Annotated in this window: 52 protein-coding genes (2 of these 52 only partly in view); 38 read left to right on the top strand and 14 right to left on the bottom strand. The window is 41.6% G+C overall.

Going from position 1 to position 57,671, the window contains the following annotated elements:
* The 9 genes from IFO66_RS09235 to IFO66_RS09195 all read left to right on the top strand — a co-directional run.
* On the top strand, window positions 1-1,662 hold the 3' portion of the coding sequence (locus IFO66_RS09235; protein WP_192024878.1) for an SDR family NAD(P)-dependent oxidoreductase. 2,499 nt of this gene lie to the left of the window's left edge; 1,662 of the gene's 4,161 nt are visible here — the last part of the coding sequence; its start codon lies off the left edge, out of view; the stop codon is at window positions 1,660-1,662.
* Window positions 1,655-5,143, top strand: a complete 3,489-nt coding sequence (locus IFO66_RS09230; protein WP_192024877.1) for a DUF1839 family protein — start codon at window positions 1,655-1,657, stop codon at window positions 5,141-5,143. Before IFO66_RS09235 ends, IFO66_RS09230 begins: the two co-directional genes overlap by 8 nt.
* A gap of 14 nt (window positions 5,144-5,157) precedes the next feature.
* The gene (locus IFO66_RS09225; protein WP_192024876.1) at window positions 5,158-5,424 is read left to right on the top strand and encodes an acyl carrier protein; all 267 of its coding nucleotides are present in this window, start codon (window positions 5,158-5,160) and stop codon (window positions 5,422-5,424) included.
* Between the two features lie 24 nt (window positions 5,425-5,448).
* Window positions 5,449-6,591, top strand: coding sequence for a radical SAM/SPASM domain-containing protein (locus IFO66_RS09220; protein ID WP_192024875.1), 1,143 nt, complete (start codon window positions 5,449-5,451; stop codon window positions 6,589-6,591).
* 39 nt (window positions 6,592-6,630) lie between these two features.
* On the top strand, window positions 6,631-7,728 hold the full coding sequence (locus IFO66_RS09215) for a cysteine peptidase family C39 domain-containing protein (RefSeq protein ID WP_192024874.1): 1,098 nt from the start codon (window positions 6,631-6,633) through the stop codon (window positions 7,726-7,728).
* 21 nt (window positions 7,729-7,749) lie between these two features.
* Entirely contained in the window at window positions 7,750-9,138 is a 1,389-nt protein-coding gene (locus tag IFO66_RS09210) for a glycosyltransferase family 2 protein (RefSeq protein ID WP_192024873.1), read from the top strand.
* A gap of 179 nt (window positions 9,139-9,317) precedes the next feature.
* Window positions 9,318-9,692, top strand: a complete 375-nt coding sequence (locus IFO66_RS09205) for a GntR family transcriptional regulator (RefSeq protein WP_192024872.1) — start codon at window positions 9,318-9,320, stop codon at window positions 9,690-9,692.
* Window positions 9,693-9,695: 3 nt separating this feature from the next.
* The gene (locus tag IFO66_RS09200; RefSeq protein WP_192024871.1) at window positions 9,696-10,571 is read left to right on the top strand and encodes an ATP-binding cassette domain-containing protein; all 876 of its coding nucleotides are present in this window, start codon (window positions 9,696-9,698) and stop codon (window positions 10,569-10,571) included.
* On the top strand, window positions 10,568-11,290 hold the full coding sequence (locus tag IFO66_RS09195; RefSeq protein ID WP_192024870.1) for a hypothetical protein: 723 nt from the start codon (window positions 10,568-10,570) through the stop codon (window positions 11,288-11,290). The genes IFO66_RS09200 and IFO66_RS09195 overlap by 4 nt, the downstream gene beginning before the upstream one ends.
* Window positions 11,291-11,397: 107 nt before the next feature.
* Here the strand turns inward: IFO66_RS09195 and IFO66_RS09190 are convergent, their stop codons facing one another.
* Window positions 11,398-11,868 carry a DinB family protein gene (locus tag IFO66_RS09190; RefSeq protein ID WP_192024869.1) on the bottom strand — a complete coding sequence of 157 codons (471 nt, stop codon included), beginning with the start codon at window positions 11,866-11,868 and terminating at the stop codon, window positions 11,398-11,400.
* A 216-nt stretch (window positions 11,869-12,084) separates the two neighbouring features.
* Here IFO66_RS09190 and IFO66_RS09185 point away from each other — a divergent pair, with 216 nt between their 5' ends.
* Window positions 12,085-12,753, top strand: a complete 669-nt coding sequence (locus IFO66_RS09185) for an HAD-IA family hydrolase (RefSeq protein WP_192024868.1) — start codon at window positions 12,085-12,087, stop codon at window positions 12,751-12,753.
* Window positions 12,754-12,811: 58 nt separating this feature from the next.
* Here the strand turns inward: IFO66_RS09185 and IFO66_RS09180 are convergent, their stop codons facing one another.
* A complete protein-coding gene (locus IFO66_RS09180; protein ID WP_192024867.1) occupies window positions 12,812-13,336 on the bottom strand; it encodes an isochorismatase family protein in 525 nt (174 codons plus the stop codon).
* A 417-nt stretch (window positions 13,337-13,753) separates the two neighbouring features.
* Between IFO66_RS09180 and ahpC the strand changes: the two genes are divergently transcribed.
* The 5 genes from ahpC (at window position 13,754) to IFO66_RS09155 (ending at window position 17,913) form a co-directional block, all read left to right on the top strand.
* Complete coding sequence (gene ahpC, locus IFO66_RS09175; protein WP_192024866.1) at window positions 13,754-14,317, top strand: alkyl hydroperoxide reductase subunit C; 564 nt, start codon at window positions 13,754-13,756, stop codon at window positions 14,315-14,317.
* Between the two features lie 117 nt (window positions 14,318-14,434).
* A complete protein-coding gene (gene ahpF / locus IFO66_RS09170) occupies window positions 14,435-15,964 on the top strand; it encodes an alkyl hydroperoxide reductase subunit F (RefSeq protein WP_192024865.1) in 1,530 nt (509 codons plus the stop codon).
* Window positions 15,965-16,168: 204 nt separating this feature from the next.
* Entirely contained in the window at window positions 16,169-16,462 is a 294-nt protein-coding gene (locus IFO66_RS09165; protein ID WP_192024864.1) for a DUF1801 domain-containing protein, read from the top strand.
* 205 nt (window positions 16,463-16,667) lie between these two features.
* Window positions 16,668-17,243 carry a GNAT family N-acetyltransferase gene (locus IFO66_RS09160; protein WP_192024863.1) on the top strand — a complete coding sequence of 192 codons (576 nt, stop codon included), beginning with the start codon at window positions 16,668-16,670 and terminating at the stop codon, window positions 17,241-17,243.
* 172 nt (window positions 17,244-17,415) lie between these two features.
* Window positions 17,416-17,913: an SRPBCC family protein gene (locus tag IFO66_RS09155; RefSeq protein WP_192024862.1), complete on the top strand. Its 498-nt coding sequence runs from the start codon at window positions 17,416-17,418 to the stop codon at window positions 17,911-17,913.
* Between the two features lie 102 nt (window positions 17,914-18,015).
* On the opposite strand, the gene IFO66_RS09150 is transcribed toward IFO66_RS09155, so the two are convergent.
* A complete protein-coding gene (locus IFO66_RS09150; protein WP_192024861.1) occupies window positions 18,016-18,453 on the bottom strand; it encodes a MarR family winged helix-turn-helix transcriptional regulator in 438 nt (145 codons plus the stop codon).
* A gap of 121 nt (window positions 18,454-18,574) precedes the next feature.
* Between IFO66_RS09150 and IFO66_RS09145 the strand changes: the two genes are divergently transcribed.
* Window positions 18,575-19,162, top strand: a complete 588-nt coding sequence (locus IFO66_RS09145) for an NAD(P)H-dependent oxidoreductase (protein ID WP_192024860.1) — start codon at window positions 18,575-18,577, stop codon at window positions 19,160-19,162.
* Between the two features lie 159 nt (window positions 19,163-19,321).
* Here the strand turns inward: IFO66_RS09145 and IFO66_RS09140 are convergent, their stop codons facing one another.
* Window positions 19,322-20,113 carry an AAC(3) family N-acetyltransferase gene (locus IFO66_RS09140; RefSeq protein ID WP_192024859.1) on the bottom strand — a complete coding sequence of 264 codons (792 nt, stop codon included), beginning with the start codon at window positions 20,111-20,113 and terminating at the stop codon, window positions 19,322-19,324.
* Window positions 20,114-20,309: 196 nt separating this feature from the next.
* Here IFO66_RS09140 and IFO66_RS09135 point away from each other — a divergent pair, with 196 nt between their 5' ends.
* Window positions 20,310-21,320 (top strand): serine hydrolase domain-containing protein, encoded by a 1,011-nt coding sequence (locus IFO66_RS09135; protein ID WP_192024858.1) that lies wholly within the window; start codon window positions 20,310-20,312, stop codon window positions 21,318-21,320.
* A gap of 14 nt (window positions 21,321-21,334) precedes the next feature.
* Window positions 21,335-21,532, top strand: coding sequence for an EamA family transporter (locus tag IFO66_RS09130; RefSeq protein WP_225445619.1), 198 nt, complete (start codon window positions 21,335-21,337; stop codon window positions 21,530-21,532).
* Between the two features lie 213 nt (window positions 21,533-21,745).
* Here the strand turns inward: IFO66_RS09130 and IFO66_RS09125 are convergent, their stop codons facing one another.
* Complete coding sequence (locus IFO66_RS09125) at window positions 21,746-23,293, bottom strand: FAD-dependent oxidoreductase (RefSeq protein WP_192024857.1); 1,548 nt, start codon at window positions 23,291-23,293, stop codon at window positions 21,746-21,748.
* 207 nt (window positions 23,294-23,500) lie between these two features.
* On the opposite strand from IFO66_RS09125, the gene IFO66_RS09120 reads away from it, so the two are divergent.
* On the top strand, window positions 23,501-24,064 hold the full coding sequence (locus IFO66_RS09120; RefSeq protein WP_192024856.1) for a DNA-3-methyladenine glycosylase I: 564 nt from the start codon (window positions 23,501-23,503) through the stop codon (window positions 24,062-24,064).
* Window positions 24,065-24,303: 239 nt separating this feature from the next.
* Here the strand turns inward: IFO66_RS09120 and IFO66_RS09115 are convergent, their stop codons facing one another.
* Window positions 24,304-26,307 carry a bifunctional 2',3'-cyclic-nucleotide 2'-phosphodiesterase/3'-nucleotidase gene (locus tag IFO66_RS09115; RefSeq protein WP_192024855.1) on the bottom strand — a complete coding sequence of 668 codons (2,004 nt, stop codon included), beginning with the start codon at window positions 26,305-26,307 and terminating at the stop codon, window positions 24,304-24,306.
* Between the two features lie 439 nt (window positions 26,308-26,746).
* Between IFO66_RS09115 and IFO66_RS09110 the strand changes: the two genes are divergently transcribed.
* The 3 genes from IFO66_RS09110 (at window position 26,747) to IFO66_RS09100 (ending at window position 28,805) form a co-directional block, all read left to right on the top strand.
* A complete protein-coding gene (locus IFO66_RS09110; protein WP_192024854.1) occupies window positions 26,747-27,160 on the top strand; it encodes a hypothetical protein in 414 nt (137 codons plus the stop codon).
* A 241-nt stretch (window positions 27,161-27,401) separates the two neighbouring features.
* Window positions 27,402-27,641, top strand: coding sequence for a hypothetical protein (locus IFO66_RS09105; protein WP_192024853.1), 240 nt, complete (start codon window positions 27,402-27,404; stop codon window positions 27,639-27,641).
* Window positions 27,642-27,836: 195 nt separating this feature from the next.
* Entirely contained in the window at window positions 27,837-28,805 is a 969-nt protein-coding gene (locus IFO66_RS09100) for a glutaminase (RefSeq protein WP_225445640.1), read from the top strand.
* On the opposite strand, the gene IFO66_RS09095 is transcribed toward IFO66_RS09100, so the two are convergent.
* On the bottom strand, window positions 28,802-29,665 hold the full coding sequence (locus IFO66_RS09095; RefSeq protein WP_192024851.1) for a D-alanyl-D-alanine carboxypeptidase family protein: 864 nt from the start codon (window positions 29,663-29,665) through the stop codon (window positions 28,802-28,804). The genes IFO66_RS09100 and IFO66_RS09095 overlap by 4 nt on opposite strands.
* Before the next feature lie 214 nt (window positions 29,666-29,879).
* Here IFO66_RS09095 and IFO66_RS09090 point away from each other — a divergent pair, with 214 nt between their 5' ends.
* From IFO66_RS09090 to rarD, 7 genes are all read left to right on the top strand, one after another.
* A complete protein-coding gene (locus IFO66_RS09090; protein WP_192024850.1) occupies window positions 29,880-30,185 on the top strand; it encodes a hypothetical protein in 306 nt (101 codons plus the stop codon).
* Between the two features lie 14 nt (window positions 30,186-30,199).
* Complete coding sequence (locus tag IFO66_RS09085) at window positions 30,200-30,418, top strand: hypothetical protein (RefSeq protein ID WP_192024849.1); 219 nt, start codon at window positions 30,200-30,202, stop codon at window positions 30,416-30,418.
* Between the two features lie 392 nt (window positions 30,419-30,810).
* Window positions 30,811-31,230: a hypothetical protein gene (locus IFO66_RS09080; RefSeq protein ID WP_192024848.1), complete on the top strand. Its 420-nt coding sequence runs from the start codon at window positions 30,811-30,813 to the stop codon at window positions 31,228-31,230.
* Window positions 31,231-31,442: 212 nt separating this feature from the next.
* Window positions 31,443-32,282, top strand: coding sequence for a hypothetical protein (locus tag IFO66_RS09075; protein ID WP_192024847.1), 840 nt, complete (start codon window positions 31,443-31,445; stop codon window positions 32,280-32,282).
* Complete coding sequence (locus IFO66_RS09070) at window positions 32,279-33,559, top strand: ABC transporter permease family protein (RefSeq protein ID WP_192024846.1); 1,281 nt, start codon at window positions 32,279-32,281, stop codon at window positions 33,557-33,559. The genes IFO66_RS09075 and IFO66_RS09070 overlap by 4 nt, the downstream gene beginning before the upstream one ends.
* Window positions 33,560-33,566: 7 nt before the next feature.
* Window positions 33,567-34,232 carry an ABC transporter ATP-binding protein gene (locus IFO66_RS09065; RefSeq protein ID WP_225445618.1) on the top strand — a complete coding sequence of 222 codons (666 nt, stop codon included), beginning with the start codon at window positions 33,567-33,569 and terminating at the stop codon, window positions 34,230-34,232.
* Window positions 34,233-34,389: 157 nt separating this feature from the next.
* Window positions 34,390-35,322 carry an EamA family transporter RarD gene (gene rarD, locus IFO66_RS09060; RefSeq protein WP_192024845.1) on the top strand — a complete coding sequence of 311 codons (933 nt, stop codon included), beginning with the start codon at window positions 34,390-34,392 and terminating at the stop codon, window positions 35,320-35,322.
* Between the two features lie 217 nt (window positions 35,323-35,539).
* Here the strand turns inward: rarD and IFO66_RS09055 are convergent, their stop codons facing one another.
* Window positions 35,540-36,721, bottom strand: a complete 1,182-nt coding sequence (locus IFO66_RS09055; RefSeq protein WP_192024844.1) for an MFS transporter — start codon at window positions 36,719-36,721, stop codon at window positions 35,540-35,542.
* 21 nt (window positions 36,722-36,742) lie between these two features.
* Window positions 36,743-37,561 (bottom strand): MerR family transcriptional regulator, encoded by an 819-nt coding sequence (locus IFO66_RS09050; protein ID WP_192024843.1) that lies wholly within the window; start codon window positions 37,559-37,561, stop codon window positions 36,743-36,745.
* Window positions 37,562-37,856: 295 nt separating this feature from the next.
* Between IFO66_RS09050 and IFO66_RS09045 the strand changes: the two genes are divergently transcribed.
* Window positions 37,857-39,770 (top strand): stalk domain-containing protein, encoded by a 1,914-nt coding sequence (locus IFO66_RS09045; RefSeq protein WP_192024842.1) that lies wholly within the window; start codon window positions 37,857-37,859, stop codon window positions 39,768-39,770.
* A gap of 84 nt (window positions 39,771-39,854) precedes the next feature.
* Here IFO66_RS09045 and IFO66_RS09040 read toward each other — a convergent pair whose 3' ends face one another.
* A complete protein-coding gene (locus tag IFO66_RS09040) occupies window positions 39,855-41,081 on the bottom strand; it encodes a cation:proton antiporter (protein WP_192024841.1) in 1,227 nt (408 codons plus the stop codon).
* 2 nt (window positions 41,082-41,083) lie between these two features.
* Entirely contained in the window at window positions 41,084-41,575 is a 492-nt protein-coding gene (locus tag IFO66_RS09035) for a cation:proton antiporter regulatory subunit (protein WP_192024840.1), read from the bottom strand.
* 287 nt (window positions 41,576-41,862) lie between these two features.
* On the opposite strand from IFO66_RS09035, the gene IFO66_RS09030 reads away from it, so the two are divergent.
* The 4 genes from IFO66_RS09030 (at window position 41,863) to IFO66_RS09015 (ending at window position 44,529) form a co-directional block, all read left to right on the top strand.
* On the top strand, window positions 41,863-42,240 hold the full coding sequence (locus IFO66_RS09030; protein WP_192024839.1) for an alpha-helical endospore appendage domain-containing protein: 378 nt from the start codon (window positions 41,863-41,865) through the stop codon (window positions 42,238-42,240).
* A 15-nt stretch (window positions 42,241-42,255) separates the two neighbouring features.
* Window positions 42,256-42,921, top strand: a complete 666-nt coding sequence (locus IFO66_RS09025; protein ID WP_192024838.1) for a hypothetical protein — start codon at window positions 42,256-42,258, stop codon at window positions 42,919-42,921.
* Entirely contained in the window at window positions 42,884-43,807 is a 924-nt protein-coding gene (locus IFO66_RS09020; RefSeq protein WP_192024837.1) for an MBL fold metallo-hydrolase, read from the top strand. Before IFO66_RS09025 ends, IFO66_RS09020 begins: the two co-directional genes overlap by 38 nt.
* A gap of 185 nt (window positions 43,808-43,992) precedes the next feature.
* Window positions 43,993-44,529 (top strand): RNA polymerase sigma factor, encoded by a 537-nt coding sequence (locus tag IFO66_RS09015; protein WP_192024836.1) that lies wholly within the window; start codon window positions 43,993-43,995, stop codon window positions 44,527-44,529.
* A gap of 98 nt (window positions 44,530-44,627) precedes the next feature.
* On the opposite strand, the gene IFO66_RS09010 is transcribed toward IFO66_RS09015, so the two are convergent.
* Window positions 44,628-45,512, bottom strand: coding sequence for a MerR family transcriptional regulator (locus IFO66_RS09010; protein ID WP_192024835.1), 885 nt, complete (start codon window positions 45,510-45,512; stop codon window positions 44,628-44,630).
* A 197-nt stretch (window positions 45,513-45,709) separates the two neighbouring features.
* Between IFO66_RS09010 and IFO66_RS09005 the strand changes: the two genes are divergently transcribed.
* Window positions 45,710-46,405, top strand: coding sequence for a hypothetical protein (locus IFO66_RS09005; RefSeq protein ID WP_192024834.1), 696 nt, complete (start codon window positions 45,710-45,712; stop codon window positions 46,403-46,405).
* 402 nt (window positions 46,406-46,807) lie between these two features.
* Here the strand turns inward: IFO66_RS09005 and IFO66_RS09000 are convergent, their stop codons facing one another.
* Together IFO66_RS09000 and IFO66_RS08995 are read right to left on the bottom strand one after the other, a co-directional pair.
* Window positions 46,808-48,862, bottom strand: coding sequence for a M56 family metallopeptidase (locus IFO66_RS09000; RefSeq protein ID WP_192024833.1), 2,055 nt, complete (start codon window positions 48,860-48,862; stop codon window positions 46,808-46,810).
* A gap of 2 nt (window positions 48,863-48,864) precedes the next feature.
* Window positions 48,865-49,242: a BlaI/MecI/CopY family transcriptional regulator gene (locus IFO66_RS08995; protein ID WP_192024832.1), complete on the bottom strand. Its 378-nt coding sequence runs from the start codon at window positions 49,240-49,242 to the stop codon at window positions 48,865-48,867.
* Between the two features lie 212 nt (window positions 49,243-49,454).
* On the opposite strand from IFO66_RS08995, the gene IFO66_RS08990 reads away from it, so the two are divergent.
* The 3 genes from IFO66_RS08990 to IFO66_RS08980 all read left to right on the top strand — a co-directional run.
* Window positions 49,455-52,604: a hybrid sensor histidine kinase/response regulator gene (locus IFO66_RS08990; protein WP_192024831.1), complete on the top strand. Its 3,150-nt coding sequence runs from the start codon at window positions 49,455-49,457 to the stop codon at window positions 52,602-52,604.
* A complete protein-coding gene (locus IFO66_RS08985) occupies window positions 52,601-53,800 on the top strand; it encodes a response regulator (RefSeq protein WP_192024830.1) in 1,200 nt (399 codons plus the stop codon). Before IFO66_RS08990 ends, IFO66_RS08985 begins: the two co-directional genes overlap by 4 nt.
* A 255-nt stretch (window positions 53,801-54,055) precedes the next feature.
* Window positions 54,056-57,671, top strand: partial view of an S-layer homology domain-containing protein gene (locus IFO66_RS08980; protein ID WP_192024829.1) — the 5' portion only. It continues 197 nt past the right edge of the window; 3,616 of the gene's 3,813 nt are visible here — the first part of the coding sequence; the start codon lies at window positions 54,056-54,058; the stop codon falls past the right edge of the window.

The raw sequence follows: 57,671 nt of genomic DNA, 5'->3' as shown, positions 1-57,671 counted from the left end.
GCGTGGGTGCTGCCAGAGCAATCGGCTATGATCGGGCTCAGCAAGGCAATTGGCTGGGAGAATCCTCATATTCGCCTACGCTGGATCGATCTGGACGAGGGAACAGATGCAGCGGATGTTATCGAGTCAGAGCTTGGGGCGGAATCTAGTGAATTCTGGACATCGTATCGCAATGGACAGCGTTATGTAGAACGAGTGGATGTGCTTCATGTGGATAAGCCGCATGTCAGTCAACCTGTGCATGTCGGTGCTGATGGCGTTTATGTCATTACGGGGGGGCTTGGCAGCATTGGCTTGCTTATTGCCGCACATCTTGTCACAGAAGCGAAGGGGAGCATTCATCTTGCGCTGCTGGGAAGAACGCTGCTGCCTCCGCGGGAGCAGTGGTCTGCTATCGAGCATGAAGGTACAGAACGATGGAGCATTCGAGCGATACGAGCGATTCGTGAAATGGAAGCACGGGGGGCGCAGGTTGAATGCATTCGTGCAGATACGGCAGATGAAGGGCAAATAAGTAAGGCTGTAACAGAGCTAAGGCAGCGATATGGAAGAATTGCAGGGGTCGTGCATGCCGCTGGTATAGCAGAGGGGAACGTCATTAGCCAATTACATTCAACTGAGCTGAGAGCGATTGTTGCAGCGAAGACAACGGGTACCTGGTTATTGGATCATTTAACAAGGGCAGATAAGCCGGACTTCTTCGTCTTGTTCTCATCAGCAATAACGCTGGTAGGAGGTATCGGCTCAGGTCCGTATACGGCCGGGAACGCCTATTTGGATGGATATTCAGCTTATCGCAATCGATTGGGCTTGAGAACGTTGACCATTAACTGGCCTGCGTGGAAGCAGATTGGCGTGACTGAGGATGACGATGCAGATGAATCCAAGGAAATGTTCTGTCTCATGTCTGCGGAGCAAGGAGTGCGAGCTTTTCAAGAGCTACTTCAGTCATCAGTCGCAAATGGGAAGACTGAAACCGAAAATGTGCCCGACTCAATGTCTGCACACGTATCGATCCGGCAAGCAATTGTAGGCTATTGGAATCACCAAAGTGGATTGTTCGCTTTAGGCGATCGACTGCCCTTCCGTCAATCTGAGCAGGTTCAACACGAACGGCTGCTGGCGAGCTCTTCACACGATGAGAAGGAATCTTCAAGACGTGCTTCGGGCAATCGGCATACAGCAGTAGATACAGCCAGATGGAATGAAGTACCCAGCACGTACAGTGAAATTGAGGGAGTCGTCATATGGGCATGGAAGCGGGTGCTTGGATACGAGGAACTGGATGTACATGCGAATTTCTTCGAAATTGGAGGAGATTCGATACTCATCACAAGAGTGCATCAGGCTATCGATGAAGTGTTTCCAAGCCTAATCACGATCTCGGATTTGTTCTCCTACCCAACCGTAGCACGAATAACTAGCCATCTGCATGCGCTTATTACGAGTAGGGCCGCGACGAACGACTTGCGGTTGAACCAATTAGATTCAAAGGGAGAGGCACCGGAAACACCGGAAATAGCAATGCGAAGGTTGGAATCTAGCCAACAGGACCCGTTTAACGAGGTGATGCTAGATATGTTTGGTCGAATGAAACGCGGCGAATTATCGATTAAGGATGCGGTTCGACGATTTCATGAGCTGGAGGTAACTAATGAATAATCTAGCGAGCCAAATATTCGAGCAAGTTGGTGCGGGACGATTGGATGAAGAAGTGGCTTTGCAGCTACTTCGAACGTTGAAGCAAGAGGCTTCAGGAACGAAGGACATTGCGATTATTGGGCTCTCCTTAAAAATGCCTGGTTCGAGTAACATCGAGCAATTTTGGGACAACCTGGAGCAAGGTCGCGACTTCATCGGTCCGCTTCCTTTGTCAAGGCAGCGTGATAGTCTCGCGTTCGTTCGAGCGTTCACGCCGTTAAGTGAAGAAGAAGTGCGCTTTAGTTATGGTGGCTATATGGAAGATGTCGATAAGTTCGATTACGGATTTTTCAATCTATCTCCCAAGGAAGCTGCTTTGATGGATCCCAACCAGCGATTATTTTTGCAAACCGCCTGGGAAGCGATAGAAGATGCTGGCTATGGCGGTAAACGCATTCAAGGCAGCAAGACAGGTATTTATCTTGGATATGCGGATTGGCCTGTATATGGTCAGTATATTACGAAGCATCAGCCATCCCATATTCCGATGGCGAGTACGGGAAATACGCCTTCGATTATGGTTGGCCGTATTGCTTACTTGCTTGATTTGCAAGGGCCTGCGCTGCTTGTGGACACGGCCTGTTCCTCTTCCTTAGTAGCTGTTCATCTTGCATGTACAGCGATACGTAACGGGGAGTGCGATATGGCAATCGCGGGCGGAGTCAAAGTGATGCTAATGCCTGTAGACGGCTTGTTCGAAATTGGGATTGAATCTTCGAATCGAAAGACGAGTGCGTTCGATGACAGTTCTGACGGCACGATGTGGGGAGAAGGAACAGTTGCTGTACTTCTTAAGCCGCTGGATCAAGCTATACGAGATCAAGATCCGATCCATGCTGTCATTCGAGGAAGTGCTACGAATCAAGATGGCATGTCTGTTGGTCTAACGGCACCTAATGCAGCTTCGCAGGAGAAATTGCTCATTCGAGCTTGGGAGGATGCAGGCGTCCATCCAGAGACGATCGGCTATATCGAGGCTCATGGGACTGGAACGAAGCTAGGCGATCCGATTGAAGTAGACGGGATTGGAAGAGCGTTCAGCACCTATACGAGCCGAAGGCAATTTTGTGCGCTAGGTTCAGTTAAGACTAACATTGGCCATCTAGACGCGGCCTCAGGTGTTGCAGGACTAGCAAAAGCTATCGCTGCACTCAAGTATAAGAAGCTACCGTCTACGCTGCATTTTACGAAACCGAACCGAAATATTCCCTTTGAACGTTCACCGCTCTACGTGAATGATCGCTTGGCAGATTGGGAGACAGATGAGGGTACCCCGCGAAGATGCGGCGTGAGTTCATTTGGGTTCAGTGGGACGAACTGTCATCTCGTCTTGGAAGAAGCACCTGTGAGGATCGATGAAACGGTTCAAGGCCATAGGAATGATGATGGAGCCGATAGATTGATCATCTTGTCAGCCAAGACCAAACCGTCCTTAGAACGTCTCGTTTTGTCCTATGTCGCTGAGCTGCCGAAGCTAGATCGGAGCTTTGAAGATATTTGTTATACAGCCAATACAGGCAGAGGACATTACAACTGTAGATTAGCCGTTATTGCAAGCAGTAAGTCCGACTTGCTGAACAAGCTGCAAACGATAGCGGAACATGGCTTGCAGCCTATCGTGAAGAACGGCATCTATTACGATGAACATCGAATCGCAAGCGGGCGCCGAGAAGCACGGCAGCAGACGGAGCGAACTTCTGATGAATGGAGAGTCCTCAATGAGGCTGCGCAGAAACTGATCGTACAAGCTGCTGATAGTGGCACGTTGGCACGTTCTCAACTGGAACAGCTTGCTGAGCACATTGTACAGGGTGTTGAAGTGGACTGGGAACGGTTCTACGAAGGGCGCCATCGTAAGAAGCTGCACCTTCCTGTATACAGCTTTGAACCATCAAGATGCTGGATTGATCCAGCCGCTGACACCTATAAGGCTTGGTCCGCAACTGAAGTGAATGCAGCCGGATGCAGCAAAGAATCGAGTTCGATTCCGTCATTGTCTTCTACTCATACTTCCATGACACTTACACCTCGTTTACATGGAAAGACGGACGGAAAGTATACCCCAACAGAAATAAAGCTAGCCCAATTGTGGGAACAACTGCTAGGTGTTGAAGATATCAATGTAGATGATGATTTCTTCGAGCTTGGAGGCAATTCCATTTTAGCAATACGCTTGGAAGTGGAGCTAGAGCAAGCAGGATTGGCGTTTAGCTCGGAGCAGCTATACCAATATTCCACGATTCGTGAAGCGGCGGCTTGCTTGGAGCAACAGTCAGGTGAAGCCATGCCAGTGGATGTGGATGAATCGGTACAGCAGGTGATTCGCGAGCAGTTGGCCATGACAAATGATGCTGCAGCTAGCGAACGATCTAGCAGCTCTTTGTTCGTGGAGGAAGCTAACTTAGATTCAATTTACAACTCGGATACGTTTATATTGCCAGACATGGAGCCATTTAACGATTTATACTACCGCAATTGTTTCTACAATTCCTTTTTCCCAGTAGTTAACCATTTTGGAGGCAGCATACTGCCATTTCTCCTCAATGATGTAATCGGATTTCATCATAGCGAGCATACAGAAAGTGCTGGTGGATACGAGCTTCGCTACCAAGAAGTTCAGCCGATTGAGACTTTATTTTCACAATTCCATCTAACGGTGCACACGGGCAGCGAATTTACGAACATCACAGAAGAGATCACACAGCGTATCCGTCAAGGGCATCCCGTTATTGTGTGGATAGACAGCTACTATGTACCATTTCGTAAAGATGCGTATCAGAAGCAGCATGTGGATCATACGCTTCTCATTTACGGTTGTGATGAACATCGTCAGAAGTTCCATATTTTCGAGCATGATCGACGTGAAAATCTTACGTACAAGCCATGCTTGATCGACTATGAGGATCTCGTGCGCGCGTGGCGAGGATTCCAAGATCATTTTCAACAAAAGGAGCAGCGAGTTGCTTATTACATCACGGAATACAATCACGGTGCCAGCCAATGGAAGCCTGAGTTGGCAGAGCTTCAACAGCTGTTTGCCAACAACCAGCTTCAGAACCGCCGTCTTCTGGACGAAAGCATTGCCGTGCTGCATCAGTTTGTAGGATGGGTCAAGGCAATCAGTTCTTCAGAAGACCTTTATAAGCAGCAGATTGAAGTGATCGTTGAGACATTGAATCAAATATTGAACGCCAAGCAAGTAGAAGGCTACCGGCTAACGGCTCTTTACGGAGCTGATGCTGCTGTTGTTGCAGCTCATCACGCATGTGTGGAGCAGTGGGAGACGATTCGGAAAGGGAGCGTACGCTTTTTGTACGTACCCACTTATCAAGTGGATAGAATCGAGGCCATGCATGCCAGATTGGAACGATTATGGGAAGCTGAACAGCAATTTCTGTCGGCATTCATAAATCAACTTGAATGCACATTATTACCTAACTAATAGGAGGAATTATAATGACAATCGAAACGATGGACGAACTAAGAGCGAAAGTAATCGAAATTTTGAAGGATAACGTGGATGATCCACAAATGCTTGAGAACATTGATCCAGATGATGATCTATCTTCCCTTGGCATTAACTCCATGACTTTTATTAAGCTGGTTATCGCGACAGAGATGGAATTCGGGGTGGCATGGAACGACGAGGATCTCGACTTCCGCAACTTTAGCACGATTAATCAAATTATGAATTATATCAGCTTGAACCAAGGCCAAGAATAAGACAACGGATGAGGGGGGATTGTCATGCTAACAAAAGCAGGGGAACTTGGAGGAACAGCTCTAATCGAGCATGTCCAAAACTTAAAACCAGAAATTAAGCAGCTTACACTATACCCATCAGAGCTATGCAATTATCGCTGCAACTTCTGCCATATTTGGGGAGATACAGGATGGGCGCTTAAAGAGCCGCAACGTGCGATTCGCGAGCAGTTGGATATTGAGGTATTGAAGAAGTTTCTAGATGAAGTCACGGCTGTGAACAAAAATCTTGGAGTTCTTATTACTGGCGGCGAACCTATGTTGTACAAGCATTTTACAGAACTAGTGGAGCATCTCCGGAAGCGCAAAGCGAATATTTTCTTGTTAACGAACGGATCATTAATTAAAAATCGTATTGAGTTCATTATGGAAAATATCGTGGGAATGAACATTTCCATCGATGGACCCGAAGAGTTCCATGATGCGATTCGAGGTAAAGGAAGTTATGAAAAGATATGTGAGAACATTGAAGCACTTATTGCGGAGAAACGCAGACGTAAGAAGAGGTTCCCATTTATCCATATTACGATGGTTCTTTCTCCGTCGAATTACCTTAGCATCAAGCAATTTATGAGTGCGCTTCGCGAGCGATTCAGTGACGCCACAATAGAGCTGCATAATCCGCGTAACCCATTTGGGTCGCGTCGTGATTTGTCTGTCAACTTGGCACCGCTCTTGTTCACAACACCAGAACGAGGTCGTGCCTATGCGACGCAGATGAAGCACGATTTGGATTGCGATGTGTCGCCTGCATGGCAAGGATTTGTAGAAGAGTCGATACCGATGGATACGGTGCTGTTGAAAAAGGAGTTAGAAGAGTTGTGGGCTTCAGAAGGTATCGACTCCTCTGCTTACGTTGATATTCATGACTATTATTCAGATATTGATAATGTGTTCGGTCGTACGAAATGTGTGGCGCCATGGCATGAACTGGTTATACGCCGTACAGGCGATGTGTATCCGTGTGTAGATTTGCCGGACTATAAGTATGGCAACATTTACGAGAATAGCTTTGCCGAAATGTGGGAAGGGGAGCGGGCAACCCGATTCCGCGATTATCTCCAAACGACCAATCTCATGATGTGCAATCGCTGCACAAGGATGTTCGCTGATCCTCAATCTTTTTAATAGACAGAGCTCCTACCTAGATAAATGGAGGTCAACCGCATGATAGATACGTTAGAAGTAGAATCAGCGCTTGCTGATAAGACCAAGAAGGTTGTCATACTGCCATTTGAGAAACCTTTCATATATGGATTTTTGGGACATGCCTATGTGTTAGGGGTATTGCAACCGTATGAGTATGCGCAGCCTTGGATTCACAGCAGCTATATTCAATTGTTTTTTGCGAAGCATTACTTAAACGACCTTGGGGAATATAGGTTGGACTTCTATCCAGACTTAATGATTGCGTATCGAAATATGCCATGGCTGGAATACAAGCATAGCGACAAGAAGATGTTGAAGCAGCTTGGGGTAGATATTCATAAGTACTTGATTGCACAGTTAGAGCGTGAATTGTATGTCGTTACGTATGTAGATGAGTACTACATTAGCAACACGGGCTGCTATCAGCAATATCACTTTATTCATGATATTTTCATCTACGGGTATGACTTGGAGCGGCAAATCTATCATGTAGCGATCTTTGATAGAAATCGCCAGTTCTCTATGCAGGAAGTTAGCTTTGAGCAATTTGAACAAGCGTATTCTGTGGATTCTGGTGTTCACACGCTGATCAATTCTTTCAAAAGATTGGAGCCTGCCGATTATGAGGGGAGTAAATTTGGAGCAGGATTAGCGAGATTTGATTTTGACTTACAGCTTATTATTAATACGCTTCAAGACTACTTGGATGGGAAAAATTCCACGGAGCAACTTAAGATTCAGCAGCATCCAGTAGAAGGAATTTTCGGAATGGATATTTACCCTCTACTGCAAGAGTTCACGACTAAAATAATTGACGGTATTAAATATTTTGATGTGCGGCCGTTTCATATTTTGTGGGAACATAAGATGATGATGATTAGAAGAATTAAATATTTACAGCAGTTAAGTCATTTGAGTGCAGACACTCCTATATTGGCAGAGTTTGAGTGGTTGGAGAAGCGTGCGTATGCGCAACGTAACAAAGTAATCAAAGGTCAAATGATTGATGATAGAAAGATACTGCAATCCATTAATGAATCGTTGCAAGGTATGCAGGATGCAGAAAAGGTAGCAATCACACAACTGATTAAAGCGCTTCAGGAAAATAACTCATAATCAACAGGAGGTGCACGCACGTTGGACGTATCGATCATTATTCCTGTATACAATAAGATGGAGCAGTTGGAGCGCAGCTTGTATTTTATAGCTCATCAGACGGTGTCGGACACCACTGTAGAGGTGATCGTCGTTGATGATGGTTCAACTCAGCCGATTCAAACGATCGTTGATTCCTTTGCAGGACGCATACCGAACCTTAAGTATTTGCATATCGCTCGTGATAAACACTCCGGACGTTCTCGTACTCGCAATATCGGGATTAAGGAGAGTAAGGGGCACATACTGGTCTTCCTTGACTGCGGGATCGTGATACCTGACTTCTTCTTAGAACGTGTCATCAATCGGATAGGCGACAGCACTAATATGGCTCTGTATCACTATATTATGGGTGCACTAACAGATCCGGAGCAGGTGGATATGTCTGCGATCGAAGGTATTGATCCGACGAATCTTGCGGACAAGTGTGAACAGCTAAAGTATCATTCCGGCTGGGAAGATATGCGAACTTCTCATTTTGAACTGGTCGAACATGATCTTAACCGAATGGACGTGCCTTGGACGATGGGTTGGGGCGGAGCAGTCAGTGCTTCGCGTGACATTGTGCTTCTATCAGGGGGATTCGATGAGGCGCTCAAAGGATGGGGGGCGGAAGATACGGACTTTGCCTATATGCTGCACAAGCATGGTGCGGTTATGTATGCTACGGCCGATATTAGCGCACTGCATTTACCGCATCCATCTGATGATAAGATTGATCAGAAGATCAGATCTAGCTTCCTCAATCGTAAAAAGATGCATCTTAAGCAGCGAACTTTCGATACGGAGCTGTATCCGTATTCGGCGGACATGCACTACGATCAGATTATCGCTAAGTTTAATCGGCTGGTAATCCATTATTATGTGCCTGCGTATAGTGGTCAACTTATTGAGCTTCTGAACACAGACTATTTACAGGGGGCCGAACGAACGGCAGTACTTGGCGCAGACAGCCGCGCGGTGCTCTCTTCCTTGCAGGTCTCCCATGTATTTTTACAAAATAAACATCTGATTAATCGCTATCAACAGACGTTGCCTGACAAAGAGATCGTCTATTTACTAGGGGTGGACACGCTTTATTCATCCAAGCACTTTGATGTCATCATCGTAACTGATTATTTTAGAATGTTTAACGAACCATTAATCAGTCTGATGCTGAAGGAATTATATCGCATTGCGAAGAAAGTTGTATTCTTGTACAACGATACGTATGTGTCTTACCTCGCTACAACAGCCGGATGGATGTGGCATAGTAGACAAGAGCTTGAACAACTGTTCAGCCGGAACCAACTCGTCTCTCATACGGAGCAGCAAGTTGGTGATTGTAAAGTATTTGAATTGGATAAAGCAAAGGTCGCTGCTCGCGTGTAGCTGTTACAAGGAGGAACTCCGTCCCTTAGTGGGATGGAGTTTTTCTGCTTTTCTTTGTCGAATCGGCAGCCACTTCCGCCAAACACGCTTGACATTACATACAATTAGATATATGGTTAACTACATAACCAACTAACCATAACACTAACATGCAAATGAGGAACGAGAGGAGGCCGACTATGCGTTCGTCATTAGATGAGAATAAACCGATATTTCAGCAGATTAGGGAAATGATTGAGGATGACATTGTGAATGGGAACTTGAAAGAGGAGGATCAGGCACCATCCACGAATCAACTTGTTGCTTATTACAAGATCAATCCAGCGACTGTGTTGAAGGGATTTAATCAGCTTGTAGATGCAGGGATCCTTTATAAGAAAAGAGGTGTCGGCATGTTTGTTGCTGCGGGGGCATATCAGATGCTACGAGAACAAAGAAAGCAAGCATTTCAAGAACAGTATGTATGGAGTATGCTGCATGAGGCAGAAAAACTCGGTATTTCAGTCGAGGAAATAAAAAATATGATGGATACCATGAAAGAAAGGCAGGGATGACGAATGACACAGAAAATTAAAGCTGACAAGATGTCGCTTAAATTTCAAAATAAGCAAGTCTTAACGAACATCTCCTTCGAATTAGAAGGTAATAAAATTTATGGTTTACTTGGACGGAATGGTGCGGGAAAAACATCTTTGTTGTCTGTTTTAGCAGCTTTTGTGAAGCCGACAATTGGCAGTATTAAGGTTGACGGAGAACATGTTTTTGAAAATGCACAGGTGATGGAACAAATTATTTTTATTAGAGATGTAAAATTGGACGATGAAACGGGTAAGGCACCAACGTACATTAAAGATGTATCTATCTTTCGCCCGAACTTTGATATGGACTATGCGGAACGACTCATCAAACGCTTTAAGCTTCCAACGGATACGGAAGTGTCCAAACTATCACGAGGTATGCAATCAGCTCTTCATGCCATTATTGGATTAGCGAGTCGCTGTCCAATTACGATTTTTGATGAAGCTTATTTAGGGATGGATGCTTCGGCGAGAGAAATTTTTTATGAGGAAGTACTGAATGATTTTATGGAGCATCCGCGGACGATCATTCTTTCTACTCACTTAATTTCCGAGATGGAGTCTATGTTTGAAGAAGTATTGATCATCGATCAAGGGGAGCTCATTTTGCATGAAGAAGCGGAAACTTTGCGTGAGAGTGGAGTATCTGTGACAGGGGCGGTCGAACAGGTCGATTACTTTGTGCAGGGGAAGCATATTTTGAAGGAACAAGTGCTTGGAGGTACGAAGCTAGCTATGATTTATGGTCAATTGTCTGAACAGGAAAGAGAAGAAGCGAAAGCTATGCAGCTGACTTTAGGGCCGATTACGCTTCAAGAATTGTTTATTCATTTGACGAAGGAGGATAAACAATGAAGAAAAATAAATCTACTGTAGTTGGATTATCCATGTTTCATACGATAGGGTCTTGGATGCTCTGGTATATAGGCATTCTTGTAGTCTTGCATATAGGAAGTGCAGTAGTAACGTATTATACAGGTGATGAGGTGAAGTTGTCGCACTCTGCACTGATACAGGGGGAAGTTGGCTGGTCAATTTTAAATAGTGCATTAACCTCCTCCAAAGTCTTTTTCTTAATCTGTGGTTTACTCTCTATGGGCGGGTTTATTAAATACTTTGTCTCTAACGGGGTAACAAGGCGGGATTATTATAAGGGCACAGTACAATCCATTTTGTATTTGTCATTGAGCTTTACTGCTGCCGTAGCTATATTATACGGACTCGAATCTTTGATTATGAATATACTTGGACTAGAAAGAAACCTACATGTACCCATTATGTTCTATGTGAAAATTGTATTTGATGTTATTTTGTTTTATGTCGTTGGCTGGTTTATAGCAGCTGGATTTTATCGTTTGAATGTTTGGCTGGGAATGGTGTTCATCGCGATTACTGTATTGATTGTCTTCATTCAGAGTGGGATATGGGGGGAGAGTGTACCAATTCCACTGTACAAATTGATGAATATATATGAAGTTTCCACATGGCTAGCGGTGCTGATTAGTGCAATACTCATTGTTGGTGTAATTGCGGCCATAAGGTTATTAACGAAAGAAGTGCGTATTAAAGATTAAACTATATAAAATTCATGCTAAAACAAATGATAAAACAAATGATAAAACAATAACTGGCTTACATCATCCTTAAGGACGACGTAAGCCGGTTTTTATTTGCGTAGGTTTTATTGCATTTCTTTAGTTGGACCCATAACACCAGGTACAGGTAAACCTGCTTGACGAAGCAGTACGGTCATTTGCCCACGATGATGGGTTTGGTGATCGATTAGCGTTCGCAGCAACTTGCCTCTTGCAATTGGACCCATAAATCCATTTACTTCTTCCGTTAGTTTTTCATCTGTTAATGTTACTGCTTCGTTTTTGTATGCTTCAATGACTTCCTCGTATTTTTCAATGATAGCTGTCATTGAACTCGGCATCGATGTATCTGGAGCTGCTGCAGGAATTTGTAAGCCTGCAAGCTGCCCGAAAAATCCACCAGCACCAACCAAATGCCAAGCAAGCCATCCTAAGGAATTATGTCCTTCTACAATGGAATACTCCATTTTATCATCTGTAATTGCTTTCATGACGGAAAGAGTTCCAGCAGAAGAAGCAATCCAATCTTCAATAAAATCTTCTGATTTACGATACATAAGTAGAAACCTCCAATAGTTAAAGCCTACATTCTATTTTAGTAAATTGGGCGATAAGTATCAAATAACATAGGTGCTGGCGAGTGACGGTTACAAGTTGACTCATCGACATAATCGAAAGTTCTGTTGTGATTTTTTGTATAAATAAATATGGTATGCTCAATTGGGAATTCATTCTTTGTACGAAAAATGCTTATCATATTAGGAGGGAGCACAATGTCTTTATCCGTAATTTTTGATATGGATGGTACCTTATTTCAAACCGATAAAATTTTAGAGATTTCTCTTCGTGACACATTTGATCATTTACGATTATTACAGTTATGGGGGGATGAAACGGAAACTCCGATAGAAAAGTACCGTGCCATTATGGGCGTCCCTTTACCGGTAGTGTGGGAGACGTTGCTACCCGAGCATGATGATGAAGTCAGACAACAAGCAAATGTATGGTTCCGTGAGAAATTGATTGCCCATATTCATTGTGGAAACGGTGCTCTGTATCCTTATGTAGAAGAAGTTATGCAATACTTTAAAGAGAAAAATTATCCGATATACATAGCAAGCAATGGAGAAATTGAATATTTACATGCGATAGTAAACTACTATAAGTTAGATCAGTGGGTTACAGAAACATGTAGTATACAGCATATACAGTCGCAAAATAAGAGCGATTTGGTGCGGTCTATTATGGAGAAATACAAAATTAAAGATGCAGTTGTAGTTGGAGATCGAATATCCGATATCAAAGCAGCGAAGGAGAACGGCTTGATAGCAGTAGGATGTAATTTTGATTTTGCTCAAGAAGATGAGTTGGCTCATGCAGATATCGTTATTAATCGATTGGATGAGCTAAAAACGTTATCGTTAGGGAGTGCTAGGCGTTGATATATAGGAGCAGCAAAAAGAACGGCAGTTAGCCGTCCTTTATGCTTTAAGTTGTTATCTATAATTTTATCTCATCCATAACCGTTAAGAATCTATTATTCCATGTTGCTTCATGATGATGTATAATGTCGCCAGCTTGCAGCGCTGCGCCATTGATCGTGCTGTGTGTCCCTTTGTAGAGTAGATTATGTTGATAACCTAAGCTAAGCGCAGCTCTAATGGTGGTATCAAGACAAAACTCCGTTTGTGCACCTGCAAAAATAAGCTGTTCGATTTCATTGGCTTTTAAATAGTCTAACAGTTCTGTTTGATAGAAGGAATCGAACTTTGATTTTTGAATGATTTTATCATTAGAGGAGACGTGTAAGTTCTTATGAAGCTTCCAATCTTCTTTCCCTTCAGACATAAGGTGCTGCTCGTCTTGGCTTGTATGCTGAATGAAGATCACTTGAATTTGTTTGTCGCGGGCTTGTTTAATTAGCTCGTTAATATTGGAAACGACTAGTTCGTTATGTAGTAAATGGTTCTGGGGATAGTTAAAGAAGATTTCTTGCATATCAATGACAATGAGTGCCTGTTTCATGAAGTAACACTTCCTTTAGTTTCTTTATCATTGTAACAGGCGTTAGAGACAAGTTAAACGGGTTAACTACAAAAGCTAGCTAGAAAACGCTTGTTTCTATAAGACAACTCATTTGTTCAGTATGAGCAGTTGATACATCACTATTTAAATAAAGCTATAGCCGAAACGAGCGCTTTTCAGATTTTGATCTGATGTCGCTCGTTTTCTATGTAAGAGCAAGTGATTCTCCGTCACTATTTCGCCACTGAAAAAGGTTCTCATTTTAGAATGATTATAAAAAAGCTTGACAGTTTGTACTTCATAGTAAATAATAATCATTATAAAGAGCGATGCGGAATGCACAGCGTAAGCTGCTCTGGCGTTCTAAATTAGCTTTTTAATCAACTTAGAAACCATCTAGCAAAGGAGATTTTATATATGTCACTTATCAATACAGAGGTTCAACCATTCCAAGCAACTGCATTTCAAAACGGGAAATTCCTAGATGTTACAGAGCAAAGCTTCAAAGGTCAATGGAGCATCGTTTGCTTCTATCCAGCAGACTTCACATTCGTTTGCCCGACAGAGCTTGAAGATTTGCAAAATCAATACGCAGAGTTGAAACAACTTGGCGTTGAAGTATATTCCGTATCTACAGATACTCATTTCACGCATAAAGCATGGCATGCAAGCTCGCCAGCAATCGGTAAAGTAGAATACATCATGATTGGCGATCCATCCCATGTTATTTCCCGTAACTTCGATGTATTGATCGAATCCGAAGGTCTTGCTGATCGCGGAACGTTCATCATCGATCCAGACGGAGTTATCCAAACAGTTGAAATTACAGCAGGCGGCATTGGCCGTGATGCAAGTGCTCTTATTAGCAAAATTAAAGCAGCACAATATGTTCGCAACAACCCAGGCGAAGTTTGCCCAGCGAAATGGCAAGAAGGCGGCGAAACATTGAAGCCAAACCTTGACCTTGTAGGAAAAATCTAAGCAACCTTGTCATAAAGTCGACGAAGTCGAATGTATATAGAAGCGTTTGTTCAGCAGCAGTATGAGTAGACCATGTTACTTGGCATCATTATCGAACATTTTAAGGAGGATTATCAAATGGCATTGGATCAGGATATCAAACAACAATTAGAGCAATATCTTCAACTATTGGAAGGCAACATCGTCATTAAAGTGAGCGAGGGTGATGATGCAGCATCTACAGAGATGATGTCTCTTGTAGATGAGCTTGCTAGCATGTCTGCTATGATTTCGGTAGAAAAGGCAGATTTGGATAGAACACCAAGCTTCAGCGTAAACCGTGTTGGCGAAGACACAGGTGTTGTGTTCGCAGGTACACCGCTTGGACATGAATTCACTTCCCTAGTGCTTGCGTTGCTTCAAGTGAGCGGCAGAGCTCCTAAAGTGGATCAAAGTGTAATCGACCAAATTAAGAGCATTAAAGGCGAATACACTTTTGAGTCTTATATCAGCTTGAGCTGCCACAACTGTCCTGACGTGGTGCAAGCATTGAACTTGATGAGTATTTTCAATCCTGGTATTTCTCATACGATGATTGATGGTGCTGTATTCAAAGATGAGGTAGAAAGCAAAAACGTAATGGCTGTGCCAAGCGTATACCTCAACGGTGAGTTCTTCGAAAGCGGTCGTACAACAATTGAAGATATCCTTGCTAAATTGGGTACTGGTCCTGATGCGTCTGAATTTGATAATAAAGCTCCTTATGATGTACTTGTTGTCGGTGGAGGTCCTTCTGGTGCAAGTGCGGCGATTTACGCAGCGCGTAAAGGTATTCGTACAGGTATCGTTGCTGAGCGCTTCGGCGGCCAAGTCAATGATACAATGGGCATCGAGAACTTCATCAGCGTGAAGTATACAGAAGGTCCTAAGCTTGTTGCTAGCATCGAAGAGCAAGTAAAAGAGTACGGCATCGATGTGATGAAAACACAGCGTGCGAAGCGTCTAGACAAAAACGAGTTCATCGAGATCGAACTTGAAAATGGTGCGGTTCTGAAAAGTAAAACAGTTATCATTTCTACAGGTGCGCGTTGGAGAAATATGGGCGTTCCAGGTGAAGCGGAGTTCAAGAACAAAGGTGTAGCTTACTGCCCGCATTGTGATGGTCCATTGTTCACAGGCAAAGATGTTGCAGTTGTCGGCGGAGGTAACTCTGGTATCGAGGCAGCCATTGATCTTGCTGGTATCGTTAAGCATGTAACGGTTCTTGAGTTCTCTCCAGAGCTTAAAGCGGATTCTGTATTGCAAGACCGCCTATACAGCTTGCCGAACGTTACCGTTCTGAAAAATGTGCAAACGAAAGAATTGACAGGAACAGATAAGCTTGAAGGCCTTACGTACATCGATCGTGCAACAGGCGAAGAGAAGCATGTCGAGCTGCAAGGTGTATTTGTCCAAATCGGTCTTGTACCAAACACAGACTGGTTAGCGGATACGGTTGAACGCAATCGTATGGGCGAAATTATCGTAGATAGCCATGGCGCTACGAGCATCCCTGGTGTATTTGCTGCTGGTGACTGCACAAACAGTGCGTACAAGCAAATCATTATTTCGATGGGATCCGGTGCAACGGCAGCTCTAGGTGCATTCGATTATATGATTCGTAACTAATTCATATCGTTAATAAGTAACGGCTTTCTATCGATTGATAGGTAAGCTGGGATGACAGCCCTCACTTTTTATAAAGTGGGGGCTGTTTCTATATGTAGGCGTGTAGCAGAAGGAAATGAATAAAAGGAATATATTAACTTACGTCGAACAAATTGTTTATCCTGTAAAAGAAAATCTAATCGATGTTTAAGGGGGAGAGGGAAAATGAGTCAGGAAGTAATCGATTTTATCGCTGCAATAAAAGAGCCATGGCAGGTGGAACTATCCGCGAACTTGCGCGAAGTTGTCCATCAGGCTATACCGGAAGTAACGGAACGGATTCAGTATAAGAAACCACATTTTTTGAAAAATGGAAAATACGCCGCGGCTATCTCTACATCGAAAGATGCGGTTAGCTTTACTATTTTTAATGCTGCTGGCTTGGAGCTTCCAGAAGGCATGTTTGATGGCCCAACTGAAAGAAAAACGTTGAAGCTTCGCAAAGGCAATAGTATTTGATAATGAGGAGGATTAATATTATGCCAACAACTTTGTAATGGGTTAAATCAAATATTCAATCATTTAACGATTACAAGGATGCAAAGCGTAGTGTTATCCATCACTTTATGCGGTGAATCCTTGTGGATTACTGCATGTTCCTGTGATGATCATTTCTGAAATATTAGCTGCTTTGTATTTCTTCTATATTACTAGGAGGATGACAATGAGTCATTTACAAAATAGAAGCATTAGCAAATTAACGATAGAGTGCAAAGATATCATTTTACGGGAGTATCAAATTGAGGATGTAGATGCACTGCACAAGCTTACTTGGCAGCCTCATTTTCATGAATTTTTGACGGGATGGAATGTACCCAAGGAGCAGCGGGAAGAGTGGTTTACGAATTATGAAATACCAGAGAACGAGCGTTTCCTTGAGGCGATTTCGAGAACAGGAGATCCTGAGCAGTATCGACTGAGACTAGGGATTATACTGAAGGAAACCGGAGAATTTATCGGTATTTGTGGGACAGGTATTAAGGATGAACTATCACCGCCAAATCGAGAAATTTTTTATGGAATCTCCGAACAATATCAGAATAAAGGATACACGACGCAGGCAGCGCGGGGGCTGATTACGTATTTATTTGAAAATACGCAAGTTGAAAAGCTTATTGCTATCGCGCACATCCGTAACGTCTCGTCCAACAAAGTGATCCAAAAGTGTGGCTTTCACTTTCACAGTGATGTGATGATCGACAACGAGCTGCATCATTGCTACAAGCTTCAAAAGGAATAGTAATGCAGAAGGTGAAGGGATGCCATAGGGCGTCCTTTTTACATTTTTGGATTTTGAATGATGTCTTTTACATAGGTTATAATTTAAATACAGGTAGACGAGTTGTGTAATGGAATTAAAATTTTGGATAAATTTATTTATTGTACATTTTTTGAGATAGAGGGGAGTTAATATGAGTCAATATTCAATAACGACGTTAACGATGAAGCGAAGTTTCGATGTAGCGCCTGAGAAAGTGTTTGATGCATGGGTAAACGATGAGCAGATGAGAAAATGGCTATTTACGTTAGAAGGAACAAACAAGGTCGCACGAAATAACCCTGAAGTAGGCGGGGATTGGGAAATTGTTGACCATCGAGGCGGTGTAGATTACAGAGCGATTGGAACATACCGTGAAATAGACACTCCATACAAGCTGGTGTTTACTTTTAAAATGCCACAGTTTAGTGAAGATGAAGATACGATTGTCGTTGAGCTTGCGGAAACACAGCAAGGCTGCGATATGACATTTACCCAGCATATTAACGTTCGCCATGAACCGAATTGGACAGAGGCAGATATTCAAAAAGCGGTGACGGAATATCATGATGGCACTGAGCATGGATGGAATTTGATGTTCATGGGACTCAAAGAACTAGTGGAAACGGGGAAAATCAGCTATACAGGCTAAGTTAAGGTTGAAATAGGGAAGAAGGAGCGATGGTAGCTCCTTCTTTTTTGTATGGAAATATAAAAGGGTAGAGAATGCTTATGGTGGGGCAGCGTATACATGCTATTTATTCGCATCAAACACTTTAGATTGAAGAATCGCTAGCGCGTGCTGGATTTCGTCTAAATCTTCAGCGGATAAGTATTGGATTCTTTCGAAAAATCGCGTTCCGATTTGTTGAAAGGCTTTATTCATCATAGTCTGTCCGGATTCAGACAATCGAATCAATTGTTTGCGTCTATCATCCGGCACCTCAAATTTTTCACACAATTGTTTCTCCGTTAATTTTCTGAGTTCACGGCTCGTATTGGGCATAGAAATATGTTTGCACTCGCTAATTTGGCTTAGCGTAACAGGCTGACTGACCGCGATGTACTCCAGAATACTATATTGAAGAGGAGTAATATCCTCTGGCTTAACATTTTTCGTTAGTTCGAATGTTGCTTCGTGTACGGAAGTCGTGAAGGCTACAAATTGTTGAAAGAGAATTTCTTTATCCATATGGATCACCTCTTTTGTCATAATAACAAAATGATTATCTTATTATAATTATCAATTGACAACTAAATTAGTGTTGTGGTAGTTTTTACTTATCATATGATAAGTAATGGAGGGCAAAGCAATGAACATTTTGGTTGTATATACCCACCCGAATCATAAAAGCCTTAGTTATGCCTTTTTACAAAAAGTCATTCAAGGAATTAGTGAAAATACGAATAAGCCGAGTATGCAGGTGCTTGATTTGTACGAAGAACAATTTGATCCGTTACTTGTGTTCAATGAAACGAAGCGAAGACGAGATATGCATAAAGACCCTAAGCTAGCCAAATATCGTGAACAACTAATGTGGGCGGACAAACTTGTATTTGTATACCCGATCTGGTGGGGACGGCCGCCCGCGATGCTGTTAGGTTATATCGATCAAATGTTTGCTTCGAACTTTGCTTACCGAGATCATGGTGGATTACTACCTGAAGGACTGTTGAAAGGGAAGTCAGCCGTCTGTATTTCGATGATGAAAGGACCTACTTTTTATCCGTTATTTTGGTTAGCAAATGCCCATAAAGTGTTGATGAGAAAGGCGCTATTTCAGTACGTAGGCATGAAAAAAGTGAAGTTTTTTGAATTTGGTAATATGGAAAGCCCAAAAGGGAACCAGGATAAGAAAATGAATAAAGTGCTTCAATATTTTAAAAAGATGGCGTATTAACGAGAAATAATAGAAAACGTAAAGGGATAAAGAGTCGTAAAATCCTGAATGGAAATCCAGCCGAAGAAATAAACCATAAGCTACCTAATGATTAGCGAAGCTTATGGTTTTTATTTGTTTGGATTACTTTTAGCTCCTTGTGCCGCCCGCAGCTGTCTATTAAGCTCGCTTGTTATTCATCCAGTTTAGTGCGTAATCTACCATCGCTCTCATCGATACCAAATAGCTGGTCGCTTCTCCTACTTTTCCTTCTATTACATAGTTTGTATCCCTGTTAAAGTCATCGAATATGAGACTGAAATCATCGGAGGAATTATTAATATCCTGATAAGTTGTCCATTTCTCCTCACCATCTACAGCAATCTTTACATCCCATATGACTTCTTTTTTAAAAGTGTTCTGCTGCTTGTATTCTGCTAAGTGTAAGGAAGAATTGGAGTCGGTTGGCGCACCGAGCAATAAAATATAGCCATCCAGCTCATAGATTTTGCCTAAGGGCGATTGTTCACTTAAAGCATAATTCAGCTGATGAATGTCCGTTATGTATGCTGCATGTTTGCCCCAAGCTGCAAAGGACACATGCGGATGAGCGCTTCGATGTACTCCATTTTGTTTACGGAAGGTCTCAGGTATAAATCCCATATAAGAAGTAGGTGTTAGATCTGGATGGAAAATAGGCATACCGTCCCGGATTATTTGGACCTCTTCTTCGGAATAGCCACCTCCGTATACAGTAGGATCACACAGCTGCTCGGTTTGGGTAGGCATTACAAGACTGCCCGATTTACCAACGGCTTCTTCTAAGGCGAGGACGACGGATACAGATCCACCTACGACTTTCCCAATTGATTTCAAGGAAGAATGGGCGATCACCGTCATACCTTCAGTAACACCTAGCTTTTTTAAGTCGGATAGTATTCTATCTTTTGTAATCCATTGTACTTGTGTCATGAAGTGTTCTCTCCTCAAGCTGGACTTCAAGTAACGTTGCTAACTTCAAAACTGGAAAATATAGATTAAAAATAATATAACATATGAAACATATGGGTTCTGATTTATATGAAAATTTTTATATTTACAAATAGAAACGTGCGTTCTAATATTGGATAGGCGTTAGTTAAATGTTACCAACCAAGGAGCTGATCCGATGTTATTGACTAGAGAAATTTCTAATCAGTTCGATCCGGTAATTGAACATGTCTATCAAACCTATCTTGCTAACCATTGTTCTGGCGCTGCTGTTATGGTGATCCATAAGGATAACATCGTTGCGGAAACGTATTGGGGACAGCAGTCACTGATGCAAGGTGCAAGGGCGGTACAAGAGGACACCCAATTTCATGTAGCTTCTGTTCGTAAAAGTTATATTGGATTTGCGGTTGCTTACGCCGTGTATCATGGATACATATCATCCCTAGATGATCCGGTGGCTCATTACATCTCCGACCTAGATGCTGATGTTTTTAAGGAGACTACGATCAGGCATTTAGTTACCCATACTCATGGATTGAAAGACGATGGGCTTGGTCGTGATTTCGCACCAGGTGACAGTTGGTCATATCGAATAGTAGGCATTGAGCTATTGTGCAGAATTGTATATGAGAAGACGGGGCTTGCAGTCGCGCAAATTTTAGCTAAAGAAGTATTTGAACCGCTCGGCTTTAAAGAAGCGGGATGGTATGCAGCATCACCTGACAACTTTGCTGAAGTGATGAGAGATCCGAATAATCCGCATTGGAACACGTTCGATACGACGGATGGCGATAAAATGAATATGTATGTTTCGGCGCGTGAGCTGGCCTGTTGGGGTTACTTGCATCTGAAACAAGGAAATGTGCTTGGAAAACAAATCGTCCCTCAAGGAATTATTGAGATGGCAACTACGCTGCAAAGCCCAGCGTTTAAGGATAAAGATTTGCCGCAGAATGGCTTCCTCTGTTTCGTGAAGGATCTACCAGCGAAACGCAGCGAGATAGGGGGTTCTGTTCCAAAAGGTTCCTATCAAATACTGGGATACTCGAATGTAGCCTTGCTCGTAATTCCTCAGTACGAAACAGTAGTCGTTCGTATGTTTAATAGTTGGGGATCAGCACCTGGATATGAATATCTTCCTGACATTAAAGGTTTTGGCGACTGTGTAGTGAGCTGTTTGAAATAAGGAGAAATCAATTATTGAGTACTTTCAAGTTTACCGTAATTATTTTGTTAACTACGCTCTTAATGGGTTTTTCCTTTGCAGTCGTGAAAATAGGCTTGCCTTATTCATCGCCATTATTATTAGCGGCATTAAGATTTCTGCTTGCTGGGATCATCATGGGAATAATCGTATTTGCTCTCAACCGACCACATCCAACTACTACGAGCGATTGAGTAAAGATGTTCGTCATTGGCTCTCTCCAAACGGCTGGCGTAATGGACTGTATTTTCTTAAGTTTTATCAGTGGATCGGCGTCATTCTAGGGTTGGTTGTTATTAGGGGAGCCGCTGTATCCTTCCTTAATCGTTGGAGGCTTGTTCATTATCGTGGGCATTTATTTTGTAAATAAAACAGTTCAGCAAAAAAACAATCCTGAAGTATGAACTTCAGGATTGTTGCACTTTCTTTAACGGCTGCGTCGCAGGTCCTTCTAAGACAGCGCCATCATACGAGAATCGAGAGCCATGACATGGGCAATCCCAGCTGCGATCCCCATCATTCCATTCCACTTCGCACCCTAGATGCGTACACGTCGTGTCGACGATGTGCAGGTTTCCTTTTGGATCTCGATAAGCGCCGGCTCTTTTTCCATTCACAGATACGACAGCACCCTCGTCATTCGATAGACTTTCAGGCTTTTTTCGAATGATTTGTAGCTTACCTCCTATAAGGTGCTTGGCAACATCCACATTTTGAACAATAAAGTTCTTCACATCAGTTGTGGCATGGAATCTAGAAGGAGTGTATAGCTCTTGATACGCATTTTCTTTCCCGATTATCATATCCCGCAGCAGTAGGGCGGCTGCCGTTCCTGTACTCATTCCCCATTTACGGTAACCCGTCGCTACATAGATGTTTGGAGTCGAGGATGAAATATGCCCGATGTAAGGCAAGTTATCCAATGTTACAAAATCTTGAGCAGACCAACGATAGGGGAACTCTTGGATGCCAAACGTACTTTGAGCAAAAGCTTGCAGTGCTTCATAATGTTTGATGGTACATATGCCTTGCCCAGTCGTATGGCTTTCTCCACCAATGAGAATCAGTTCCTCACCGTTACTCAAAGTGGCGGCGCGTATGGAGCGCTTCGGCTCATCTGCACTTAGATACATTCCACCTAAATATCGTTTTTCACTTTTGATACCGATGACATAGGAGCGCTCTGCATGCATTTTGGCAAAATAAAATCCCTTCCCATCGATGATGGGGAAATGTGAGCAGGAGACAACATGCTTACAAGTTATTTTCTGTCCTTCCGTGGTAACTACTATAGGTTGATCTTCTGTTTCAACAGTCTCCACGGTAGTATGCTCATAGATTGTTCCGCCCAATTGAATAAACAATTGTACGAGCTTACTCGCATATTTCAACGGATGGAATTGGGCCTGCTTATGCATGACGAGTGCGGATTGGATCGGGATCGGAAGCGCAATTTGCTCCACTAGATCACCAGGAATACCTAGCTTCTCATAGGCGGCAAATTCTTTCTCTAGCTTCTTTATGTATTTATCTGAGTTGGTATAAATAAAGGCATCTTGCTCACTGAAATCACATTCGATTTGGTGTTCTTGAATAATATGCTTCATAAATTGCATGGCTTCGTGATTGGCTTTGTAATAGAGTTGAGCCTTTTCTTGACCAAAGTTGCGGATAAGCTCGTCATAAATTAAGTCATGCTGTGCCGTTACTTTAGCCGTTGTATTTCCAGTCGTACTGCTAAGTAGTCGCCCAGCTTCTACTAACATCACGTTGAGCCCTTCTTTGGCTAATAAATAAGCAGCTGTTATTCCTGTAATTCCGCCGCCCACTACTACAATCTCAGCCACACTAGACTCACTGAGCTTTGAGAAGGAGGGAAGGCTGATCGAGTCCCACCAATAAGATTCAGGGAATTGAGGCATGCCTTGCGGGTTTAAAGGTTCTTTGTCGGTCATTGTTGTTACTCCTCCTGCAATTGGTCTCTGCTACTATTCATTTCCGTGCATGAGTTGCTTTAATCAATAGGGGCCGATATGGTGTTAGTTCTGTGGTCATTTACATAAGAACATACGTTTGTTATTATGGGGTTATTAGATGTAAGGTTGTTCGGTGTGCATAAGAAATACAAGCACGAGAATTCCAACAGGGAGGATGATTGAACGATGTTAAAACGCTGTGCGTGGGTGAATCAAGAGCCATTGTATATGGAATATCACGATAAAGAGTGGGGAGTGCCCGTATATGATGATCGAATCTTGTTCGAGATGCTATGTTTAGAAGGCGCTCAGGCGGGGCTTAGCTGGTGGACGATTTTACAGAAGCGGGACAATTACCGCACAGCCTTCGATCATTTTGATGCAGAGAAAATTGTTCGATATACGGATGAGAAATTGCAGTCTCTACTCGAAGACACAGGTATTGTACGAAATAAATTGAAGATTAAAAGCGTCGTTACGAATGCCGAAGCATTTTTAAAAATTCAAAAAGAATTTGGCTCATTTTCCAATTACATTTGGAGATTTGTCGGTGATAAGCCGATCGTGAATCAATGGCCAACCATTAAAGACGTGCCTGTTTCAACGGAAATCAGTGATAGGATGAGTAAAAGGCTGAAGAAAGATGGGTTCAAGTTTGTAGGGAGTACGATTTGCTATTCTTATATGCAAGCAGTGGGCATGGTAAATGACCATACGCTGGATTGTTCCTGTCATCCTAGGAATCGATAGCGAGTAGTGGAAAATACTTCGCCTTACTGTTGATAACAAGTGGTATCTTTCTCTCATTTTGATAATGAGCAATTCAGAAATGAGTTTTTTATAATATAAGAGCAGTGGAAGTCTAGGTGTGTTAGTTCACTTCCCATACGACCACTGCTTTTTTAATTCACTAGGTTAATAATTTTCAGCTGCTACCCATCAATGTATACTGGGGCGGCTTGCTTTCATTTGTTTTTATATTTAATCAATTACTTTGTCTTCTTACTCAAATCAATGCTGAACTTCGTGAAGCCTGTGTCCAATGTAGATTGGTACTTCATGTGCGGCTGTTTCTTCGCGAACTCTTTCGCATTTGGAGAAGTAATGAACGTCACATTTGCTTTGTTCTTCAACGCAACGAACGACCAGTTCTTGTCCGCTGTTGGGTTGATCGTCTTCTTCTCTAAAATGTAGTTAATAACAACTTGGCGAGTCTCTTCTTGCGAATCGATGACGATGTTGGAGCCATCAAGGCCTGGGAAGCTACCGCCACCTGTCGCACGGTAGTTATTTGTAACAACTAGGAACTTGTCCGTTGCTTTAACAGGCTTACCTTTGTAAGACAAGTTTTTGATACGCTTCGCATTCTTGTTAATAAGCTTACCGTCAGCATCGTATTTGGAAGGCTGCGTTACATCGATTTGGTACGTTACGCCATCCAAAATGTCGAAGTTGTACGTACGGAATTGCTCATTGATCAAAGCTTGCTCGCCTTTTTTCTTCGGATCGATTTGGTTGAACTGTCCAGCAGAACGCTCCAACCATTCTTGTACTTGCGTACCGTTGATTTTTACTACTTTTACCGTATTCGGGTATACATACAAGTCAGCTACGTTCTTAATGGCTAATGTTCCTTTAGGAATGTTCGTGTAGTAGTTAACGCCTTGACGTCCGCCTGCTTTGAATGGTGCGCCAGCAGAAAGAACCGGGATGCCTTCTAGCTCTGTACCTTTAATTGCTTTCTCTGTGAACCATCTTTGAGCATTCGTTACGATTTGTACAGATGGATCGTCTTGTACAAGCGCGAAGTAGCTGTGAATAGGCGCCGTCGTCTTACCTACTGCGGAACGAACCCATTTCACAGTGTGATCATGCTCTTCTTTTACAGCGTCGACAATCGTCTTGTCTGCTTCAACGAGTGCTTTTTTGTTCTCTTTATCAAATACAGGCACGGCTTCCGATATAGAATTCACTACATCCCATTCGCCATTCACTTGTTTCAATTCCAAATCAATGACACCGAGGTGGTCGCCCCAGAATCCGGGCATTACAGCTGGAACTCCGTTAATGAGACCTTTTTTCGCGTCTACGCCTTTAATATTATCAAAGCCTTTACCCGGGAACACTGCGTGAGAGTGACCAAATAAAATGGCATCTATGCCTTCTACTTTGCTAAGTGCCAAGTTGGCATTTTCCGCATTTTTCCCTGCTGCTTCTTCCGCTGTACCGATGCCGGCATGAGGGATCGCAACGATAATATCTGCACCTTTCTGCTTCATTTCAGGAACGAACTTCTTCGCGGATTCAACCATATCTTTCGCAATAACTTTGCCGCTAAGATGCGCTTCGTCCCAGTCCATAATTTGTGGTGGTACGAACCCGATTACGCCGACTTTAAGCTTGACATCTTTGCCTGCCTCATCTTTGAATGTACGATCTAAAATGACGTAAGGTGTGTATCTATTTTTGTCGTTGTTAGGATTTTTATCTTTGTCATCATAATAAACGTTGGAGTTAACATAAGGGAATTTCGCGCCTTTCAAGCTGCGATCTAAATGCTCTAGTCCGAAGTTGAATTCGTGGTTGCCGATGTTCGCTGCATCGTATTGCAATTCGTTCATAGCTTTGTATACAGGATGTGTCTCACCATCTTTCAATGGTTTCACCTTTGCAACGTAATCACCAAGCGGATTGCCTTGCAGGAGGTCCCCATTGTCAAACAACATGCTGTTTTTTACCTCTTTGCGTGCTTGTTTGATCAACGTTGCGGTTTTCGCCAAACCATACTCATCTGTTAATTTGTCTTGGTAGTAATCGTAGTTGACCATATTGGTGTGCAAATCGGTTGTTTCCATGAGACGCAGTTTCAGTACCGAATCGGAAGTTGTACTTGTGTCTGCATGAATGGAAGAAAGCGTGAATGAAAACGTTCCCACGACTAATGACGCGGAGAGTACAAGACTTGTGATTTTCTGCCTTGTTGAAAGTTTCATGCTGGATATTCCTCCTAATGAGTAGGTGATTGTTAATGTTTCAACCGAGTTCATTCTATCATTAGAATCGGGATTAAGATAGAGTTCAATGGAAAATTTAACACAATTATTGAACAAAGGTCATTTTGTAAAAACAAATGCGACAGTTTGTAAAATCAATCACATTGTTAACCTACATTTTGCTGGGGCACCCCATAAGCAAGCTTCAAAATGCAAGGTTCCCGCGTTATATATGATCCAAACAACAAAATAACAGCTATTTTGGATCGTGATGAGAATAACGTTTTCACGATCTACAATGACACCGGCAAGAACACGATTGACAATCGTGTAAATATCACTAAACGTTGGTGGAAATCACTTTGGAAATTGTAATCATTTCATAGTAGAATACAACATACTACTAAAAACTAGCTCTACAAATTAAAGGAGTAATGGAATGGCGACACTGCGAGACATACAGGAAAATGGAACTTATGTTGAATTCTCTTTTTTAAAGTGCATACCCGGCGAGTACGAAGGATGTCGACTTCATTTCAAACACTACAAGGGAAACCGTATCGTTTATGAGTTGGACTTCGGCTGGACGAATTTGACGATTAAAGATTATGTGGAAGTGACTTCGAATTTTCCGCTTGAGGAATTAAACGATTTTAAGTTGAATAATTTGTACACCTCTTTCGAAAACCATCTATATCAATTGGAATGGACGAAGTTAGAAAAGGGCAATACGCATAAACTCCATTTTTTTGGATCTCAACAAGACTTTACGTTGATTGCAGCCGATGATGAAATCCGACAGTTTGGCCGCGACTTAAAAAGCGAGTGGGAAAAAGGGCTTAATTGTGATTGAACTGCACCTCGTCAAGTAGACAGCATAAAAATTAAAGTCCTTAAACGGCCTTAGTCCTGAAGTTCATTGGACTAAGGCCGTTTAATTTGGGTTAATACCAGCGTAGCTGTCATAGCTCGCAAATTGATATTAGAAAAAGTTTTCTGAAATGGGATGCTAAGTTCCAACCACCTCTGAAATTGGGACTTTAGGCGTTCCTCATCACCCAAAACACCATCAGCTTCCTACCACTTTGCGAGTAGTGTCACGTTCGCTACCAGGGCGCAGTTTCATTGTTGCTGAACATAACAATCAAGTGGACTTCGGGCTGTTTTCAGGATATATCCCTTATCGTATGGCGACCAAAACATTGCCTGCACGGCGATTGATGCAATACTTAATACAAACATTATTGAACAAGCACGCTTGGAATGGCAAGCAATTGGAGGGGGAAGTGTATACGTCCCTTATTCCGGATCATGTAATGCCCCCGGTAAAGTAATCATTCAAGCGTAAATAATAGGGTTTGGAAGTCTAGCCATCACCGTAAAAACTTGTTTGCGAAATGCTTGCTAATTCTCTAGACTTCGAATACGATGAGAATCAATTTAATACGCAATACCCGTCTATATTTTCTGTGGTAGAGGAGAAAAGGGGCATGTCTATGGCAAATGAAAACATCCAGCTAGGCCAAGCTATGCAAGCTGCTTTACAGGAAGCAAATACGGCTCTACATACATGGTTGGAGCATTATCGCCCCTATACCTCGAATGGACGATGCGCAGCCTATATTCCAGCTTTGGCAAATGCCGACCCCTCACAGCTAGGGGTCACGATAATTGGATCAGATGGGAAACTTGCACAGTCAGGAGATTGCGAAGCCCTATTCACACTACAAAGCGTATCGAAAGTGATTGGCTTCATAGCTGCTTGTGTGGAACACGGGGCTGCCTATGTATTGGAACGAGTAGATGTGGAACCGACTGGAGATGCCTTTAATTCCATCGTTCGTCTAGAAGTACATAAACCAGGCAAGCCGTTTAATCCGATGATTAATGCCGGTGCGATTACGGTTTCCTCCTTACTTGGCGGCAAGTCGCCGCAGCAAAAAATAGACTCTATATTGGCCTTTATTGAGAAAATGGTAGGAAGACGCGTCGGTATTAATGAAGAAGTGTATCAGTCCGAATGGCAGACAGCCGATCGGAATCGTTCGCTCGCTTATTATTTGAAGGGAACAGGATTTCTCGAAAGCTCAGTGGAGCAGGCTTTGGAGGTGTACTTAAAAGAATGTTCCATTGAAGTACATACGCAGGATATCGCGATGATTGGATTGGTGCTAGCTCATGATGGCTATCATCCGTTTCGTAAAGAACAGCTCTTCCCGAAGGAAGTTGCTAAGTTGGCGAAAGCATTAATGGTCACATGCGGCATGTATAACGCCTCTGGAAAATTCGCCGCATTTATCGGCGTGCCCGCAAAAAGCGGTGTTTCTGGAGGCATCATGGCAGCCGTGCCGACGCATGCAAGTGCCCCAGATTCTCCGTTTCCCGCGGGATGTGGGATTGGCATTTATGGCCCAGCGATTGATGAATACGGCAACAGCGTAGCCGGAGGCATGTTATTGAAGCATATCGCTAAGGAATGGGATTTTAATATTTTTTAAATAAAAGGAATATAAAACTTATTGAACCCAAAGGACAATAATTTCTTGGTTTCTTTAAATCGCTCTGTACCACTATCCGTACCCATGACGACGGAGATTAATCGTTTATCGCCTTCCTTGGCTGTTCCTGCAAAGCTATAGCCAGCTAAATTCGTAAAGCCCGTCTTTAATCCGTCAACGCTTTTAAAATAAATAGCTTGATTATACGGGTCCAGCATTTTATTCGTTGCTGTTAGGACGGTGCCGTTATGCTCTAATGTGTATGAATCAAGTTTGGTAATGGCGACGACATCCGGAAATTTTTCTAATAGCTGCTGCGATAATTTAGCGATATCGAGCGCAGTCATTCTCGATTCTTCATGGTTTTCATTAGCGAGTCCCGTTGCATTGACAAAGTGTGTATGAGGCGATAATTGCATTTGCTTCGCCTTTTCATTCATGAGTTGCGTGAACTGCTCTTCACTACCAGCAATATGTTCAGCTAGTGCGACTGCAGCATTATTCGCTGATGAGACGACCATCGCATAAAATAGGTCTTTAACCGAAATGTGATCGCCAATATCGACATCTATTTTTACTCCTTCGCTATCAACAGTTGTGGCATTAATAACGACCGTATCATTCCATTTCAAGTTACCCTTATAAATATGCTCCAATACGATGTACTCCGTCATTAGTTTTGACATGCTGGCTGGAGCGAGGGGTGTGTTTTCATTTATGCTATAAAGTATTTTTCCGGTTTCAGCTTCCATGAGAATGGCGGCCTTCGCATCGATGTTCGGCTCCGCGATGAATGGGAAAGCAATACATACAAGGAGAAGGATGAGGATAAAGGTCATCGTTTTTTTCGCACGTTTCATTTTCTAACCTCCATAGTTGTGTAAGTCTAGTCTAGACATGAATGTTTAAATGGGAGGGAAGAAAAAATAAAGTTTTTATTAAATTGGTATCGGTAAAATGAAAAACGGTATTCTTCATAGGTAGCGACTTCAATTAGTTCTTTTTTGTGTAGTACTACTAGGCTGGGCTAACTGTATGCATTTCAGTAGACTAATACGGCCAGAAGTATCGTACTTGTTACACTATGCTCGTTCCTTTCTAATATCCTGTTACGACGATTCAGCTAAGTTATTATTTTCTCCGATTATTGCAGGCTTCTTATTAAGCATTACAACGATTGATACGATCCTCATTATTAATATTGGCACCTTTCTTATTGCCTTGGTCGCAGTCATAGTCGTCATGCAAGGGCTGCAAGTTGCTGCCAAGGAATTTACATCCCAATTTTTTGTAAAGGAGTTGGCCAAGGGATGGCGTGGCATGCAGTCACTTCTAAATAAAGGTGTCCTGCTGCTCGTTATGCTTGTCTCGTTGGTTTAATTATCGAGTACAGCATGGCTGGCTTTTTGGCGGATTATTTGTTTAACCCGCTATTGCAAGAAGGTGGACTGCTCGCTTCAACCGTTGGGGAATATATTGGGACTGGTCCAACTCGAGGAATCGGTTTGCTATTTATTGTTGCCGGTATCTTCACTGTTATTATAGCGGCAATCACGTCCAAAATTAAATCAATCCTTGAGCTTAAACATGGGAGATCGAGTCATAGTATGTAAATGAACAGACTGTTGTAAGTTGGGATTTCTGAATATAGAAAGAAAGTACTACATCATAACGAAAATGCTCACTTAGGGTTTGAGGTATAAACTAGTAAGGTGAAATACTATATCTTAACTCAAAGTGGGCTATTAGTATTTGAGTAATCGAAATAAAGAATCTAGGAAGTTAACTAAAAAATGATCTATGAGAGCTGGGAGCTACGAATACTTAAGTTAGAATCAATCCAAGTCATGTTTCATAAGTAGTAATGACATACTTCAAAGTTATCAGGTTACATCAAATCCTATAGTTCTTAATTACCAAAAATGTAAAATAAGTATACAATAACTAGTGAGTATGATATGTTTGGAAAGTAAAAAAAATACAAAAAATGGAAGGAGAGATTTTTTTGAAAAAGTTAGCTACCGCGGCGTTACTTTCAGCAGTTGTTCTAGTGGCTTCATCAGTCACTGTATTTGGGAATGATATACGTTTATCCCAAAATGGCGCATCTGGAGGTTGGAGTGAAGATCGAGGCTATTTCACGAATCCTAGCAACGCCATTTCTGTGCAAGCTTCATCTGAACCAGATAGTCATACGGCTTCTCGGAAAACAAGAGAAAGAGGATCTGTCTTAGAAACTAATTTAACTGGAGAAACGAAGTGGGCTGGTGTATATCATTATACGCGTGCAAGATTTGAAAATATGTGGCCTATGAGTGGTTACGTAGGTGATACTGATCGCGTTTGGGGAACTGATGCTACGACTGCTTCAACTGGATATTGGAATGCCGATTTAACAATCGCTAAAACGTATTGGGGTAATTAATAATATAATAAGGAGATAGTAAGAGACTAGTCTAGAAATACTGGTATACATACATAACGAACTTCTTTTTTTCTAGGGTAGTCTCTCTTACATAAGAGGTAATGTTATATTTACAAGTGAAAAAAAATATAGTGCATTACATCATATTTTCATTCTTTTGCTTACTGATCCTATCAGTATTTTATGCTATGTTTAGACTGGATTATATCAACATGATTAATAATGGATTTGTAAATAAAGAGGCAATCACATTTAAAATAACAAAGTTAGAAGAGGCGGAAATTAAAAAATCAGGTACATTTATGTTGTTTCAATATAATCCCGATTCTTCTAACAGTAAAATTCTATGGATGAATGGTGATATTAAGCTTCCAGCAACTGCATTAGAAAGTGCAACATTTATGGAGCGACAAGTTGAGAATATTGCAATAATAGGTAAAGAAGTCTCGACAACAATCATTCCCGCTAATTATAAAATTGCTGGGTATTTTACTGCTAAAAATTCATATCTACTAAATTCAGAAGCTTGGTTGTTACCTAGATCCCGACATATTGATTTGAATAAAGGAAATTATTTTGTATTTAATACTACGGCTAGAGATAAAGTAAAACTTTTAAATGAGATCATTCATCCTAATAAGATTGAAATTATAGATGAAGAAAAATACGGTACTTACTCGCTATATTCTAATCGATCCTTACTTCTTGGTCTTCAGTTATTTTTCATTTTAATCATAGTCATATATTTTTTGATAAACAATATTTCTCTCAACAAAGAGAAATATTTGATAAGTATTATGCATACAACAGGTTACACGCTGTCATACATTTACATAGCTATCTTTAAATACAGAGTGATTCCCTGTATAGTTTGTTCCACCATTATGATATTGATATCTATAGTTGTGAAAAATTACTTATATCCAACTTGGGGTGAAGACTGGATTAGCTATTCTATTATTACAATTATGGGGTCGCTCTTATTAATGATGGTACAAAGTTTATTTGTAGTGTTTATCCACTCAATTAAGAAAGGTGGGAAGAAATATTGAGGATTGTTCGGATACTCTTTAGACAAAATAAATTACTGAATTTTTTTACACTGTTGACCGCAACATTGTTGTTTTTCTTTTTATTGGTTTTAGTGATTAATATCAAGCAGACAGAGATAGAAGTAGGTACAACTGAGAATTTTAAAAATAAACAAATGTATAAACTTTCGGATCATTTGGTGGATGAACTAGAAACGGAGTTTTTTTCAAGAGCCAGTAACTACGATAAATTAAATGAGTTTGCTAATGCATTGGAAAAATCTACAGATTTTCAATATTTTAATGCAATTTGGCAGCCAATTGGAGTAGTTAATTTTAAAGGTGATAAAATCTTTAGTGCTTATTATGAAAATGGAAGTGAGGTTTCAATCTACAAGATAAATGGTAAAGAATATCACTCGGTAAAGTCAATCCAAGTTGATAGCGATGCCTTGTCTTATAATAATATTCAGCTCAGCCAAGGCAGATTATTTGATGATGAAGAGTATGTGTTTATAGGGAATCAAATACCCGTCATTCTAGGTGCTGAATACAACGGTATTTATAAAATAGGTGATCAAATAGATATTGAATATTACCAGCAAAGTTTTAAAGGAACAGTTGTAGGAATAATACAACCATTACAAAAAATTATAACAGTCAATAGACCGGAAATATTACTAGATCGGTATATAATGATACCTGCAATGTATTTTAATAAATCACCATCTCAGTTAACGAATGACGCTTCAGAATATCCTATTTTTTTTAGAGCATCGCTGCTGAGTAGGGCTAATGGGACGATACTATCGGAATTAGACCCGGTGCAGATTCGTAAATTAGTAGGTGAAATTGCCCTACAGACTGGGTTTAGTCACTACTCAATAATTGGTGCTAATAGTTTGAAAATAAATACTTTAGTTCAAATGACTGAAACGAATAGAATAACGTTGCTGGTGCTGTCATTTAGTTTGTTAGCACTTGCGATAGGGGTTTTATTATTATCTCTATTTATAAAAACAAAAAGAAATGTATCTACTTATAAAGTATTCCTGATTAATGGTGCAACATTAAGTTATATTTACAAAATGATTAGTTTACAGTCTTTAATAACCTATATATTTGGGAGTTTACTTCCACTTGTTATTGGTATTGTCTTAATCGGATTATCAGCGTCTATATTATTTATGTACTTACTGCTGGTAGCCGTTTTTTCTATTTTTATGTCAATAATGTCTTATGTATTTGTTAAGCGGATCTTTTTAAAGTTAGATATTGTTCGTGAATTGAAGGGATGATCTTATCTTGATTCTAAAATTAACGAATATAACAAAGGAATATAATAGTCGTGTTATTTTAAATGATATAAATTTAAGTTGTAAGAATTGTGAAATGATTGCTATAAAAGGAAAAAGTGGTGTAGGAAAAAGTACGCTATTAAATATAATGGCTGGATTAGAGAGAGCTACCTCTGGCGAGTACTATTATAATGAGATACTAATGAATGATAAAAGTATTAACTCACTATCTAAATTTCGTCAAGCGAACGTGGGGTATATTTCTCAACACAGTCCAATGATTCCTGAATTAACTGTGCTAGAAAATATTTGTGTTCCAGTGTGGTTTGAGAAGGATGAAGAGAAGAAAAAAGAATACATGCAGCAGATTGAAAGTTTAAGTATGCTTTTTGAGATAAATAATCTGCTAGACAAAAAGATTAATGCATTATCAGGTGGAGAAATACAACGTGCAGGAATTATTCGATCTATCCTTAAAAAGCCACAATTAATTATCGCAGATGAACCTACCGCAGCTTTGGATGATGAAACTGCACTAATGATTTTAACTCATTTTAACTTTTTGAAATCAGAAGGGGCTATCATTATAGTCGTGACTCATAATGATATTGTTTCTAAGCATTGTGATAAAACGTATCAATTATCCAAAGAAGGACTATTGCTGATTAGTTAACCCTTACTAATTTCTAGACTGACTTGCTAGCTTGGTTATGGCTTGCGGGTCTTTTTTTTATTTGTGCAGATATATAATTTCTCCACCATTTAATATACAAATTTTGATATAGTAAATACAAAATTAGATAAATGATTGGATAGAGTGGAGGCTTAGCATGGAAACAAAACAAAACCCGTATGCTCTAGGTGTGCTGGCAGCCGTAGTGTCTTATATCTTGTGGGGAGTTCTTCCCATCTATTGGAAGGCAATTGGCTCCGTTCCAGCGGGGGAAGTGTTAGCGCATCGCATTATTTGGTCTTTGGTGTTTATGGTCATTGTTCTGCTGCTGCTTGGTAAGCTAAAGGACATAATCAAGGAAATTCAGCACGTGTTTACTGATAAAAAACAGGCGATCAGGATTATTCTTGCTGCTGTCGTCATTAGTGTGAATTGGCTCGTTTATATTTTTGCCGTAGAAAGTGATCGGGTTATTGAAGCGAGTTTGGGTTATTACATGAACCCGCTCTTTAACATTTTTCTCGCCACTATTTTCTTGAAAGAGCGCTTGAAGAAGCTGGAATGGTTGTCTGTAGCTATTGCAGGAGTGGGAGTGCTTGGTCTCGTATTGTACTATGGATATTTCCCGTGGGCCGCTTTAATATTAGCTACTACCTTTAGCTTCTATGGTCTCATGAAGAAGACCGTTCCGATTAGTGCTTGGGCAGGATTAACGATTGAGACGCTCATCATGGTACCGTTTGCGCTTATTTTCCTGTTCAGCTTTGAAAGTTCGCCTTCATTCTGGGATAGGGATGTAACAACGATGTTCTTATTAATAGGCGCTGGTGCGGTAACTGCTGTTCCCCTTCTATTATTTGCAGCAGGGACGAAGCGTATATCGTTTACATTGGTAGGTTTTCTTCAATATATAGCACCTACGATTATGCTTGGACTAGGGCTGTTCCTATTTGATGAATCGTTTAGCACTCCACAACTCATTGCTTTTATGATGATCTGGCTCGCGCTGATTTTATTTACTTATTCTCGTTCTAAAGAATTGCTGCTTCGAAGAAAGCAAGAGCTGCAGCTTGCTGCTCATAAGAAGTAGGTATTTATTTCGGTCTTTATTGAATAAAGTATGGATCGTATTTTCCCCAGATATGCAGCCGGAAGCTAATCCTATTATGGTGGATTTTCGATATATGAATAAACCAGAGAACACGAAACGAGCCGTAGAGGCTCGTTTTCTGTTTACTTAGTATCAGCAGAAAATAAAGTATAGACTTAGCAAGTCGGGAAACTTCTGCAATATACTTTTCGCCCCATCACTGTAATTGCACTGGGTGTCGGTTTTCAGTCATACTGCTATTTTTTTTAAATAGTAAGATAGCAAGAAGTAAAGCTATGCTTACAGTGGCAAACCCCAGCCAATTCAAATACAGGACAGATGTACGACTGATAACAAGCCCACCTAATCCAGATCCCAGTGCAAAACCAAATTGGATGAACGAAGTATTTACGCTAAGAGCAATATCCGGGTTTCGAGGCGCTAGAGTTACCAGATATAGTTGCTGCGCAGGGGAAATACTCCACGTTGCTATCATAAAAATCATTAAAACCAAGATTAATACAAAGAGATTCACACCAGCTAGAGCGAATAAAAGGAGAGTCGCCCCTTGTAAGAGGAGCCCGAGACATATTGTAAATTTCGATCCCTTTGTGTCTGCCAATTGTCCTCCCACTCTTGATCCGACGAAACTGCAAATTCCTGCTAGAAATAGAACGCCGCTAATTTCGGTTATGGAAAGAGAAGATGTGGCTTGCAGGAATGGCGTAATATAAGTGAACAGTGTAGAATAGCCGCCTATGTAAAATAAAGTAATAACCAAGGCAGTCAGAACGGTTGAATTCCTTAAAATAGAGAGCTGCATGCTGAAGGTAACCTTTTCTTCTTCTTTGATTGCCGGAACTTTTTTATAAATGATAAGCAATGGAAGAATGCTTAATAAACCAATTAAAATAAACAGGACTCTCCATCCAAACAGTTCACTAAAAAATGTGCCAATGGGAACACCGAGCACTAGCGAACTGCTAAGCCCCATCAAAATGATACCGATGGCATTGCCCCTCTTTTCTTTTTCAACGAGTCGTGTCGCTACTGCCATGGCTACTACGGTAGTGATTCCTCCGCTCGCCCCTTGAATAATTCGTACCCATAGTACTGCTTCATAAGGAAGATCTACAAACATAAGTCCGTTGCTAGCAATAAATACACTAAGGGTGGTCATCATCAGCTTCTTGCGATCTGCATTTATCGTTAATGCAATCAAAATTGGAGCGATAATAGCCGCTGCGAGAGCAAACACAGTCACCAGTAACCCAACTTCGGAAGTAGATACTCCCAAGTCCATAGCGATCATTTCAATGACTCCTGTAATAATGTATTCAATGGTTCCGATCAGAAACACAGCCAGTGCCAGGATATAGATGATCCATTTATTTTTCAATTCGCTCCGCTCCTTCTCCAGTTATCTATGTATAATTGGAATTTGTATTTCTATGAATTGTGCATCTTGTTCTGGAGATAATGGTAAATATATTTCCCTGCCAGATTCGTTTTCCTTGATCTGATAGTTATTTTTCTCAATCCATTTAGCTAAATGAACACAGGCTGTACGAGCAAAGTTAGAATTCGAACGAAAAGCCATTGTGGCCATCATCGGCTCAGGAGGAAGAGTCCGTAGCTGAAATGAGTCTGGAAATATTAGCAGCTCACAGGTTAGAAAATAACCAATTTCAAACTCAAATTCATCCTCTTTTCCGTCTATTTCTTTCCACAAAACAACCTGCGGACCTTGAGTCAATTGGCGAATTTCCTTTGTTACTAACTGATTAAATGTACGAAATAAATCTGGAATGTCCTCTTCTCTCCCGCATGCTTTCTGAAAAAGAAACTGTTGAGCACCTTCTGCTTTAACTCTGATTTCTTGCCCTGTTTGGACTTGCCCCTCTTTTTCTATAAGCTGCATACGCTCCTCAATCCTAACGAGTTTGGCTTGTTCCGTATTGATGATTTGCTGGATTTCGCTTCTTTTCAGCTTAAACATCCCTTGAATATGCTCTAATGTAATGTCTTCCTGGAGCAACTGTGTAATTTGTGGCAATGTAAAACCCAATTCCTTATAGATTAAGATTCGGTTGAGCTCAAGAAGCTGATCTGCGGAATAGTAACGGTAGCCAGTATCGTTATCCACCTTTCTCGGCTTTAGTATGCCAATCTGGTCATAATAGCGCAGTGTTTTTAAGGAGACCTTACTTAGCCTGGAAAACTCACTGATTTTAAACAAAATATCACCTCCAATCTATAACATAATGGTAGTATACAGTTTCCTGTGCAGGGGAAAGTCAAGGATGTGCAAGTTTCTTTTTTCATAGCTAAGATCGACTTCCTTCCACGCTTTTCTAATTTATCGCTATCCTGCCCGTTAGGTTAATGAAGCAACGTCAGTTGATTACTTTCACGGTCTACAACTTTATTTTTCTAGTCAAACACTATTTTTCTATTATTATCCTACTATGATTCGACAGCGTTTGATATAATCTGGAAGTTGTCTATTTACATAGAAATAGGGGAGATTGTAAATGAAGAGATTGTTAAGTCTAACTGTCGTCGCGCTTTTATTGACGCTCTGCACGGCAGGAATCGTTTCGGCAAGTTCGCCAGCAAGTAAGCCCAAAATTGTATCTGTCATTGATAGCGATACATTTTTGTTGGATAATGGGTCCCTATGGAGAGATGATTTTGACGGTGCACGACGGAATCAGTTTAATCTCGTCTCCATAGAAGAAACAGATACGGGGGGCTGGGGGTTAACGGCTGGAGGGAAAGTAGTTAGTTGGGGATATTTGGAGAAATCAAAAGAACTTCCATATATGAAGGAAGTTGCCCAACTGAGCAAGTATGGCTATTGGCTCAAGAAAGACGGTACGGTTTGGAATCATGACGAGGAAGTTGCGGGGCTGTCCAACATTAGGCTGCTGGATGCACGGGGGCATGTGCTTGCTGCATTATCAAACAGTGGTGATATCTATAAGAAACAGGGGTCGGGTAAACCTGAGTTGATTGCAAATGTACCGAATGCGGTATCCGTACATGTCAACGACTATGACACTATAGTGGTGGATAAAGAGGGAACTGTCACGCATTATGCTCCTTTTCAAAAAGAACCGGTAACTGTCACAACGGATGCAGACAACGTACAATGGTTTGAGCCCCAACAACTGTTAATTACGAAAAAAGACGGCACGGTATGGGTATCAGATCGTACAAATAAATTTGCAATGGAGCAAATTCATAATCTCAAAGATATCGTGAAGATGACTAGTCCTGATTCTGGAAGCAGTGTTTACTTTCAGCAAAAAGATGGCTCTTGGAATGTTTTTAGTGAAGAGGGCATAGAGAAAATGAAAGTACCTGAAATGAAAAGTATTAAGCTGATCGTTACGAGAACAACGCCTAAGGTAGGCGATCACTTTTTAATTGCAGTAGAAGAACAGTACACAAATGGTTATACGCATAAGCGATATCCGAATAAGGATGAACTTGTTATCGATCAACCACAGCTGATCGAGAGGGTACCAGACAATAAATTCAAAGCTCGTGGTGTTGGTGAAACTAGTGTGAAAATAACGGCTCATGGGTTGAGCAGCCAAGCGAAAATATCGGTCAGTCTAGATGAGCCTTTGCAACATGCGATCCAAAAAGACGGTATTGTCTACCTTCCGCTGAAATCTGTGTTCCAGACACTCGGCGGTAAAGTAACTTCCGTTCCTAGTACGAAAGAACATCATATTCAACTAGGCTCCAAAAAAATCAAGCTGCAATCCGGAAGCAAACTGGCGACGGTCGATGGGATGGCATACACCATGAAAGGCGTGGTGCAAACGGCTGGAGGTACAACGGTATTTCCTGCTGAGCTGCTGAAGCATATGGTGCAGGCGAATATTTCATGGGACAATCATTTAAAGCGAGCTATCATAAAATTCGGTTCCGCGAAGATGATCGTTCAATCTGATGAAACGGCTAAGGTCCAAAAGCGGGCTAAGCAAGGGGAGTTGGCCAAATATATTGGCAAGAGCTACTGGATTAATCATTTCCAAGGTTGGGAGCGGTTTAATAAACTAACCGTGACGGATATCGTTCCAGACGGCACGCTCTATACGGTCGTATTCAAGCACGCTAACGGTAAAATGCTTACGGGCTATCCAATGAGTACGAGCGAAGTAACGTGGTTATTTACAGATCAAACTCAATTATTAAACTATGATCCGTATAAACGTTATAAATGGTCTAAGTCAGTATGGGAAAAAATCAAAAATGAAAAAGTATCTACAGGGATGACCAAGGAGCAGGTGCTCATGTCTTGGGGACAACCACGAAACACTTCCTATATTACGGGCGGAAATATTACGGTGGAGTCATGGGGATATGGAAGCGGATCAAGTCTTAGCATTATTACATTTACAAATGGCAAAGTGACAGGCATATATCAATAACCATAATGAATATGAAAAGGGGGTGTCCCAAAAGTCATTATACATGGCCCTTGGGACACCCTCTGTCTATCCTATGGTACTGCGTTAACGGTTGGATGTACTTCGTTCTTTAGCTGCTTTTGGTTTATCCCAGCGAAAAATCGCATTTAATCCTTTGTAGATTAATTTGGATTCTTTCGTTAGGAGTGGTCCAAGCACGGCTAAGATTAGTACATACAAGGCCGCAAATGGCTGGATCTTAGGGCTTAAGGAAGCCGCAATACCAATATTCGCAACGATGATCGAGAACTCACCGCGTGATACAATCGTAAGTCCAATATTAGCGGAAGCTTTTCTGGACAAGCCAGCACTTTTTCCTGCGAGCATGCCTGCAAGGAAGTTACCGAACAACGTAAGCGCAACTGCGCCAAGTGTAAGTCCTACTGCGCCACCTAATGAGCTAGGAACAATCGTTAATCCGAAGCTAAAGAAGAACAACGCTCCGAAGAAATCACGGAAAGGAAGAATCATGTGTTCAATGCGTTTCATATGTTTCGTTTCTGCCAGTACAAGACCGAACAGTAACGCACCAATCGCCTCAGCTACATGAATCGTTTCTCCAAGTCCAGCTACAAAGAACAATAATCCGAAAATAAGAAGGATAAAGAGCTCATTCGATCTAATATCTAACAGTTTGTTCAACAACGGTGCAGCTTTTCTGCCTACTACAAGGAATAGAAGCATAAATCCAAGTGCGTAAGAAGCAGAAAGCAGTACTCCCACTAAGGAAGATTCATCGCTTAGAACTAGACCAGAGAGAACAGAGAGATAGACCGCAAGGAAAATGTCCTCATACATAATAATACCGAGTATCATTTCTGTCTCTGGGTTCGCCGTCCGTTTCAAATCTACAAGTACTTTGGCTACGATTGCACTGGACGATATGGTCGTAATTCCTGCCAATACCATCGTTTCAGCAAATGGGAAGCCGGCAAGAAAGCCAAAGGCAAGTCCAAGCGTAAAGTTAATAGCAATGTAGATCGTTCCACCGACTGCAATTGATTTCCCTGACTTGATCAATCGTCCGACAGAGAATTCTAATCCTAGATAGAAGAGTAAAAATAGTACACCTAAACGTCCCAAAAAGTGAATCGTCTCTGCGCTTTCTATAAATCTAAAATCAAGCACTCCAAGTTGTGGAGCGTGAGGCCCTACAGCCATACCGACTAAAATATAGAAAGGAATGACGGAGAAGCGAATTTTGGCCGCCAATAAACCTGCTAGGGCAATGAGAATGATGGCTAGTCCAACTTCAAGAACCAGGTGATCCATAGTTACCGACTCCCGTTCTGCAACATAGCTTTTAAGGCTTTCAACTGCTTGCGTTCCCCAGCAATAACAAGCATTGTGTCAGCTTTGAAGACGTATTCAGGACCAGGGTTAATATGTTTCGATTCTTTCTCAATAGCAGCAATGATCGTCGTTCCAGTAGACTGACGAACGTTAGCTTCACCAATTGTTTTGCCGATGCAAGACGCTTGTGGATCGATGCGATACCATTCAATGGTTAGGTCATCGAGCGCAACTTCAATCGTCTCCAGTGCCTTCGGTTTGTACGTCATGCCCCCGATAATAGCTGCCATCTGGCGAGCTTCTTCATCTTCGAGCGTAACCATGGAAATGCTCTCATCTGGATCGTCGTAATCAAAATGATACAACTCGCGGCGTCCATCATCATGAATGACGACGACGAACTTATCCCCGCTTCTGGATTCCATTTGGTACTTTCTGCCGATTCCTGGTAGATCCGTTTCTCTAATGTTCACCCGTTTTTAAACCTCCTGTCGAAAAAAAATGATGTTTACATAAACATTATAACCTATTGTAGGCGTTAGATAAACCTTTAATGTAGGGGGATTCATTCTGGCTATCAAAATTCGTCTGCGATGCTTTAAATGGGTTTAGTGATGAAATAGAGTGCATTTATTAGTAGAAACAGAATAATAGAGATTCAGAAAGGGGAGTTTCATAGAATTTCGCTAGTAGATAAGTAATATTTGGTAGTTGGGTAATCATATAAATAGAGTAGGTGAGAACGAAGGGAGAAGGAGCGATGAAGACCTTATCCAAAGGCAATGTTTCTACCGAAAGTCAAAGTGTTGCTCAATTATTAGCATTGCTTGTTTCTGAAGAAAAGGTTGTAGCAAATTTGATGCAACTAGAGACAGATAAAGTGCTAGCGTTTGTGGGAAGAAATCGAGAATTTCCGAGTCAGCCAACTTCAAAAGAAATCATTCAATTTAACCAGTCTCTTATTCAAGTTCTTGAATCTATTTACATGACAGAATGGCAATTGTGTAAAAAATGGACTGCGATCCTTCCTTTGATCCCTTATGAAAGTGACACTTCTTCCTGTGCATCGATAATTGTGGCTGACGATAATGAAGACATTGCACGCTTTTATCATGATGATCGCGGATTTGATTATTAGTAGAGGTGATTCGTAATGCAAGAGAGAGCGAACTCGGCTGTGTCGTTATTGTTTGCGATTTTTCAACTAATACAGGCTCTTCAGCACAATCGTAGGCATATGGAAAATAGGGAGCAGCGACTTGTGGATTATGATATTGCGAAGATGGTTAGCATTGGAGTGGATATTCATAAATGCGTGAGCTGGAGTGGTCTCGTTTATTCGGAGACTGCTAGTAATAGAAGGGATAAGGATGAAAAACGTAGTGACGATGCAGAAAAATTTCTAATTGAAATTCATCGTACGATTAAACGGCTCCAACAGTGGCCCTTCGAAAATGCAATGCTTGGTGCACAAGTGATGACGCAGCTATACGGGCTTCAAAGCTATTATTCAAATGAGCTGTCACGTGATGATGAATTCATTATCGGCTCCTATACGGATAGTAATCAGATGCTAGATTCGGAAGTGGATTCCCTAACAGAAATTTCTTGTGCGAAAGAGTTAACAGCGTGTGCAGATACAAGCAAGTTGGAACGTCAACCAGATAGACATTCACTCCCCATATTGGCTGATAATGTAGTCATGTCCAAGATTGGTTCATGGACATCTATAAAGAAGTTAAATCAAATGGATAGGGATATGGAAAGGGGCGGGCAGGCAGATGCTCAAATTAGAACTGCTGCAAGCGATAGGTTCTAGCTATTATTTGTCTGGGAAATTATCAGTAGGGGTTTATTTAAATGAAGCGAATCGTACTGCTGTATTAATAGATAGTGGGCCGAATGCTGGAATTGCTAAAGCTCTGGATCGTTTACTAAGAAATATGGGATACCGAGTGAGTGCCATCATTAATACGCATGCACATGTTCAGCAATACGGTGGCAATCATTATTTGCAAGAAAATTACCCAGATCTACGTGTTTATAGCTCGGAGTTATCTGCTCCATTTATTCAATATCCTTGGCTTAGCCATTCCTATGGTGCTGCTGAAACCCTCTTGTTAGAGGAGGAGAAAGTGAAACGTCAGGTTGTTGTCACAGACATAATTTCGTATGAAGACGGAGCGATTCAAATTGATGGAGCTACGTTTGCGATTGTAACATTACCTGGCCATAGTCCAGATATGATAGGCGTAATAACACCAGACAACATTTTATACGGCAGTGATGCTTTGTTTGGAAAACAGACGCTATTGCGACAGAAACTGCTGTACTACAGTGATATTAAAGGTGCGAGAGCAACTTTCAACAAGCTGTCTGCATCCGCTGTTTCATCTTATGTGTTTAACCACGGTGGTTATTGTACCGATATATCGGAATTGGTTCATGATCATCTCGAAAGGTTAGAGCAATGTTTGCAAGATGTTGAAGCCATCATTCGTGCAAATGCGATGACCTACGAGCAGATCGTAAAAGAAGTACTCCTACATTATGAAATAGAGGATAATAGTACGGCTTATATGGCCATTAGCTCTATTGTAAGAGCTTTATTAAGCGAGTTAAAGCGCACGAAGAAGATCGATTGCTTCGTAGAGAAGGGACAATTGGTTATAGAGCAGTCTAATGTGGCTCCACGCACGATTTGAGCTGCTTACATATGTAGTATACACAGCGCCGATCCTGATCGGCGTTTTTTTGTGTATCGATATACTTATGTAAATTTTATCACTTAATCTGAAGTGATTTTTCATAAAACTTAACAAATTGTAAATCCATATTCCTCCAATTGTGATCTAATAAATGTAAGAGGGAAGGGAGAAACCGATGTGACATGGATATACATAAGCTCGTGGAACAGGCACAGAAGGGAAATAGCAAGGCATTTTTAGAAATATTCCAACAGTATGAGGGAACTATTTTTCGAGTTGCTTATACGTATGTGAAAAATAAAGATGATGCCTCAGATATTGTTCAGGAGACCGCGTATCAATCTTATAAGTCAATTGGCAGCTTGCGAGAGCCGCGATATGTAAAGTCATGGATGACAAAGATTGCTATTAATCAATCCATTCATCTATTGCAGCAGCGGAAAAAGATTATACCATTCCCGCTCGAATACACGGAGCAAAATAGTGCGAGCGTGTCAGCAGAGGATGTACCACTTGCTGTAACCTTACAGCAAATGTTAGATGAGTTAGATATAAATGAGAAAAAGGTAATTCAATTGAAATATTATCAAGGGTATACGATTCAAGCAATATCTGATGAGTTAAGGCTTCCGTTGGGTTCTACGAAAACGATACTGTATCGTGGGTTGGGAAAGCTGCGGAAACGATTGCAACGAGGCGAGGTCTCAGGAGGCTATTAAATTAAAATTTATAAATACCATTCCATACTGTGTAGAAAAAAATAAAGGTGGGAGACTTCCCCTCATTTCTCCCACCGAAATTTACACTTTTTCCTCCTCTATATATGCAGCTCGTTTAGGTCTTCTGTTATAACGGGGATAACTATTTTCGTGATAAATTCGGATGGATGTCGTGTTACATCTGGCTTAATATCCTTAGCATCTTGAGCTTCAATAGTAGCAGGGAGTAATCCTTGCTCGTAAATCTCCATTGGAGGACCCGTCTGAATGAGATTTTGTTCATCGATATATGTTAATAGCATGATATAACCTGATTCCAGTTCGGAGTAAGGGCCTTCAACGGTGATGCACGCGTATGTTCCGCGGGCCCGTATTTTGAAGTCGTCCAATTTATAGGAATCCTTCATCGGCTTCACGGGAATTAGCAGCTCTACGTCGGCTTCTTTTTTATTATCTTCTCGTTCATGGAATATGGCCATTAATTTGCCTGCAGTTTCAAGTTGAAACGCATATATGCGTTCGAACAATTGTTTAACGAGATGATCGATAAAGGTCATCTTTATTTTTTTACGGATTGTATATACGGCCTGCTCTTCTCTATTTTCTAAATAACAGGTGGACAAAGTAGGACCCGGAATAAAGGCGTGCTCTTGTTGGATTTTAATTTTTAATTGATGAATTTCTTCGATTCGATAGTTAATTTGTTGTTTCTGTTCTTCTAATCTGTCTAGTTGCTGGCTCAAGATGCTCATCCATTGAGATGGATCGGCATTCGTTATCATTTGTTGTATTTCTGCTAAAGACAACTGACAGCTTTTTAAAATGGTAATCTTGTTCAAAGTTTGAATACTGTCATAGTCGTAATACCGATAGTTAGTCACCGGATCAATATATGAGGGCTTGAGTAAGCCAATATCGCTATAGTAGCGTATTGTTTTTATAGGAACATGGCATAGTTCTGAAAATTTACCGATCGGATACATGAAAGAGCTTCCTTTCTGTAAGGTGTGAACAAAGTTCTGTGGACGTGCTACGTGCTATTTTCAGAATACCGTACTGCTGCTGTCTATGAGAATACATATTATAAATATTTTGTTAAGGGTTGTTATACACTTCATACTTTTCACTTTAGTATAGGATTCGGAATTTCCTATCAATTATCTAACAAAGGAGTGTTTGTATGAGCGCAACGGAATATGCGAAATTGGCAAGATGGTATACACCTGTAAATGGAGTGACGGGCGTCAAAACTACGATGACGATTCCGACCGAAGCTTCTATTAAAGGTAGAAATGGCAATGGATTTATCAACTTTTATTTGTCGGCGGATGGCTCAGGGCATCATGTTGAATGTGGAATCTCGACAAGCTTTAAGCACCAAGGCGATAAGTGGCACTGGTTCTATACGTGGGCACGTACTGGAAGTGGCGGAGATGACACGTGGAGCTTTCGTCCAGGTCAGGTTGTACCAATTGAATTATCTATTAATGCATATAAAACGGCGTTGGACTACATTGTGAATGGCGCTATTGTAAAATCATTTCCGGGCATTTACAGCACGTTAACGAGTGTTCGGCTTGTTGTTGGTGCATGTGATCAAAACTTCCCTGCTGGTCGTGTTCCCGATCCATTGCCAAATTGGGCGACAACCCATAGTCCGGTTATTTGCAGCGAGTTTCAATACAGAGACTCCTCTAATAATTGGATTACTTGTACGACAAATAACTCTACGCCACCTACATCACATGGTTCAGGCAAGCCTAGTGCTGAAGTACACTGGCCAACTCCTGCATCGAAATACCCGCATAAGGGAACCCCGTTTGAATATACTCTAGAAATTTCACCCGGCACGTTAGTAGCTTCCCTTCCAAAGTAAGTTAGATACGGTAAATGAATAAAGCGAGGAAACGGTAAAGCCGCTTATGCTTTGTCGTTTCTTTGCTTTTCTATCTGTCTAACGCCTTCTATTTGCAAAAAAATAGCTCACACATCGGGTGAGAGATGGTTTGAATTCCTATAAAAATAATAGAGATGATGCGACAAATGAATTTTTATTTAAAGCTAAAGTGCTGCAAACGGAGATATATGTTTCGTTAGGTCAAAAAGATAGAGCGTCTTGTTGAACTACAAATGGAACTTAAAATTGAAAATAAGGTTGAAGAGGTTTAGTTAGTATTAGTGGTCCTCAAGCAAGTAGAAGTAGCGGCGCATTTTATTAGTAATGCTGAGACAGCGCCGCTTTTTGGTTTGTATTACTAGCCCAATAAATATGACGTGACTACTTGTTCGTTATTTCTATGGAGTTGATTCTCCCTTTATTCGTGTAACCAATTTGAATAGAGCGGTTCTCTTTTTCTAACACAGCAGAACCTGGCTGATTGTCTACTAGTTTAAATGTATAGCCCTGTAGATTGGTTCCGAAAATATCTTCTACAACGGTTAACGCGGATAGGTGGATTTTTTGTTGAGTAACGGCTGACTTACTTCTTCTTTCAGTTGCATCTTCCACATAGTAGAGCTGTTTCGTGTTTAGGTTAAAATACGCACGCCGATCATCGTTAAAATAAAGATACAAATGACTTGTCTCCTCACTTTCGTAACGATTTGCTAATTGGAGCTCTATTTTTTCTTTGCCACTTAATTTCTGCAATGCTAGCTTCCCTTGCTCGATGTAGATAGTTTCTACTTGATCAAGTGGTACTGGGTAAGCTTTAACATTCAATTTATCGTTAGCCCAATTTAACGTCACTTTTGGTGTAATTACCCCACCCTTTGTCCGCAAGCTTGTCGAGAAGTTCATCGCTTGCTCCTTAGTCGCATCGTAGGACAGATGTCGATGGAAGTACATATTGGAGGTGAAGCGGTCTCCATGCTGTTCGAGCAGTTGTTTCGTTTCCTCAAGCAGTGCCTTACTTACTGCATTCGCACTCAGTTCAACACCGAATTCAGCCCGTGCAATTTTTCCTGTGTCTTGATTAATCCACAACAGTTGATGACCTGCTCTGTCCCCACCAAACTCCAAGAACCAATTATTTTGCTCTGGTAAATGAGTTACCTTTTGTAATGGAAGTGACTTTTCAAGCCGTTCCATTATGTAGCTGATGCTTGCTTCTGCTTGTTTACGAATGTCAGGCTTCAAAGGCTTTAACAAGTCAAGGTTCGCAGATGGCGAAATAACGGGCTTGTCCGCAGATTTTATTGCAGGTTTGGCAGAGGTCAGTGTTGCAGCTGCAATAAGCACGAACAAAGTTGCTCCTACTATCGTCCAGCGGGCTGATCGCTGCTTAAATAATGCAATCATATGTATCCTCCTTTTTATCTGTGTCGAAGACGAGCGGAAGTACGTGACGGGAATAAGGCTTGATGGGTTCGATGATATTTTCATTTGTTTAATAACGGTATATCCATAAGCCTTTACTTCATCAGGACGAAGATAAGATATCGCTCTATCATCACAGGACAGTTCTTGATCTTCCTGCATACGTCTGTAGCTGTACCAAATAATCGGATTGAACCAGTGCAGAACAAGCATCGTAGACATAAGTCCATTTACGAGTAAATCTTTGCGTTTATAGTGAATGAGTTCGTGCAGAAACATATATCGCCATTCATTGGCGTCAAAGGCAGCTATCGTTTCTCTAGGAAGTAAAATATGTGGGCGTAAACAACGATATAGGGCAGGGCTTTTGACTTGATTAGTGAGCAAAACTGGGATATGCCGCTTTATGTTCAACTGTTGTTTGCATTGTTCTAAAATGCTTATAGTTGCTTGATCTTGAAGCGTAATGGCATCTTTAATGACCTGCTTGCGAAAGGTATAGTTAAGGCTAATAAATTTGCAGGTCATAAAGAGCACGCCTAGAAACCAAACATAGAACAAGCCTTCATACAGTGAAAGAGAAGCATCCCATACGATGAGACGGTTCGTTTTTTCTGTCGTTCCTACGGCATTGGTGTAAGAAGTACTTGGATCAGCACTGTTGGATGGATGAGCCAGATCAGATGCTGATGATGTTGCTGCTGTGTTGCCTTGGTTATGAACTCCCTCGTCAACGAGAGCGTATGGATGGATAGGGGCAAGTTCCGTTAAGGATTGTTCCGAACTCATCGTCGGCAGCCAATTGAATAGGCTGAACGAACTTTCGGGTGTCCATGGCACAAGCAGACGCACAACGATGATAAACCATAATAGATAGTGCCAGCGAATAGGCAGCTTATTTTTGAATAGGTGCTTAACCGCCAAAATAAATCCTACAATAACGACTACCAGTAGTGAAGAAGTCCAGATCCAATCAAATAAGGTAGTGATAAAACCCGTTGTTAGGTTCTCCATGTCTATTCTTTCCGTTTCTCTAGTATGTTTTGCAGTTCTTCAATTTCTCGATTCGATATGTTCTCTTGGCTAAGAAAATGGACGAGCATCGGCTTTAATGTGCCGCCATATAAGCGCTGGAGGAAAGATGAACTTTCCGATCTCAAGCACTCTTCTTTGCTAAGTAAAGGATAATAGCAATATAGCTTGCCTTCTTGCGTGTAGCCGAGCACGTTCTTTTTCACGAGTCTACTGATTAGGGATTTGACCGTAGCTGGCTTCCAAGTATTTTCTGTTTGTGCTAAAGCTTCAATTACTTCATGGGCTGTAGCTTTAGAGCGTGCCCAAATCACGTTCATGACTTCCCATTCTGATTCGGTAATTCGTGGAAAGTTGTTCATTGTATACTCCTTTCTGATTACGAGTGTAATCGATTTATGACATACAGATTACACTTGTAATCGGTTAGTGTCAATATATAATTTTCCATTTTATTAGTGATCGTAGATATATAAATCTGTATTTTTTGCTTGTACAACAATTCTTGTAAGCAGTAGTATTATTCCAGAAGTATATTATATTACTGTCTAGAAGAATGGGAGTCTCACATCTTATGACATCCGTATGGAACAAACTACGCCGTATACCAGCAGCCATCCTATGTTTATGGGTTATGCTATTGTTCGTCTTATTTGTAGTGCCGTTAATGGATATTCGTACGGAAAAATGCGCGGTGAGCGAACGGGGAACGTTAAATGTCTCTCTTTGCAGCATGGAGGACGAAGGAGCGATCCCGATTGATGGATTGTGGGAGTATATCCCTGCTCACTTGCTCATGTCTGAGCAAGTTAAGCCTGAACTTGCTACCTTTGTTAGGCTCCCTCATCAATGGAATCCTCATGGATGGAAACCATTTCTCAATGATGACGTCTATGTTGCGACCTATCGTATAAAGCTCAAGCTGCCATCGAACCATCGAGATTATGCGATAAGGGTAACCAATGTAAAGACGGCAAGCAGGCTTTATGCTGATGGTGAGCTGATTGGCTCGACAGGGCAAGTAGGTAACAGTTCGGATACTTCCACGCCTAATAACCGCCCGTATAACGGGTATTTCTCTACAGAACAAGGGGAAGTTGAGCTGGTATTGCAAGTATCCAACTTTGACTTTTATGCGAACCAAGGTGTTTCTGAGCCGATTTATATGGGTACACCAGAAGCTATACAGGCGTTGGAAAAGCGTAGGGGCTATGTGGATGTAGCCATTATTGTCTGCCTGTTATTTATGGCCATTTACTTATCGGGAGAAAGTTTCCATAGGCGTGAAGGGAAAGCAGGCATCTTTTACCCACTGTTTTGCTTTTTTAGTGCCTTTTATGTGGCTTCACATGGTGAAAAAGTGCTGCTGGAATTTCTGCCGTATTTATCATTTGAAGTAAATGTGAAAATCCAGCTTATTTCCGGGGCTTGCGCGGGATACTTCTTCACCGCTCATATTTGTTATCAATTTCAACCGCATGCATCTGTTAAGGTTGCTAAAGGAATAGGTTGGTTAACAATGCTCATCGCGTTGATGGCGATTTTTACGCCGATGAGCATTTATTCCAGATTCAACTATTTATTAATACTGGTGCTTACAGCTGTCGTTGTATATATGGTGGTCGTATCGGTGAAGGCTGTGCATCATAAATTAGTAGGCTCTATGTATATGCTTATTAGTATGCTGGCCGCCTTGCAGGTTATTTTATTAATGGCAATTAAAGTGGTGTGGGTCGGTACACTCACTTATATGCTGCCCATCGGTGTCCCTATTTTCGTGCTGTCACAAGGGTTGTTCTTCTCCAGCCGATTTACGACTGCTTTTAATCGCATCAAGCAATTGTCTGAGCAGTTGGCGAGGCAGATGAAAGATCAGGAACAATTTTTAGTTCGTACTTCTCATGAACTAAAGTCGCCGCTGAATGCGATTATAAATATTAGCCAATCGATGATCCATGGTTCAGGTGGTCAATTAAATGCAGCGCAGCAGTCGGATGTACGCCTTGTAAATGGCACTGCGCAGCGATTGAGCTATCTGGTGAAAGATATTTTGGATCATGAGCAAGTGAAGAACGGCAGAATTCGACTGCATACTGAGCCGGTTGATATTTATCGATTGGTTTCGGTCGTGTTAGATATATTTAATCGCTTGAACCATAATGATGAAGTGGAATTGCGCAATCACGTTGAGCCTGGTAAGCATTATGTTATTGCGGATGAGAATCGAATTCTTCAGAGCTTATACAATTTGCTCGATAATGCACTAAAACATACGCCGTCTGGATCGATAACCGTGTCGTGTGTCCATCAGGAAGGATGGGTATCCATTGCGGTAACGGATACCGGAGTTGGAATGGAAGCGAGTCAGCTTGAGCGAATATTTATGGATTACCAACAGTTGGAGCGAAAAGGATATACGGATACAACGGGAATTGGCATTGGCCTCTCTATAACGAAGCAATTAGTTGAACTCCAAGGAGGACGTATTTCCGTTCATTCTATACTTGGAAAAGGGAGTACTTTCACCTTTATGCTTCCTGCTGTGGATTCCAGTCAGCACGCAGTAGATCATGATGACCTTGTAAGTAGTTCGAATTCCGAAGATCATATTTCATCTTATATGGTCGCACATGTTCAAGAGCAGGCAGCTACCATGGAGTTGCCTCAAGCAAGTGAACGAGCTGCTATATCGTCGATAGGTGCTCGGAATCATAAAGCTCGTATTTTACTCGTCGATGACAGTTACGCCAGCTTGAAGGCACTTATTAATTTGCTGGAGATGGAAGGGTATAGTTGTGAATCGGCAAAGAGCGGTGAAGCTGCCTTGAAGCTGCTGCAAGATGGCAATCGCTTCAACTTGTGCATTATGGATGTTATGATGCCGAAAATGTCTGGATTTGAATTGTGCCGTGAAATTCGTCAGCAATATCATTCATTAGAGCTGCCAATATTGATGGCCACAGCTGGCTCGAATACCGAGATGAATTTGGCGGGGTTTGAAGCAGGGGCTAATGATTTTATCCATAAACCTTTTGATTGGACAGACTTAAAAGGGCGCGTAAAAACATTGATTCAGCTTAAAGAAACAGCTGTGCAGTTAGTTCATTCGGAGCGGGACATGCTGCGTGCTCAAATTAAGCCACATTTTTTGTTCAACTCGATTAATACGATATCGTGGATGAGTAAACGTGACTCTGATGCAACGAGAAGGCTCTTGCATGCGTTAAGTGATTTCTTGCGAGGAAGCTTTGACTTTGATAATGAGGTAGATGAGGTTCCCTTTTCAGAAGAAGTTGCACTCATTAAGGCCTATTTATCGCTGGAACAAGCACGCTTCGGTGACCGGTTGAATGTGGAGTACGCTTTGGATGTGACAGATTTTCATATGCCACCATTATTGTTACAGCCGATTGTGGAAAATGCAGTTCGCCACGGACTTATGGAAAAAGTAGAAGGTGGAACGGTTAACATTTCCTCCCGTAAAGTTGGGGAATGGATTGAATTGTCTGTATCGGATAATGGGGTAGGAATTTCGTTGGACGAGATGAAGTTGGATGTAACAGTAGCTGTGCCGCCAATGGACGGTAAACGAAAGGGAATCGGACTCGCCAATATTAATGGCCGTTTGAGAAGTATGTATGGAACATATTTGGACATTCGTCGTCTTGAAAGCGGAGGTACAGTTATAACGATGAAAATACGTGCAGAGAAGGGGAGCATATGACCTATCGGATACTAGTCGTAGATGATGAGCTACCTGCATTAGGTGAGATGGAAGATATGTTAGGAGAAGAACCTTTAGCAGGGGAAATCACTTTATTCTCACATGCGCAGCAAGCACTGGAGTGGGCACTTCAACATGAGCCGGATATCGTGCTGTTGGATATTCAAATGCCTGGGATTACGGGGCTTGCGTTTGCGGAGCAACTCCTTGAGCAGAAGCCTATGATAGAAGTCGTATTCGTAACCGCTTATAATCAATACGCAATCCAGGCGTTCGAATTAAGTGCGGTCGATTATATACTAAAGCCCGTCAAGCCCGAGCGGTTACAGCTATCAATAAATCGCATTCATCGTCGACGATCAGGGAAAACAATCCTTGAAAATGAGCAAGTGTCATCAGTGGGCGGCGTGTATGAGCAGCACTCTTCTGAATCGTCATCCACCCCGAGCGCAGCATTACTAGAATCCAATGGACCCCGAATTTACAGCCTTGGACGTTTGGAAATACATGCCCAAGCTGGTCTTGTAAAGTGGCGTACGCTTAAGGTTGAAGAATTGTTTGCTTATTTGCTGTATAAGGATTCAGTCAGTCTAGACCAGATTATTACGGATATATTTCCTAATTCTGACCCTGACAAAGCGAAGCAATATGTACATACCTGTGTGTACCAGCTCCGCCGTGCTGTAGCGGAGAGAGAGTTGCAGGAGCATATTCACGTTTCGTTTCGTGATCGGATGTATCGATTAGTGTTAACAGATATATGGCATGATAGGGACGAACTTATGAATCTTCCATCTCTGTTAACTAATATTGAGAAATGGGAAGAAAAATTGACGTTGTATCGCGGTGATTGGTGCGAAGGGCTGGATAATCTTTGGATGTCTGTCCATCGTGAAGAGTTGCGGGAGCGATTTATATGGCTGATGGAAGATGCGGTTAGTCATTTAAAGAAGCAGGGGGATTACCGGAAGGCGATTACCTATGCACGCAAATTGCTCCATTTTGAGCCGTGGAATGAAGATTACGCACTTCAAATGGTCGAGTGTTATATCGAGGTAGGGGAAAAAGCAAAAGCAAAAAGTTTTGTGCAAGAATACAAGGAGCAGTATGAGAGAGAGTTGGGAGAATCGCTGCCTATTGATTGGTATGATTATGTTGCGAAGCTACTTAAAGAAGAGTATGAAATGAATTCGTAAAGATGTTGGCCTATTATATAGAACGAATAATAGATACATATAGAACTGTCTGCCGATAGGTGGGCAGTTTTTTTTATATTATGATATCTCTTTATTTTTGTCTGCATAAAAAAATATGGCCGTAACGTTGAAAAATTGTCGAGAAAAAACGAATGAACACCTATTTTTTCAGCGTTTGTTCAGTGGCTATTACTATGATGATTCATAAGGATTAGGTATATGTACCTAAAAAATAAGGGCGAAGGGGTATGAAAATTGGCATTTAAAAAACATAATCCAAGACGAATATATGCATTTATGTTAGCTATAGTTATGATCAGTTCAATCGTGTTAACACCTTTTGCAACAAAGGTGGAAGCTGCTGCAGAGCAGCGCGAAATTGGTGGGAAACTCATCAATGGTGTGCAGGAGCCATTAAAAGTTACCGTGAAAAATGATGGTGAACTCACTGCTTACTTATGGCAGGGGAATGGCTACGTAGGACAATACTTTGACAATAAAGCCTGGGGGACAAATCTGTTTTATACCGATTCAGGTACAGTTACGAGACAATTCTCCCCTTACTTTGCTAGCTATCAATCAACTGGGACAAATGTACCGCTAGGTGAAGGTATTATTACTATGCCTGATGCACATACAATTGTAGTAACGTGGCAGCTTGATTCTGGGGAATTGGAACTAAAGCAGACGATCTATTATCCGGAAAATGAAAGATACATGGAAAAAGAATGGTCAATTGAAAATAAGTCAGCCTCCAAAACATATAGCAATTTGAAGCTATTTCATGGTGGAGATACAATGTTTGGTGGAGAAGATAGTGCTAAGTCCTATTGGGACCCCATATTGAACATGGTTTATGTGAAAAATGATGATATGTCCCGCTTTGGATTAATGGGCTTTGCAGGTAAAAATACATCTCCAGCTGACCGATACTATGGCGGGGACTTTAGAAAGGGCAATTCGGAGGCAAGTAATGGGCAGTTGTCGAATTCAGTAAATTCGGAAAATACCGATGCTGGCTACCAATTGCAATGGAATCGTCAAACATTGGGCACTAATGAAAAGTGGGTCATTCAATCTACCGAAATGTGGACGACTGCGGGCTCCTTGCAAATTATAGCGCCTCCTTCACAAACAACTGCTCCAAACAGTACAGTGGCCTATCAATTTAAGCTTCAAAACTTCCAAAATAACGCAGATGTATTTGACTTATACGCAACATCAGCTAATGGATGGAAGGTAAACATTGTTGAAGGAACTAGTGTTACTGTCCCTGGTAATGGAGCAATCAAAACGGTAACGGTGGAAGTACAGGTGCCCGCGGGGGCTGCTGGAACAGATACGATTACGTTGACAGGAACATCGCAAAAGGATCAAACGATTACCAATGTCGGAAGTGCGACTACGACGATTAATGCGGCACTGCCTGTCATCTCCAGTGTGACAGCTGTTCCTAATAAAGTAGCAGTGGGCACTGCGATTAACGTCCCTATTGAGATTCAAACAGCGAATGTTCCTGACGGTGCTTCTGTACAAGTGGAATTGGTAGACGAAAATAAACGGTCGCTGTCCCCTGCTATAACGGCAAGTGGAGCGGTAACGAATAACAAGGCGACTGTAACATTACCAGTGACAGATGTGTTAAATAAAGCGAATTATTACATCAAAGTAAAAGTGGATGGCGTAAGCGCAGTCCACAGCTCGACGAAGTTTGATGTGACAGAAGGTAACAACGCGGATCTTCTTCGTATTTTTACAACACCAGGTACATTAAGCCCTGCATTCGATAAAAATATTACCGATTATGCTGTATCCGTAACTGAAGATGTATACAACATTACGGTGACAGGGGCTGTTTACGATCCCCGTTCTACATTGAAAGTAAATGGCGTAAAAGTAAACAGCAATCAAGCGTCTGACCTTATTCCGTTGAAGACGGGAGACAATGTCATACAAGTTGAAGTCACAGCGCCAGATGGCACGACGAAGAAAACGTACACGATAAATGTTAACAAACAACCGAGCCGAAATGCACAGCTGCTGCATGCAGCAGTGTCACCGGGTACGATAAGCCCTACATTTTCTAGCGGTACGACTGAATACGAAGTGAACGTTGGGCATGAAAGCGATCAATTGTCCGTCACTGATCTTGTATATAGTCCAAATGCTAACATCTCAGTAATTGGAGCAACTTACAATCCGTTAACGGGTGGCTATACGTTCCCATTGCAAATTGGTGTTAACGAATTAAAAGTAATTGTGACGGCTGAGGATGGACTTACTCAAACGGTATATACCATTAAAGCGACTCGACAATCGAAGGAAAGCGAGGTAGCTCAGGCATTAAAAGAACTGTCCATCGGCTATGCAAACGGGGATAGCTGGGAAAGCGTAACGAAAAATGTGATTCTGCCCACAACAGGCAAGTTTAACACATCGGTGAAGTGGACATCGAGTGACCCGGCTGTGTTGAACGAAAAGGGAGAAATTAATCCTTCTCCAGATAAAGATACAACGGTATGGATGACCGCTACTGTTGAGAAGGATGGCGTGAAAGCGACGCGTACGTTCCTTGTAATTGTGAAAAAGAGCTCGCTGCAAATTGTAAAAGAAGATAGCTCTAGAACGGTACCAATTCAGGCAGGGAACGATGCTGAGGACGTAGAGAATAACGTCATTACGCGCAAGACGATGTCAGATGGTACGAAAATAGACAAAGTAGTCGTTGATCCGGCTAAGACGGAATCAGCACGTGTGAAGGCACAAGCGAATAATCAATCTTCTATACGCCTTATCGCTGCTGATCTGCCAAGTGATCCAGCAGATGAAGTAGCAGTAGAGGTGCCAATTGCTGCTTATTCTCCTCTAGCTAATGGATTAAATTTGGTTATTGAGACTGCTGGGGCACATGTTGTATTAAATAAAGCAACGCTGCATCAATTGAAGCAAGATGGTAATGACCTGTTCTTCCGTTTTGTACCGATTCGTGGAGAGCAGCAGAAGAAGGCGTTAACGGATCAGGCTAAAAATGATGCATTAGTGAAACAAACAGCAGGAACAAAACAAGTAAAACTTGTTGGTACACCGATGATCGTTGAAACGAACTATTCGGATCGTGAGACAAAGCTTGTATTCCCATTAGATAGACTGCAAGCTCCGACTGATACAGCAGCTCAAGCTGCTTATCTGAAGTCCTTGTATGTGTATATTCAGCATAGTGACGGCAGTAAAGATTTGAAGCAAGGCGTTATCGAGCGGGATGCTGCTGGCAAGGTTATCGGATTGTCTATCGTGATTCATAAGTTCAGTACATTTACAATCGTGAAAATGGATGCGGTAAATAACGGTGGTGGTTCTACGGGCTCCACTGGCGGTATAGTACCTCCGATAACGGGAGGATCGAAAGAAACAGATAAAGACAAGGATTCAAATAAACATAATCATGGTGTGAAGACGGTTCAGCATAAGCCATATATAAAAGGGTTCAAAGACGGCACGTTCCGCCCAGAGAAGTCTATCACTCGTGCAGAACTAGCTGTAATGCTGTGGAAGCTCAGTGAAGCTAAAGCGGCATCAACGCTAGCATCTGAATCTAAATTCAAGGATGTTCAAGCGGGCAACTGGGCATTTGCGGCTATCCAATCGTTAAGTGCGAAAGGAATCATGATCGGTGTTGGTAAAGATTCATTTGAACCGAATCGTCCACTTACGAGAGCAGAGATGGCAGCTACAGTTGCTCGTTGGAAGCAGCTAAAGGCAGCGAAAGCAAGCAGCTTTGAAGATGTGAAAGGCCACTGGGCTGAGAAACATATTACTGCGCTTGTAGAAGCGGGAGCGGCTCATGGATACAAAGATGGCAGCTATCGCCCGG

This window comes from Paenibacillus arenosi, assembly GCF_014841135.1.
GTDB classification, from domain to species: Bacteria; Bacillota; Bacilli; order Paenibacillales; family Paenibacillaceae; genus Paenibacillus_B; species Paenibacillus_B arenosi.
The sequence above is the reverse complement of the archived record's forward strand: the minus strand, read 5'-3'. Positions and strand labels throughout refer to the sequence as shown.

Coding starts and splice junctions, on each gene's coding strand:
- IFO66_RS09165 (WP_192024864.1), top strand. CDS start 16,169: ATGAGTCAGGAAGTAATCGATTTTATCGCTGCAATAAAAGAGCCATGG.
- IFO66_RS09115 (WP_192024855.1), bottom strand. CDS start 26,307: ATGAAACTTTCAACAAGGCAGAAAATCACAAGTCTTGTACTCTCCGCG.
- IFO66_RS09020 (WP_192024837.1), top strand. CDS start 42,884: ATGCTCAAATTAGAACTGCTGCAAGCGATAGGTTCTAGCTATTATTTG.
- IFO66_RS09180 (WP_192024867.1), bottom strand. CDS start 13,336: ATGAAACAGGCACTCATTGTCATTGATATGCAAGAAATCTTCTTTAAC.
- IFO66_RS09215 (WP_192024874.1), top strand. CDS start 6,631: ATGATAGATACGTTAGAAGTAGAATCAGCGCTTGCTGATAAGACCAAG.
- IFO66_RS09185 (WP_192024868.1), top strand. CDS start 12,085: ATGTCTTTATCCGTAATTTTTGATATGGATGGTACCTTATTTCAAACC.
- IFO66_RS09225 (WP_192024876.1), top strand. CDS start 5,158: ATGACAATCGAAACGATGGACGAACTAAGAGCGAAAGTAATCGAAATT.
- IFO66_RS09125 (WP_192024857.1), bottom strand. CDS start 23,293: ATGACCGACAAAGAACCTTTAAACCCGCAAGGCATGCCTCAATTCCCT.
- IFO66_RS08995 (WP_192024832.1), bottom strand. CDS start 49,242: ATGAACAACTTTCCACGAATTACCGAATCAGAATGGGAAGTCATGAAC.
- IFO66_RS09030 (WP_192024839.1), top strand. CDS start 41,863: ATGAAGACCTTATCCAAAGGCAATGTTTCTACCGAAAGTCAAAGTGTT.
- IFO66_RS09195 (WP_192024870.1), top strand. CDS start 10,568: ATGAAGAAAAATAAATCTACTGTAGTTGGATTATCCATGTTTCATACG.
- IFO66_RS09155 (WP_192024862.1), top strand. CDS start 17,416: ATGAGTCAATATTCAATAACGACGTTAACGATGAAGCGAAGTTTCGAT.
- rarD (WP_192024845.1), top strand. CDS start 34,390: ATGGAAACAAAACAAAACCCGTATGCTCTAGGTGTGCTGGCAGCCGTA.
- IFO66_RS09095 (WP_192024851.1), bottom strand. CDS start 29,665: ATGAAACGTGCGAAAAAAACGATGACCTTTATCCTCATCCTTCTCCTT.
- IFO66_RS09230 (WP_192024877.1), top strand. CDS start 1,655: ATGAATAATCTAGCGAGCCAAATATTCGAGCAAGTTGGTGCGGGACGA.
- IFO66_RS08990 (WP_192024831.1), top strand. CDS start 49,455: ATGACATCCGTATGGAACAAACTACGCCGTATACCAGCAGCCATCCTA.
- IFO66_RS09145 (WP_192024860.1), top strand. CDS start 18,575: ATGAACATTTTGGTTGTATATACCCACCCGAATCATAAAAGCCTTAGT.
- IFO66_RS09010 (WP_192024835.1), bottom strand. CDS start 45,512: ATGTATCCGATCGGTAAATTTTCAGAACTATGCCATGTTCCTATAAAA.
- IFO66_RS09200 (WP_192024871.1), top strand. CDS start 9,696: ATGACACAGAAAATTAAAGCTGACAAGATGTCGCTTAAATTTCAAAAT.
- IFO66_RS09140 (WP_192024859.1), bottom strand. CDS start 20,113: ATGACACAAGTACAATGGATTACAAAAGATAGAATACTATCCGACTTA.
- IFO66_RS09075 (WP_192024847.1), top strand. CDS start 31,443: ATGATTAATAATGGATTTGTAAATAAAGAGGCAATCACATTTAAAATA.
- ahpC (WP_192024866.1), top strand. CDS start 13,754: ATGTCACTTATCAATACAGAGGTTCAACCATTCCAAGCAACTGCATTT.
- IFO66_RS09085 (WP_192024849.1), top strand. CDS start 30,200: ATGGCTGGCTTTTTGGCGGATTATTTGTTTAACCCGCTATTGCAAGAA.
- IFO66_RS09015 (WP_192024836.1), top strand. CDS start 43,993: ATGGATATACATAAGCTCGTGGAACAGGCACAGAAGGGAAATAGCAAG.
- IFO66_RS09160 (WP_192024863.1), top strand. CDS start 16,668: ATGAGTCATTTACAAAATAGAAGCATTAGCAAATTAACGATAGAGTGC.
- IFO66_RS09045 (WP_192024842.1), top strand. CDS start 37,857: ATGAAGAGATTGTTAAGTCTAACTGTCGTCGCGCTTTTATTGACGCTC.
- IFO66_RS09110 (WP_192024854.1), top strand. CDS start 26,747: ATGGCGACACTGCGAGACATACAGGAAAATGGAACTTATGTTGAATTC.
- ahpF (WP_192024865.1), top strand. CDS start 14,435: ATGGCATTGGATCAGGATATCAAACAACAATTAGAGCAATATCTTCAA.
- IFO66_RS09025 (WP_192024838.1), top strand. CDS start 42,256: ATGCAAGAGAGAGCGAACTCGGCTGTGTCGTTATTGTTTGCGATTTTT.
- IFO66_RS09040 (WP_192024841.1), bottom strand. CDS start 41,081: ATGGATCACCTGGTTCTTGAAGTTGGACTAGCCATCATTCTCATTGCC.
- IFO66_RS09190 (WP_192024869.1), bottom strand. CDS start 11,868: ATGTATCGTAAATCAGAAGATTTTATTGAAGATTGGATTGCTTCTTCT.
- IFO66_RS09005 (WP_192024834.1), top strand. CDS start 45,710: ATGAGCGCAACGGAATATGCGAAATTGGCAAGATGGTATACACCTGTA.
- IFO66_RS08985 (WP_192024830.1), top strand. CDS start 52,601: ATGACCTATCGGATACTAGTCGTAGATGATGAGCTACCTGCATTAGGT.
- IFO66_RS09135 (WP_192024858.1), top strand. CDS start 20,310: ATGTTATTGACTAGAGAAATTTCTAATCAGTTCGATCCGGTAATTGAA.
- IFO66_RS09150 (WP_192024861.1), bottom strand. CDS start 18,453: ATGGATAAAGAAATTCTCTTTCAACAATTTGTAGCCTTCACGACTTCC.
- IFO66_RS09205 (WP_192024872.1), top strand. CDS start 9,318: ATGCGTTCGTCATTAGATGAGAATAAACCGATATTTCAGCAGATTAGG.
- IFO66_RS09220 (WP_192024875.1), top strand. CDS start 5,449: ATGCTAACAAAAGCAGGGGAACTTGGAGGAACAGCTCTAATCGAGCAT.
- IFO66_RS09100 (WP_225445640.1), top strand. CDS start 27,837: ATGCAAGCTGCTTTACAGGAAGCAAATACGGCTCTACATACATGGTTG.
- IFO66_RS09120 (WP_192024856.1), top strand. CDS start 23,501: ATGTTAAAACGCTGTGCGTGGGTGAATCAAGAGCCATTGTATATGGAA.
- IFO66_RS09000 (WP_192024833.1), bottom strand. CDS start 48,862: ATGGAGAACCTAACAACGGGTTTTATCACTACCTTATTTGATTGGATC.